The sequence below is a fragment of the Spirillospora sp. NPDC047418 genome (genome assembly GCF_040643275.1).
In the GTDB taxonomy this organism is placed as follows: Bacteria; Actinomycetota; Actinomycetes; order Streptosporangiales; family Streptosporangiaceae; genus Spirillospora.
Map to the genome: position 1 here is coordinate 1 of NZ_JBEYTW010000060.1, position 51,451 is coordinate 51,451.

The 51,451-nt window shown below is 70.9% G+C and carries 56 protein-coding genes and 1 pseudogene; 25 read left to right on the forward strand and 32 right to left on the reverse strand.

The features are described 5' to 3' along the window. Window positions 1-81 precede the first annotated feature (81 nt). The 3 genes and pseudogenes from ABZ806_RS29870 to ABZ806_RS29880 form a co-directional block, all read right to left on the reverse strand. Window positions 82-504 (reverse strand): DUF3466 family protein, encoded by a 423-nt coding sequence (locus tag ABZ806_RS29870; RefSeq protein ID WP_500220805.1) that lies wholly within the window; start codon window positions 502-504, stop codon window positions 82-84. Next, window positions 474-629, reverse strand: a pseudogene (locus ABZ806_RS29875) (hypothetical protein); the annotation flags it as partial. The pseudogene ABZ806_RS29875 and the gene ABZ806_RS29870, both read right to left, overlap by 31 nt. A 134-nt stretch (window positions 630-763) precedes the next feature. Then, entirely contained in the window at window positions 764-1,108 is a 345-nt protein-coding gene (locus ABZ806_RS29880) for a hypothetical protein (RefSeq protein ID WP_500220755.1), read from the reverse strand. 222 nt (window positions 1,109-1,330) lie between these two features. Here ABZ806_RS29880 and ABZ806_RS29885 point away from each other — a divergent pair, with 222 nt between their 5' ends. Then, window positions 1,331-1,741, forward strand: a complete 411-nt coding sequence (locus ABZ806_RS29885; RefSeq protein ID WP_500220756.1) for a RidA family protein — start codon at window positions 1,331-1,333, stop codon at window positions 1,739-1,741. Window positions 1,742-1,871: 130 nt separating this feature from the next. On the opposite strand, the gene ABZ806_RS29890 is transcribed toward ABZ806_RS29885, so the two are convergent. Continuing rightward, window positions 1,872-2,600 carry an SDR family oxidoreductase gene (locus tag ABZ806_RS29890; protein ID WP_500220757.1) on the reverse strand — a complete coding sequence of 243 codons (729 nt, stop codon included), beginning with the start codon at window positions 2,598-2,600 and terminating at the stop codon, window positions 1,872-1,874. Between the two features lie 72 nt (window positions 2,601-2,672). On the opposite strand from ABZ806_RS29890, the gene ABZ806_RS29895 reads away from it, so the two are divergent. Further along, window positions 2,673-3,050 carry a MerR family transcriptional regulator gene (locus tag ABZ806_RS29895; protein ID WP_500220758.1) on the forward strand — a complete coding sequence of 126 codons (378 nt, stop codon included), beginning with the start codon at window positions 2,673-2,675 and terminating at the stop codon, window positions 3,048-3,050. A gap of 436 nt (window positions 3,051-3,486) precedes the next feature. Here the strand turns inward: ABZ806_RS29895 and ABZ806_RS29900 are convergent, their stop codons facing one another. Next, window positions 3,487-4,785, reverse strand: coding sequence for a glycoside hydrolase family 6 protein (locus tag ABZ806_RS29900; protein ID WP_500220759.1), 1,299 nt, complete (start codon window positions 4,783-4,785; stop codon window positions 3,487-3,489). An 810-nt stretch (window positions 4,786-5,595) separates the two neighbouring features. Here ABZ806_RS29900 and ABZ806_RS29905 point away from each other — a divergent pair. Next, window positions 5,596-5,913: a zinc-binding dehydrogenase gene (locus ABZ806_RS29905; protein WP_500220760.1), complete on the forward strand. Its 318-nt coding sequence runs from the start codon at window positions 5,596-5,598 to the stop codon at window positions 5,911-5,913. 2 nt (window positions 5,914-5,915) lie between these two features. Here the strand turns inward: ABZ806_RS29905 and ABZ806_RS29910 are convergent, their stop codons facing one another. The 3 genes from ABZ806_RS29910 to ABZ806_RS29920 all read right to left on the reverse strand — a co-directional run bounded on the left by ABZ806_RS29910 (window position 5,916) and on the right by ABZ806_RS29920 (window position 7,610). Continuing rightward, entirely contained in the window at window positions 5,916-6,527 is a 612-nt protein-coding gene (locus ABZ806_RS29910; RefSeq protein WP_500220761.1) for a DUF1707 SHOCT-like domain-containing protein, read from the reverse strand. 133 nt (window positions 6,528-6,660) lie between these two features. After that, window positions 6,661-6,840 carry a DUF397 domain-containing protein gene (locus ABZ806_RS29915; protein ID WP_500220762.1) on the reverse strand — a complete coding sequence of 60 codons (180 nt, stop codon included), beginning with the start codon at window positions 6,838-6,840 and terminating at the stop codon, window positions 6,661-6,663. Further along, window positions 6,828-7,610 (reverse strand): helix-turn-helix domain-containing protein, encoded by a 783-nt coding sequence (locus tag ABZ806_RS29920; protein WP_500220763.1) that lies wholly within the window; start codon window positions 7,608-7,610, stop codon window positions 6,828-6,830. Before ABZ806_RS29920 ends, ABZ806_RS29915 begins: the two co-directional genes overlap by 13 nt. A gap of 140 nt (window positions 7,611-7,750) precedes the next feature. On the opposite strand from ABZ806_RS29920, the gene ABZ806_RS29925 reads away from it, so the two are divergent. Continuing rightward, window positions 7,751-8,131 carry an ATP-binding protein gene (locus ABZ806_RS29925; protein WP_500220764.1) on the forward strand — a complete coding sequence of 127 codons (381 nt, stop codon included), beginning with the start codon at window positions 7,751-7,753 and terminating at the stop codon, window positions 8,129-8,131. After that, a complete protein-coding gene (locus ABZ806_RS29930; protein ID WP_500220765.1) occupies window positions 8,128-8,328 on the forward strand; it encodes a hypothetical protein in 201 nt (66 codons plus the stop codon). Before ABZ806_RS29925 ends, ABZ806_RS29930 begins: the two co-directional genes overlap by 4 nt. Window positions 8,329-8,444: 116 nt before the next feature. Here the strand turns inward: ABZ806_RS29930 and ABZ806_RS29935 are convergent, their stop codons facing one another. Genes ABZ806_RS29935 through ABZ806_RS29945 form a run of 3 tightly spaced genes read right to left on the reverse strand, consistent with a single transcriptional unit; the run spans window position 8,445 to window position 11,583 of the window. Further along, window positions 8,445-10,205 carry a serine/threonine-protein kinase gene (locus ABZ806_RS29935; RefSeq protein WP_500220766.1) on the reverse strand — a complete coding sequence of 587 codons (1,761 nt, stop codon included), beginning with the start codon at window positions 10,203-10,205 and terminating at the stop codon, window positions 8,445-8,447. Continuing rightward, window positions 10,202-10,993, reverse strand: coding sequence for a hypothetical protein (locus ABZ806_RS29940; protein WP_500220767.1), 792 nt, complete (start codon window positions 10,991-10,993; stop codon window positions 10,202-10,204). Before ABZ806_RS29940 ends, ABZ806_RS29935 begins: the two co-directional genes overlap by 4 nt. Further along, on the reverse strand, window positions 10,987-11,583 hold the full coding sequence (locus tag ABZ806_RS29945) for a hypothetical protein (protein ID WP_500220768.1): 597 nt from the start codon (window positions 11,581-11,583) through the stop codon (window positions 10,987-10,989). Before ABZ806_RS29945 ends, ABZ806_RS29940 begins: the two co-directional genes overlap by 7 nt. A gap of 158 nt (window positions 11,584-11,741) precedes the next feature. Between ABZ806_RS29945 and ABZ806_RS29950 the strand changes: the two genes are divergently transcribed. After that, on the forward strand, window positions 11,742-12,695 hold the full coding sequence (locus ABZ806_RS29950; protein ID WP_500220769.1) for a zinc-binding dehydrogenase: 954 nt from the start codon (window positions 11,742-11,744) through the stop codon (window positions 12,693-12,695). Window positions 12,696-12,740: 45 nt separating this feature from the next. On the opposite strand, the gene ABZ806_RS29955 is transcribed toward ABZ806_RS29950, so the two are convergent. The 3 genes from ABZ806_RS29955 to ABZ806_RS29965 all read right to left on the reverse strand — a co-directional run bounded on the left by ABZ806_RS29955 (window position 12,741) and on the right by ABZ806_RS29965 (window position 15,553). Beyond that, window positions 12,741-13,916, reverse strand: coding sequence for an alpha/beta hydrolase family protein (locus ABZ806_RS29955; RefSeq protein ID WP_500220770.1), 1,176 nt, complete (start codon window positions 13,914-13,916; stop codon window positions 12,741-12,743). Between the two features lie 140 nt (window positions 13,917-14,056). Beyond that, window positions 14,057-14,716, reverse strand: a complete 660-nt coding sequence (locus tag ABZ806_RS29960; RefSeq protein WP_500220771.1) for a hypothetical protein — start codon at window positions 14,714-14,716, stop codon at window positions 14,057-14,059. 42 nt (window positions 14,717-14,758) lie between these two features. Next, on the reverse strand, window positions 14,759-15,553 hold the full coding sequence (locus tag ABZ806_RS29965) for a class I SAM-dependent methyltransferase (RefSeq protein WP_500220772.1): 795 nt from the start codon (window positions 15,551-15,553) through the stop codon (window positions 14,759-14,761). Window positions 15,554-15,611: 58 nt separating this feature from the next. On the opposite strand from ABZ806_RS29965, the gene ABZ806_RS29970 reads away from it, so the two are divergent. Continuing rightward, a complete protein-coding gene (locus ABZ806_RS29970; protein WP_500220773.1) occupies window positions 15,612-15,947 on the forward strand; it encodes a hypothetical protein in 336 nt (111 codons plus the stop codon). A gap of 49 nt (window positions 15,948-15,996) precedes the next feature. Continuing rightward, window positions 15,997-16,869 carry a crotonase/enoyl-CoA hydratase family protein gene (locus ABZ806_RS29975; RefSeq protein WP_500220774.1) on the forward strand — a complete coding sequence of 291 codons (873 nt, stop codon included), beginning with the start codon at window positions 15,997-15,999 and terminating at the stop codon, window positions 16,867-16,869. Window positions 16,870-16,896: 27 nt separating this feature from the next. Here ABZ806_RS29975 and ABZ806_RS29980 read toward each other — a convergent pair whose 3' ends face one another. Continuing rightward, window positions 16,897-17,964, reverse strand: a complete 1,068-nt coding sequence (locus ABZ806_RS29980; RefSeq protein ID WP_500220775.1) for a CU044_5270 family protein — start codon at window positions 17,962-17,964, stop codon at window positions 16,897-16,899. Continuing rightward, window positions 17,961-18,584: an RNA polymerase sigma factor gene (locus ABZ806_RS29985; RefSeq protein ID WP_500220776.1), complete on the reverse strand. Its 624-nt coding sequence runs from the start codon at window positions 18,582-18,584 to the stop codon at window positions 17,961-17,963. The genes ABZ806_RS29980 and ABZ806_RS29985 overlap by 4 nt, the downstream gene beginning before the upstream one ends. 171 nt (window positions 18,585-18,755) lie before the next feature. Between ABZ806_RS29985 and ABZ806_RS29990 the strand changes: the two genes are divergently transcribed. Further along, window positions 18,756-19,754, forward strand: coding sequence for a polysaccharide deacetylase family protein (locus ABZ806_RS29990; protein ID WP_500220777.1), 999 nt, complete (start codon window positions 18,756-18,758; stop codon window positions 19,752-19,754). 15 nt (window positions 19,755-19,769) lie between these two features. Here ABZ806_RS29990 and ABZ806_RS29995 read toward each other — a convergent pair whose 3' ends face one another. After that, window positions 19,770-20,039, reverse strand: a complete 270-nt coding sequence (locus ABZ806_RS29995) for a putative acetyltransferase (RefSeq protein WP_500220778.1) — start codon at window positions 20,037-20,039, stop codon at window positions 19,770-19,772. A 112-nt stretch (window positions 20,040-20,151) separates the two neighbouring features. Between ABZ806_RS29995 and fdxA the strand changes: the two genes are divergently transcribed. The 7 genes from fdxA to ABZ806_RS30030 all read left to right on the forward strand — a co-directional run bounded on the left by fdxA (window position 20,152) and on the right by ABZ806_RS30030 (window position 25,582). Then, the gene (gene fdxA, locus ABZ806_RS30000; RefSeq protein WP_067632891.1) at window positions 20,152-20,478 is read left to right on the forward strand and encodes a ferredoxin; all 327 of its coding nucleotides are present in this window, start codon (window positions 20,152-20,154) and stop codon (window positions 20,476-20,478) included. Between the two features lie 142 nt (window positions 20,479-20,620). Further along, window positions 20,621-21,706, forward strand: coding sequence for a succinyldiaminopimelate transaminase (gene dapC, locus ABZ806_RS30005; protein ID WP_500220779.1), 1,086 nt, complete (start codon window positions 20,621-20,623; stop codon window positions 21,704-21,706). Between the two features lie 243 nt (window positions 21,707-21,949). Next, entirely contained in the window at window positions 21,950-22,510 is a 561-nt protein-coding gene (locus ABZ806_RS30010) for a DUF4178 domain-containing protein (protein ID WP_500220807.1), read from the forward strand. A 1-nt stretch (window position 22,511) separates the two neighbouring features. Continuing rightward, window positions 22,512-23,012: a DUF2617 family protein gene (locus ABZ806_RS30015; protein WP_500220780.1), complete on the forward strand. Its 501-nt coding sequence runs from the start codon at window positions 22,512-22,514 to the stop codon at window positions 23,010-23,012. After that, on the forward strand, window positions 23,009-23,443 hold the full coding sequence (locus tag ABZ806_RS30020; protein ID WP_500220781.1) for a DUF4247 domain-containing protein: 435 nt from the start codon (window positions 23,009-23,011) through the stop codon (window positions 23,441-23,443). Before ABZ806_RS30015 ends, ABZ806_RS30020 begins: the two co-directional genes overlap by 4 nt. 10 nt (window positions 23,444-23,453) lie before the next feature. Continuing rightward, the gene (locus ABZ806_RS30025; RefSeq protein ID WP_500220782.1) at window positions 23,454-23,897 is read left to right on the forward strand and encodes a DUF350 domain-containing protein; all 444 of its coding nucleotides are present in this window, start codon (window positions 23,454-23,456) and stop codon (window positions 23,895-23,897) included. 161 nt (window positions 23,898-24,058) lie between these two features. Further along, the gene (locus tag ABZ806_RS30030; RefSeq protein ID WP_500220808.1) at window positions 24,059-25,582 is read left to right on the forward strand and encodes a polyamine aminopropyltransferase; all 1,524 of its coding nucleotides are present in this window, start codon (window positions 24,059-24,061) and stop codon (window positions 25,580-25,582) included. Window positions 25,583-25,610: 28 nt separating this feature from the next. Here ABZ806_RS30030 and ABZ806_RS30035 read toward each other — a convergent pair whose 3' ends face one another. Further along, the gene (locus ABZ806_RS30035) at window positions 25,611-26,312 is read right to left on the reverse strand and encodes a MerR family transcriptional regulator (protein ID WP_500220783.1); all 702 of its coding nucleotides are present in this window, start codon (window positions 26,310-26,312) and stop codon (window positions 25,611-25,613) included. Window positions 26,313-26,390: 78 nt separating this feature from the next. Between ABZ806_RS30035 and ABZ806_RS30040 the strand changes: the two genes are divergently transcribed. Then, entirely contained in the window at window positions 26,391-27,533 is a 1,143-nt protein-coding gene (locus tag ABZ806_RS30040) for an acyl-CoA dehydrogenase family protein (protein ID WP_500220784.1), read from the forward strand. Window positions 27,534-27,596: 63 nt separating this feature from the next. Here ABZ806_RS30040 and ABZ806_RS30045 read toward each other — a convergent pair whose 3' ends face one another. From ABZ806_RS30045 to ABZ806_RS30055, 3 genes are all read right to left on the reverse strand, one after another. After that, window positions 27,597-29,138 (reverse strand): acetolactate synthase large subunit, encoded by a 1,542-nt coding sequence (locus ABZ806_RS30045; RefSeq protein WP_500220785.1) that lies wholly within the window; start codon window positions 29,136-29,138, stop codon window positions 27,597-27,599. A gap of 15 nt (window positions 29,139-29,153) precedes the next feature. Next, complete coding sequence (locus ABZ806_RS30050; protein WP_500220786.1) at window positions 29,154-30,527, reverse strand: FAD-binding oxidoreductase; 1,374 nt, start codon at window positions 30,525-30,527, stop codon at window positions 29,154-29,156. Window positions 30,528-30,791: 264 nt separating this feature from the next. Continuing rightward, window positions 30,792-32,891, reverse strand: a complete 2,100-nt coding sequence (locus tag ABZ806_RS30055; protein ID WP_500220787.1) for a restriction endonuclease — start codon at window positions 32,889-32,891, stop codon at window positions 30,792-30,794. 211 nt (window positions 32,892-33,102) lie between these two features. Here ABZ806_RS30055 and ABZ806_RS30060 point away from each other — a divergent pair, with 211 nt between their 5' ends. Both ABZ806_RS30060 and ABZ806_RS30065 read left to right on the forward strand, forming a co-directional pair. Further along, on the forward strand, window positions 33,103-33,798 hold the full coding sequence (locus ABZ806_RS30060; protein ID WP_500220788.1) for an ABC transporter ATP-binding protein: 696 nt from the start codon (window positions 33,103-33,105) through the stop codon (window positions 33,796-33,798). After that, on the forward strand, window positions 33,795-36,074 hold the full coding sequence (locus ABZ806_RS30065) for an FtsX-like permease family protein (RefSeq protein ID WP_500220789.1): 2,280 nt from the start codon (window positions 33,795-33,797) through the stop codon (window positions 36,072-36,074). Before ABZ806_RS30060 ends, ABZ806_RS30065 begins: the two co-directional genes overlap by 4 nt. Window positions 36,075-36,078: 4 nt before the next feature. On the opposite strand, the gene ABZ806_RS30070 is transcribed toward ABZ806_RS30065, so the two are convergent. The 5 genes from ABZ806_RS30070 to ABZ806_RS30090 all read right to left on the reverse strand — a co-directional run bounded on the left by ABZ806_RS30070 (window position 36,079) and on the right by ABZ806_RS30090 (window position 39,225). Further along, window positions 36,079-37,224: a sensor histidine kinase gene (locus ABZ806_RS30070; protein ID WP_500220790.1), complete on the reverse strand. Its 1,146-nt coding sequence runs from the start codon at window positions 37,222-37,224 to the stop codon at window positions 36,079-36,081. Beyond that, the gene (locus ABZ806_RS30075) at window positions 37,221-37,883 is read right to left on the reverse strand and encodes a response regulator transcription factor (protein ID WP_500220791.1); all 663 of its coding nucleotides are present in this window, start codon (window positions 37,881-37,883) and stop codon (window positions 37,221-37,223) included. Before ABZ806_RS30075 ends, ABZ806_RS30070 begins: the two co-directional genes overlap by 4 nt. 112 nt (window positions 37,884-37,995) lie before the next feature. Then, window positions 37,996-38,331 carry a dihydrofolate reductase family protein gene (locus ABZ806_RS30080; RefSeq protein WP_500220792.1) on the reverse strand — a complete coding sequence of 112 codons (336 nt, stop codon included), beginning with the start codon at window positions 38,329-38,331 and terminating at the stop codon, window positions 37,996-37,998. A 94-nt stretch (window positions 38,332-38,425) separates the two neighbouring features. Then, complete coding sequence (locus tag ABZ806_RS30085) at window positions 38,426-38,896, reverse strand: SRPBCC domain-containing protein (RefSeq protein WP_500220793.1); 471 nt, start codon at window positions 38,894-38,896, stop codon at window positions 38,426-38,428. Continuing rightward, window positions 38,893-39,225 (reverse strand): ArsR/SmtB family transcription factor, encoded by a 333-nt coding sequence (locus ABZ806_RS30090; RefSeq protein WP_500220794.1) that lies wholly within the window; start codon window positions 39,223-39,225, stop codon window positions 38,893-38,895. Before ABZ806_RS30090 ends, ABZ806_RS30085 begins: the two co-directional genes overlap by 4 nt. 167 nt (window positions 39,226-39,392) lie before the next feature. On the opposite strand from ABZ806_RS30090, the gene ABZ806_RS30095 reads away from it, so the two are divergent. Beyond that, on the forward strand, window positions 39,393-39,617 hold the full coding sequence (locus ABZ806_RS30095) for a hypothetical protein (RefSeq protein ID WP_163056736.1): 225 nt from the start codon (window positions 39,393-39,395) through the stop codon (window positions 39,615-39,617). A gap of 103 nt (window positions 39,618-39,720) precedes the next feature. On the opposite strand, the gene ABZ806_RS30100 is transcribed toward ABZ806_RS30095, so the two are convergent. The 4 genes from ABZ806_RS30100 to ABZ806_RS30115 form a co-directional block, all read right to left on the reverse strand. Then, window positions 39,721-40,059 carry a TraR/DksA family transcriptional regulator gene (locus ABZ806_RS30100; RefSeq protein WP_500220795.1) on the reverse strand — a complete coding sequence of 113 codons (339 nt, stop codon included), beginning with the start codon at window positions 40,057-40,059 and terminating at the stop codon, window positions 39,721-39,723. A gap of 102 nt (window positions 40,060-40,161) precedes the next feature. Beyond that, entirely contained in the window at window positions 40,162-40,956 is a 795-nt protein-coding gene (locus ABZ806_RS30105) for a GON domain-containing protein (protein WP_500220796.1), read from the reverse strand. 264 nt (window positions 40,957-41,220) lie between these two features. Further along, window positions 41,221-41,367 carry a hypothetical protein gene (locus tag ABZ806_RS30110; protein WP_500220797.1) on the reverse strand — a complete coding sequence of 49 codons (147 nt, stop codon included), beginning with the start codon at window positions 41,365-41,367 and terminating at the stop codon, window positions 41,221-41,223. 43 nt (window positions 41,368-41,410) lie between these two features. Further along, on the reverse strand, window positions 41,411-43,189 hold the full coding sequence (locus ABZ806_RS30115; protein WP_500220798.1) for a PLP-dependent aminotransferase family protein: 1,779 nt from the start codon (window positions 43,187-43,189) through the stop codon (window positions 41,411-41,413). A 1,060-nt stretch (window positions 43,190-44,249) separates the two neighbouring features. On the opposite strand from ABZ806_RS30115, the gene ABZ806_RS30120 reads away from it, so the two are divergent. From ABZ806_RS30120 to ABZ806_RS30135, 4 genes are all read left to right on the forward strand, one after another. After that, on the forward strand, window positions 44,250-44,444 hold the full coding sequence (locus ABZ806_RS30120) for a hypothetical protein (protein ID WP_500220799.1): 195 nt from the start codon (window positions 44,250-44,252) through the stop codon (window positions 44,442-44,444). A 63-nt stretch (window positions 44,445-44,507) separates the two neighbouring features. Beyond that, entirely contained in the window at window positions 44,508-45,110 is a 603-nt protein-coding gene (locus ABZ806_RS30125; protein ID WP_500220800.1) for a DUF6879 family protein, read from the forward strand. Continuing rightward, window positions 45,083-45,916, forward strand: a complete 834-nt coding sequence (locus tag ABZ806_RS30130) for a phytanoyl-CoA dioxygenase family protein (RefSeq protein ID WP_500220801.1) — start codon at window positions 45,083-45,085, stop codon at window positions 45,914-45,916. The genes ABZ806_RS30125 and ABZ806_RS30130 overlap by 28 nt, the downstream gene beginning before the upstream one ends. After that, window positions 45,913-46,485: a GNAT family N-acetyltransferase gene (locus ABZ806_RS30135; RefSeq protein ID WP_500220802.1), complete on the forward strand. Its 573-nt coding sequence runs from the start codon at window positions 45,913-45,915 to the stop codon at window positions 46,483-46,485. The genes ABZ806_RS30130 and ABZ806_RS30135 overlap by 4 nt, the downstream gene beginning before the upstream one ends. Here the strand turns inward: ABZ806_RS30135 and ABZ806_RS30140 are convergent. Further along, the gene (locus tag ABZ806_RS30140; protein WP_500220803.1) at window positions 46,388-48,469 is read right to left on the reverse strand and encodes an ATP-binding protein; all 2,082 of its coding nucleotides are present in this window, start codon (window positions 48,467-48,469) and stop codon (window positions 46,388-46,390) included. The genes ABZ806_RS30135 and ABZ806_RS30140 overlap by 98 nt on opposite strands. Before the next feature lie 42 nt (window positions 48,470-48,511). After that, the gene (locus ABZ806_RS30145; RefSeq protein WP_500220804.1) at window positions 48,512-49,429 is read right to left on the reverse strand and encodes an ATP-binding protein; all 918 of its coding nucleotides are present in this window, start codon (window positions 49,427-49,429) and stop codon (window positions 48,512-48,514) included. A 394-nt stretch (window positions 49,430-49,823) separates the two neighbouring features. Here ABZ806_RS30145 and ABZ806_RS30150 point away from each other — a divergent pair, with 394 nt between their 5' ends. Next, window positions 49,824-51,161: an IS1380 family transposase gene (locus ABZ806_RS30150; protein WP_500220809.1), complete on the forward strand. Its 1,338-nt coding sequence runs from the start codon at window positions 49,824-49,826 to the stop codon at window positions 51,159-51,161. Window positions 51,162-51,451: the final 290 nt, after the last annotated feature.

Below are 51,451 nucleotides of genomic sequence, written 5' to 3' on the forward strand. Positions count from 1 at the left end.
TCTTGCGGCCGGGTTGGCGGGTCTGGGTTGGCGGCGCGTCCGGGGAGACGGACGCGCCGCTGGGATCCCGCGCCTACCGGATCAGTTGTCGGGGATGAGCATGAAGGCGCGGGGCGAGGCGGTGCCCACGATGACGCCGTCGTCGTTGATCGCGTTGGCGCTGTACAGGACGGTCCCCTTGGGCAGGTTGGCGGTGACCTTGTTCAGGTCGGTCATCCTGCCGTTCTCCCAGATGAAGGCGCGCCGCCCGGCTCCGCTGGAGGAGTCGGTGTCGGAGATGCCGACGATCTGGCCCTTGTTGTTGACCCCGCCCGCGAAGCTCGCCCGGCCGCCGAGGGTGCCGAGATCGGTGATCTTCCCGTCGGTCCAGCGGACGGCGTGCGTGTATCCGGTGAACTTCTGCGAGTCGCCGACGACCACGCCGTGGTCGTTGACGTCCGTGGCGCCGGTGCGGGCCAGCCGCCGCCCAGGGTGCCGAGGTCCTTGACCGTGCCGTTCTCCCAGATGACGGCGTGCTTGGCCCCGGACTTCGTCACCGCGGTGCCGACGACCTGCCCGTCGTCGTTGATCGCCGCGGCCTCGCTCTCGGTGCCGTAGGAGGCGCCGCCCAGGCCGGGCAGGGTGCGCATGGCGCCGCCGGCGTCCCACACCGCGGCGCGGGACGGCTCCCCGCTACCCCGGAACACCCCGGCCGCACTCTCGGCCTGGTTGATGTCGACGGCGTTGGCAACGGCGGCGCCGCCGTAGGGGGCGCTGAGGTCGACTAGTTCGCCCCGGTACACCACGGCGTGCGGGGGCTGGTTCGAGGCGCCGCTGTGGGCGCTGCCGACGATGCTGCCGGCATCGTTGACGCCCACGCGGTGACCATGGGAAGCCCGCCGATCTCACCGTCCTGCCACACGACGCCGTTGTCGGACGACCCGACCACGATGCGGGCGGCGTTGGCGTCGTTGGCGATGCTGGACGCGTAGCCGGGCTCGGACCCGAGATCGACATAGGTGTAGGTGGTCTGCTGGTCGGCGTGGGCGGGCGCGGCGGCCATGGTCCCGGCCAGTGCGGCCACCATGGCGGCCACGACGGAGCGGCGGGTGAAACGGGAAATGGACATGTCCACGATCATGGTGTCGGCCAAGGCGTTTCGGTCGCCCGAAACCCTTACCGGGGCCTTAGGGGCAGGCTGCCGGGTCATGCGCATGCTGCACCTTGGGCTACGGGTCAGCGACCTGGAGCGCCGAGATCCACCTGGGATGACGGCCGCCGACCTGGCCTGAGCAGTGTGCTCGGGAAAATGCGATGCGCTGCTCACGGCATCTTGGCCAGACTCGCAGCCATGACAGCCGAGATCACCCGCATCAATCCCGAGTCGCTGCACCAGACGCCCGGTTACCACCACATCACCGTCGTGGAGGCCGGGCGGACGGCCTACCTGGCGGGACAGTGCCCCCTCGACCCGGACGGTTCCGTCGTAGGCCCCGGATCCATCGAAGCGCAGGTCGATCAGATCGTCGCGAACGCGCTCGCCGCCCTCGCGGCGGTGAACGCCCGGCCGCAACACGTGGTGCGCTCGGTGATCTACGTGCGGAGCGACGCCCGGGACGACCTGAGCACCGCGTGGAGCCGGCTCACCGCCTCCGCCCTCGGACCAGCGTTCACGTCCGCCAGCACCCTCCTGGGCGTCGCGCAACTCGGCTTCCCAGACCAGCTCGTCGAGGTGGACCTCACCGCCGCCCTGCCCGCCTGACCCCTTTGGGCGTGGTGGCACGGGGTCGAGCAAGCTCCCCGTCAGCCGTATGACGGGAGACCGTCCAGGTCGCCGTCGGGTAGAGGTGCCCCATCGCCCGCGCCCGCAACTGCCGCCGCCGCGAGGCCAGTCAGGCCGCCATCAGCGCCGCCAGGGCGCGGTCCATCGCGGCGTTGAACTCTTCTGGCGTCAGCGGCAGCCGGGACTTGACGTCCCGGCTCCACTGGTCGGCGAGGACCTCGGCGGAGCCCGCCTCGACACCGTCGAGCGCCGCGTCGGCCAGATCCGACGGCGTGATCTTGTCCACGGGCCAGCCCGCGGCCATGTCGGTGTCGGCCAGGCCGAGGTGCACTGCTGTCACGAGCGTGCCCTGCTCGGCGAGTTCCAGGCGGACGCCGTTGGTCATGGCCCAGGCGGCGGCCTTGGTCAGGTGGTAGGCATTGGAGCCCTTGCCCCCGAACCACGACATGGCGGAGAGGACGTTGACGATCGCACCCCCGCCGTTCCCGGCGAGCGCCGGCGCGAACTCGCGGATTATTCCCAGGTGCCCGAACACGTTGGTCTCCAGCTCGTGCCGTACCGCGTCCAGCGAACCGGTCACCAGGTCGGTCCCCGTCTGGATCCCGGCATTGTTGATGAGCAGTGAGACGTCCGGGACGGCCTCGGCGGCGGCCTTCACGGATGCGGGATCGGTGATATCGAGGGGCAGCACCTCGACCCCGGGCAGGTCCACGGTCTCCGGCCGGCGGGCCGTCGCGTAGACCTTGCGGGCGCCCCGTTCGAGCAGGCGCTGGGCGAAGGCGCGGCCCAGGCCGCGGTTGGCTCCGGTGACAAGGGCGACCGAGTTGTTGATGTCCATGCCGGTACACTAAAACCTGACGTTAACGTCAGAGGCAAGTGCCGGCCATCAGGGCCTGGAGGAGGAATCACCATGACCGTCGGGCAGGCCGCGGGCGAGCGGCTGATTCGCATCGGCGAGGTGGCACGGGGTGCCGGTGTCTCAGTACGCGCCGTGCGCTACTACGAGCAGCAGGGGCTGCTCATCGCGGAGCGCAGCCCATCAGGCCAGCGCCTCTACCGGCAGGACGCCATCCCTCGGGTTCGCTTCTTCCAGCAGATGTTCGCCGCCGGTCTGACCAGCCGAAGGATCGCGGAACTCCTTCCGTGCTGGAACTCTGGGCATACCGACGCCGAGCAACGAGCCATGCTGCGGGCCGAGCGCGATCGCATCCAGGCCAAGGTCGACGACCTGCAGGATGCCCTGGACCGCCTCGACGAGGTCATCACGATCACAGACACGCACCCGTAAGCGCGGTCGGTCGGACGTCGCACCAGCGATCTACGGCTGGAGTACTCAGCGCTCCCACCATCCTCGTTCTGCTTTCCGATAGGCGTCACTCGCAACAGCGCCAGTGGCCGATGCAAAGTCCGAATCTTCATGTCGGAACGAGTTTCACAGCGCCATTGTATGCAGAATCGTCCGTATCACGCCCGATTTCCCTGCCGGCCAATGTTGCTGCCGATTCGTCTCAGAACCGCCGAGCCGACGACGAGCCGCCACGGGTCTTTGGTGATCTGGTGGCTTGCTCGGCGGAGACCTTGCCTGACCTGTGCGGACGGAGTGATCGGGCGGTGCAGCCGGGTGGCGGGTGCCCGGCATCCGACGGCGCCGGTGTCCCGGTCTGGTAGACGCTCTACCGGACCGGGGCGCCGGGGCCGTCACACCGTGAGACTTAGTGTGCCGTTCACGGTGAGGTGCAGGTAGGGCTGGGCGATGAGGCCGTACCAGTGGCCGTGAAGCCGACCTGGACGGACGCGCCGGGGGCGAGTACGCCGTTCCACGTCGTGTTGGTGACGGTGGCGGTGGATCCGCTGGTGGTCAGCGTGCCGTTCCAGAGTTGGTTGATCGAAACGCCGCTGGGCAGCGAGAAGGTCAGCTTCCAGCCGTTGATAGCCGAGGTTCCGGCGGTGACGGAGACCTGACCTTGGAAGCCGCCCTCCCAGGAGTTCACCGTCAGGTAGGTCGCCGTACAGGCGTCACCGCCCGGCGGGGGAGTCGGAGTTTGCGAGGGACTGGACGAGGCAGGCGGATCGGGCGCGGTGCTCGCGAGGTCGTAGGCGAGGTCGGGGATGAAGGATCCGGCCGCGTAGGCGCAGCCGTCCGCCTCACCTGGCGGCTTGACCCACAGGTAGCCGTCGATGTTCTGGTCGCCGGTGTTGATAGTCGGGTAGGTGCCGATGCGGTGGTCGGTGTTGTCGTCGCCGCACCAGTCGCCCTGGGCACCGACGGCCCCGCCGTTGCGGCTGGTGTCGATGACCTGGTGTTTGCCGGAAATACCCTGGGACTGCAGGTAAGAGATGATCGACCGGCCGTACGCCGCCTCGTTCGACAACGGCTGGAAGTTCGACACGTTGGTGAAGAAGCCGTCGGCGTACTGGACACCGGCGGCCTTCAGCCGGCCGCCTTGCTCGGTGGCGGAGTTCCAGGCCGAGTGGCCGCCGTCGAGATAGACCTTCACGTTCGGGTCGGCGCCCTTGATCGTCTGTACCGCCTGGGTGAGCGCCTGGTTGCGCGCCGCGAGTTCGGAGCCGTCCAGGCAGGTCTGCAGCGCGAGCGCGTCGGTCTCCAGAATGACGATGACCGCACGGCCGCCCAGACCCTGCGCGAACTTCGTGATCCACTGCTGGTACTGGCCGAGGTCGGGGGCGCCGCCGGCGCTGGCGCCGCCGCAGTCGCGGTTGGTGATTTCGTACACCGAGAGTACGGGAGTCTGGTTCACCGCGCTCGCCGCGTTGACGAACGAGGAGACCTCCGATGTCACGGTGTCCGGCTTGAACACCGACATCCAGCGCGCCTGCGGCTGGCTGGCGATCCTGTCGCGGATGACAGGGGTCCGTGCTTCGTTCGGGTTGGCCGCGACCCATCGGACGACCTGCGAGTCCGGATCGCGGTAGAGCGTGCCGGACAGCGTGCCGGCGATCGCCCGGCCGTCGACGACCAGGCCGGCGGCGGCGAGACAGGCGACGGCGATGGCGGCGATCACCGCTCGCCAGCGGCTGTCACCCCGCGGATGATCGGACATGACCCGTCCTTTCCGTATGAGGCGTCGATGAATGCCAGGGCGGCGCCTCCGACCGATCCTGGGGGCAGCCCGCCATACGCGGTGATGATCCACCGGCCATCTCAATGATCGGCCACTTCTCCTACGCCGGAATGGGCGCTGCGTGGCACTCATCGGCGGCATGCAGGTATGACGCATTCGTGCATGTGACGTGTATACCTGCAAGACGCACGACTGCCCAGAACGATGTGGAAGCGCCATGAAATGTACTGGTGACACGCGTGAAACACATGAAATCCGGCGATGAACGATCCGGTGAACTCACCCTGTCGCTGCCAGCGCCGTCGCAGATCCCTCTCCGCCGGCCTCAGGTACTACATTCGCAGATGGACCGTTGATTGGCGGTACCTTCGCCGGGACGACCGGCGCCGAGATCGTCGCGATCTCCGAGCGCAACGGCGCCTCGGGGATCTGGCTCGCCCTGGAGTCCTGGCATCGGCGCCGCCACCCTCGCTCCGTACGGGGTGGTCGGGATCGGTTATCCCGCCTTGGCCACGGCCGGTGCCGTCACGATGCGGCGCGGGGACTTCCCTAGCACGGGTGACGCGTTGTTGGTCGGCTGGATCGGCAAGGCCGCATTTGCCGTGTACGGTGTCGCGCTGACCATTGCCGCCCGCTCGTACTGGCGACGAAACCGTCCCCCTGGTCTACTGCCCGTTCACACAGAGCGGATCGGTCTAGAGCCCGCCTCCCGTAAAGCTGGGGTGCCTTGATCACCCTGCTGGTTCCGGGGTGACCGAAGGCGACACCGTGCTGGTCTCCGGCGTGACCGGCGGGGTCGGTGCGCTCGCGGTGCAGTTGGCCGTCGCCCGCGGCGCGCGCGTCATCGCCACCGCCTGTCCCGGCGCGGAGGCCGACTTCGTCACCGGCCTGACCGGTGCCGAGGTGCGGGCGGTCGACTACACCGGCGACCTGAAGGGGCAGGTCCGCGCCGTCGCTCCCGAGGGCGTGGACGTGGTGCTGCACTTGGCGGGCGACGGTGCCCGAGTGGGTCGGGCACGCGGATGTCCGCTGCCGAGGTGCCCGGCGGCACTTCGGTGCGCGTCCTAGCCCTATGCCGGGTTGTTCTGCAGCTTGCGCCGTTCCCGGCGGTTGGGGTGGCGGATGACCACTCCTGCCGCGCCGCCGGACCCCGTGAGCCGGATCAGCGGGGTGCCTGGGAGCCGGTCGGAAGTGGTCTTGTCCTTCAGGCCGCCGAGGCCGGGATCCATGCCGGCGGTGTCCGCGGCCCAGCCGTCGGGGATGACGATCGTGACACCCGCCGCCTCCCCGTACGCCTCCACCGCGACCTCGGCGAGACGGCACTCGACCCGGGTGAAGTCGATCTTCACACCCGCCAGACCTCCGTGCGCGATCACCCGCTCGGGAACCTCCCAGCGCCCGGGGCCGCGAGACGCGCCGTGCAGGCCGCCCTTGAGCACCAGCGGCAACCGTTCGACGGGGGCGTCCGGCTTCGGCAAGTCGGCGGTCAGGACGGCCAACTCGGCGTGAGTCTTGGAGTGCAACGCCTGCTCCACGCGCGAATCCAGCTCATCGAGATCGATGCGCCCCTCGGCCGCCGCATCGCGCAACCGCTCCACCACCGCCTCCCGATCGGCATGAGAAGCGCGAAGCTCGCCTGACGAAGCAGGACGCGGAGACGACTCCGGGGGCTGGGCAGTCATGGCCACAAGAATAAGCGGCCAGCGGACGAGACCGCCCAGCTCGAACCGGACGTCACCCCTACCGCCGGGCCGCATCGCCGAGCCACCCGAACGCAGCGGCCCTCCAGCCAGAGCTGCCCGTCCGCGGCCGGGCCTACTGCTGCTTGAGGTCGGTCAGGAGTGCGCGGAATACGGTGGGGCCGAGGAGGATTATGGGTCCGTCCGGGTCTTTGGAGTCCCGCACGCCGACACCCTTGGTCAGGGCAGCCAGTTCGACGCAGGCACCACCGTGGTCGTTGCTTCGCCGGGACTTGCGCCAGGTCAGATCGTCCATCGGTCCATCGCCTTTCGTATGAAGTCGTGGGAGTCGCTGACACTCAATGCGTGCGCCTGCAACTCCGCGAACCCGCCGACGGTGGTCAAGATATCCCTTGGGTCGTCAGTTGTGACTCCTCCGGTGGATGTCTCGAGAGAAGCCAACTCTTCCCCAGTTGCCTGGCTGGCGATGTTGAACGAGCCGGAGACGCCGGGGTAGTACGCGATCGGGGCTATCTGGATGGTGATGTTGTCCCGTTCCGACATCCTCAGCAGATGTTCGCACTGGTCCCGCATCACCTCCGGTCCGCCCACCTCCCGCATGAGCACGCTCTCCTCCATGACCACTATGAGCTTCGGCGGCGACTCGCGGGAGAGTATCTGCTGGCGTCTGAGTCGCCCATCGAGGGTGGCCTCGTTGGGGAGGAGGACGCGGGCGTACTCCGGGGTCTGTAGAAGCCCGGTCACGAATGTTGCCTCGTAGGCGCGTAGGAGTTCGGCCGTGGCTTCGGCCTGGGTGTAGTCGGCGAAGAACTTCGGGTAGTTGGCGGTGCGGAGGTGCTTGGTCCAGGCCGTCGTGAGTTGCTCGCCCGTGCCCAGTGCCTGGTCCAGACGTTGGGCGAAATCCTTGCGGCAGCGCGTGTTGCCGCTCTCGACCTGCGAGATGTACGAGGGCGTGACCGCTACCCGGTTGGCGAGTTCCGTACGGGTGATGTTCGCCTCTTCTCGCAGGTGTCTGACCTCTGCACCGAAAGCCTTGAGGGCGGGGGATGGCTTGCGCTTGGCCATGGCGGGGGGACCTCCAGCAGATCTGAACCGTTTTTAAGTGGTCTTAAGTCCTCGGTGTGCGGTTCGGAGCTTGCATAGTCAGATTACTCCTCGGAGTGGATTCTGTGCGTTGAGTCACGAAACTCGGAGGTGATCGTTTCATGCAGGAGCCCGCGGAGATCGTTGTCCCGGTTCGGGGCGAGTCGATCAAGGTGGCCCGGGACTGGGTCGGGGACGTTCTGGAGAAGTGGGTCCAGGACGCTTACGTGGCGAAGGTCGTGGTGTCGGAACTCGTGACGAACGTCCTGCGGCACACCGGCAGCACCACGGCGAGGGTGCGGCTCGTTCAGGCGGACAAGGGGACGGTCATGGAGGTCTTCGACTCGTCCGACGTCCTGCCGGTCGCCGCCTCGGCGGAACTGCTGAGCGAGGACGGTCGCAGGCTGGCGATGCTGGGTGCGCTCGTCAAGGAGTGGGGTGCCCAGCCGCTCGGAGGTGGCGGCAAGGCGGTGTGGGCGCTCCTGCCCGAGGGGCCCGTGTGAACGAGGCCCAGCTGCTGGCCGATCTGCGTAGACGCTTTCCCGGGTGGGTCGTCTGGATGGACAGCGGTATGTGGCGGGTGGCTGGGCGACGTCTCATCATGGCCTCGTCGCCGGATCTGCTGGCGGCGGCGATGAACGGTGAAACCCAGTTCCCGGACGAACTCACCGCGCGGCGAGTGCGAGTGTGCGCACTGTGACAGCGGCCGGCGACCGTGATCGGCCCGCATCGGCCATGGTGTGGGAGGCGGCCGTATGGCCGCGTTGCGGGGTTCGCCAACGAGCCGCTCGAGACCGGGTTGGTGCCGGACCCGTGTCAGCCGTTCAGTACTTCGATCACCGGCAGCGTTCCGTCGATCCGCGCTCCCGCCGACTCCGGAGGGATCGCCTTGTTATCCCGCAGGGTTCTGGTCACCTTCATCGGTGCATGCGGTGTCACCAGATACTTGCCGGGTGGCAGGAGGTCGTGATCTGGAAGAACGATCCTGGACGTGGTCGTCCAACGGCTTATGTTGGCGCATTCCGCCTGGACGAACGGCTGCTGTTCGCCGACCGTGTCGCTGCGAGCGGGGAGAATGATGGCATCCGTTGTCTTCTGGGGGATGCCGTTCTGCTTGGCCGGTGGGATGCGGTAAAAGGCGATGTAGTCCGAGCTTTGGACATCGAGTTGGTCCTGACCGAGTCCTATCGCCCAGTCGTACCCATGGGTCTTCGGCAGCTTTGGGTCGGGTCCGAAGCATTGACGTTCACCGCTCGGGGTGTAGTAGAGGCCTCCGGGAGTGCGTCCTCGGAACTCCTCGACGAGGCGTACTTCGGTGCCGGTCTTGGCCCTGGCCGGGGTGAGCGAATACTTGAAGTCGATGTACGGGGTCTCGGAGGCGGGCAGGTAGGACTGCCCGAGGAGCACGCCCGGCTTGGTGAAGTACGCGTGGACTCCGGCGTGGCTCGTCCCGCCCACGCTCGGGCCGGGCCAGAGCAGCCATGCCGCGATCACGCCGCCCACGCCGGCGACTACGATTCCGGTGGCGCCCTTCGCCCCGCCGATCTTGCTCAAGAAGCCCTTGGACGCAGAGGCGCCGGTTTTCGCCATGACGTCCACCGAGGTGGCGCTCTGCGCGAGGCCGGTAGAAATGTGGCCGACCGCCATAGATGCCGCGGCGCCCGTTGCGGACGCGCCAGGGGCCAGGAGGGTGCCGCCGAGCATTGCCAGCGGGACGGCCGTCACGACGGTCGCGGCGACCGCGCCGAGTGCGAGGAAACCCCGCCGTTCCCAATCGGGTCCATAAGCCCGTGCAGCGACCGATTCCAACTCGCTGACGAACTCGTACGCGTTCCAGATCCGATCACTTGGTCTTTTCGCCAGACCTCGTCGGACTAGAGGACGCAATGGCTCGGGGACGCTCTCGAACGCTGTGAAGCCTTCGTCATGTGCGGTCTTCAGTTCGGCGAGAGTCGTGCCGCTGAAAGGTTTCTTGCCCGTGATGCATTCGACGAACACGCACGTTGCCGAGTAAAGGTCGGTCGCCGGAGTGGCGGGTTCGCCCGCCCATTGCTCCGGGGACATGTAGGCGGGCGTCCCGGCTTGGCCGCCCTGCCCGGTGAGAACGGCGATGCCGAAGTCGATGAGCTTGCTCTGCCCGTTGTCCTGGACGAGCACATTCCCCGGCTTGTAGTCGCGGTGGACGACCTTTACAGCATGGGCTGCCGCCAAGCCGAGCAGTGAGCCCTTTAGTATCGCTAAAGCGGCCTCGGGGGTCAGCGCCCCTTCATGCTCGTCCAGTACCTTGCGAAGCGCGCGTCCAGGCACCGCCTCCAAGATGATCGCCGCACCCCATGGCGACTCCAGATAGTCGAGTAATCGCGCCACGTGCGGGTTGTTCACCCGCTTGAGCATCTGGGCCTCTGCTCGGAAGACACTTCTCGCGGCCGTGTTGCCGAGAAAATCGGGGGACAGGTATTTGATCGCGACTGGTCCGCCGCCGGACTCGTGCCGGGCGAGTACGACCTCGCCTTGGGCCCCCGTTCCCAACTCCGCGAGCTCGACGAACCCTGGCAGCCGATGTTCGCGGTGTGTCACTGGCCCGTGTTGGTCTGGATCTCGCTGACGACCAGTGGTGTGGGCTCCGAGGAGATGGGGCGTTGCCCCAGATCGTCACCAGGGCCGTCACAGTCATCACCCTCACATGTCCAGCTGACGTTCCAGGTGATGGTCGCGGTGATCAAGTATTTTCCACCCGGCTTCCTGGCGGAGGACTGCTTGTAGGTGTAGTTGCAGGACTTGCCGTCCTTGCTGCCGGCGCTCTTGCAGGTGAACTCGTCTTCGCCCATGTTCCATCTGACTGAAACGGGCTTCGCCGTCGCCTGGACCGTCTGGTCGCCCGCGCTCACCGGCTCCGTTTGCACGACGTCGAAGTTGTCCACCCACAGAGCTGTCCGAACACGCACATATGTCTTCCCGTTCGGTGCGGTGTGCACTACGGGAACGGGGAAGCCCTTGGTGGTGAGGGCCTCGTCGACGAGTTGCAACGTGGTCGGCGGTGCCTGGGCCGGTGGTGCATTACCGCCTGGGCCGTTGACGGCGTCCACCGCCTCGTTGTCGGTCAGCCCCTCTGGGGCGGGTGGCGCGACAGGCCCGGAAACGCCGCCTCCTCCGCCCGTCCCGCCGCCTCCACCCGTGGTGATGGTCTTGCTTGTCTTCGGGTTGCAGTACAGCTTCTTTGAGGCTCCGCAATCATCGGCTAGGGCTGGGACGGCGGCCAGAGCAGGCGCGATGAGAGCCGCAGCGATGACCATGCAGGAGGCCGCACGGCGTCGAGTGGGTGGGTTGGGAGGCATGGTCGGTCCTTCCCTGCCTGCCTTCAGCATGTCTTGTCCTGGGCGGTCGCCGCGGCCTTCCACACGCCGGAGTCGTACTGGAGGGTCGTCCGCTGGAGGCGGGCCACGCCCGGTCCACCATCGAGTCTCTCGCCGGTCTTCGCGGAGTAGCGGTAGGCGGCGAGGGTCCGGATGCAGTCGATGACGTAGACCTTCGTGCTGTCCTTGGAGCGGGCGTAGACGCGAGGGTTGAAGGTGTTCGTGAAGCGCAAGATGACGCCCTTGGCCTTGGTGGCCTGCACGTCGTTGGTGACCTCAGTGAGGAGGGGGTCCATGGCGACGTCGGCCAAACCGGACGGGTCGTTGGCGTCGTAGGCCTTCTTGTAGGCGTCCTGGTAGGCGCGATACCGCTGGAGAACGGTCTTGTAGAGCTCCGCCGTCGGGATGGCAGAGGGGGCGACTGCGGCCGGGGCGGGGGCGGCGGTGGCGGTGTCGAACGAGCCGTTCGGGGCGAACTCCCCGTTCGAGGACGAGCCGGACGAGCCGCAGCCGGCGACCGCGCACACGGCGGCCGCCGTGACGAGCACGGAGGCGGCGCGGGGCGACCCGAGCGTGGAGGTACGTACCAACCGGGCGCGCATCGTCTTCCTTGAGCGGCAGCCGACAACGGGGGCAGAACTCGCGCGAAAGCTTACAGAGCCTCGTGTGGTGAGAAAAGGGATTCGTTGCGAACGAGTTGACCTCGACCTTGCTTGAGGTAGCAGTCTGGGGGAGCTACCGCTGATCGGAGGGGGTTCACATGCGTGCGGTGTGGCTGAAGGAGTTCGGTGGGCCGGAGGTGCTCGTCCCTGGGGAGGCGCCGGATCCGGTGCCTGGTGAGGGCCGGGCGCTCATCGAGGTCGAGTTCGTCAACATCACGTTCGTCGAGACGCAGATGCGGGCGGGGACTGGTCCGGCGCCGGTGAGGCTGGAGCCGCCCGTCATCCCCGGCAACGGGGTCGGCGGCGTGGTGACGGCGGTCGGTGCCGGAGTGGACGAAGAACTCGTCGGACGGCGGGTCGTCAGCAGCACCGGCGGCACGGGCGCCTACGCGGAGAAGGTGGCCGTTGACGCGAAGGGGCTGTTCGACGTCCCGGACGGCCTGGCGCTCGATGACGCGGTCGCGCTGCTCGCCGACGGCAGAACGGCGACGATGATGCTGAGTGCGGCCGACCCGCGTCCGGGGGAGCGGGTGCTGGTGGAGGCGGCGGCCGGCGGGGTCGGGACGCTGCTCGTGCAGTTGGCGAAGGCCCGCGGGACGACGGTCGTCGCGGCGGCCGGGGGCGCGCACAAGACCGAGATGCCGTTGCGCCTCGGCGCGGACGAGGCGGTCGACTACCGCGAGCCTGACTGGGCCGGGAAGGCTGGACGGGTGGACGTCGTCTTCGACGGGGTCGGCGGCGACGTGGCGCGCGAGGCGTTCACCCTGCTCCGGCCCAACGGGCGCATGGTCAGCTTCGGGCTGGCGTCCGGTGAGTGGGCGAGCATCCCGGAGGAGCAGGCGGCCGAACGAGAGGTAACGCTCGTCCGTCCCACGGCCACGCCAGAGCAGCTCCGCGAGTTCACCATCAGCGCGCTCGACGAGGCGGCACAGGGACGGCTCCGGCCCGTCATCGGCCAGCGCTTCCCCCTCGAAGGCGCCGCCGACGCGCACCGGGCCATCGAGTCGCGCTCCACCGTCGGCAAGACGCTGCTGGAGGTCCGCCGCGCCTGACGGTCCGCCGCGCCTGACGGGCCGGCTGCCTGACGGGCCGGCCGCCTAACCGATCCTCTTCAGGAAGGATCCCAGGTTGCGTTCGTAGGCGGACGGGTCGACGTTCCACGATTCGGTGTGGTCGCCCGGTGTGGAGATGTGCGTGACCATGCCGGGCGGGGACGTCCTGGCGAACGTGTAGGCGGGGCCGTTGGCGACGGTGGCGTCGTCGTTCGTCGTGAACATGAGGACGGGCGTGCGCAGCCGGGGCGCGAAACGGCGCTGGTCGTAGTCGGTGAGGTTGATGCCGATGCGCCATTCGAGGACCTGCTTGGCCACGTCCGTCATGAAGCCGGGCAGGTTGCGGGCGTCGCCCTGCTTGTCGAGGGTGGCGCTCCAGTCCAGGACGGGGGAGTCGAGGACGATGCCCCGCACGAACGACGGGTCCTTCCGCAGGGCCGTCATGGCCATCGCGCCGCCCATCGACCATCCGTACAGGACGACACCGGTCGCGCCGTGTGCGCGCGCGTAGCCCATCGCGGAGATGACGTCCTGCCACTCCGTGTCGCCCAGATGGTTCTTCCGGTCGCCGGACGAAGGCGCGCCCACGTCGTTCCGGTAGGCGATGGACAGCATCGGCAGACCCATCTCGTGCACGGGCCGCATGACACGGAACGTCTCCGCCTTGTCCGCGTTCCGTCCGTGGACGGCGATGACCCACGTCCCCTTATAGGACGACCCCGGGATCAGCCACGCAGGCATCGGCCCCACCCGGGACGGATACGTGACGTCCTCGAAGGGCAACTCCAAAGCCGTCCTGGGGTCGCCGTCGTACATCCAGTGGTCGATGGCCGCCGGTGCGCCCTTCCGCAGCGAACCCGAGACGACCGACGTCACCTTCCGCACCACGTGGTCACGGTCGCCGCCGACGACGGGGCCGAGCAGAGCCCGCCCGCCCTTCCAGACCAGCGCCCACGTTCCGGGACGTTCCGTCACCGGCGCGCGGGGGAGCGTGACGGTGCCGTCCGTCGTGTCCACGATGGTCAGCGGGTACTCGGCGGAGTGGTCGACCTCGATCGCGACCCCCGCGAAATACCAGCCGACCCCGCCGACGGCCGCGAACAGCAGCACGGCGAACGCGGCGAACGCCGCCATCAGCGGGCGGGCACGGCGGCGGCGCCGCGCGCGGACCGGCGGCTCGGGCGACGTCGGGGCCGGTGACTCTGGGGCTTCGGTCGACACGACATACGAAGTTAGCTTCTCCCAGGGACCGCGAAAGCCCGGGTCACCCCGCGGTGCGGTTCACCTGCCGGGCAGGTGCCATCGAGGAGGCCCGGGAGATGCTCACCGACGTACAAATCGGGCACTTGACCAGCGCGTGGTCAGGCGCTCCCGATCGCCGCCACCAGCCCGAGCGCCAGCAGCATGTCGAGGTGGACGACCGTCTCCAGCTTCGCGCCCGGCGGAACGTCCGGGTCGGCGGCGAGCCGGTCGAGGACGGCGAGTGCGCCAGGTGCGTCCAGATCGTCGGCCAGGGCCGTCTCCGCCCGGTTCGCGTACTCCCGGCTCATGGGGCGGCCGGGGGACGTCGCCCACTCGGCGACCCTGCCGCGCCACGCGTCCAGCCGCTCTCCCGCGGCCGTCAGCCGCGCGTCCGACAGGTCCACGGGCTCCTGGTACGGGACCTCCAGCATCGCCAGCCGCGCGGTCAGCGCGTCCGGCGGCCTCCCGCCGGTCTCGGCGGGGACGACCAGGCACCGCGCGTCCACGGGCTCACCGGCCGTGATGTAGAGGTCGGCGTCCGCCAGCGGCTCGCCGAGGACCTCGACCGACGCGACGCTGTAGTCCGCGTAGTCGCCGCCCGCGGCGAGCGGAGTGCTCGCCAGCCGGACGTGGCGCCCCGCCCGCTGCGCGACGCGCCGCAGCAGGTCGGCGACCACCAGCGTCCGGTACCCGGGGCCGGGAAGGACCTGGACCCGCAGACCCGGCCCGGCCGGCAAGGGCTCGGCCCGGCCCGCCCGATGGTCGTACAACCGCAGCATGCCTCCACACTAGGCGCCCGGACCGCCGAAGGACCCGGCGGGTCAGAGGGGGCGGTCGGTGGCCAGGGGGCCGAACGGGGTCGGGGCGGCGCCGTCCGAGCGGCGGACGGCGGCGAACCGCAGCCGCACGTAGTCGGCGACCCACCCGGACTCGCGGCGCAGCGCCGGCGCGGCCAGGTCGTTGACCCGGTCGAGCAGCGGGTCGACCAGCTCCGGCGGGACGTCGGCGAGCGCGCGCGCCGCGTAGGCGCGGACCCAGTCGGCGGCGCCGTTCGGGCCCTCGGTCATCCGGGTCGGGCGGTCGGCGTGCTCCAGCAGCCGCAGCGTGAACCCGGCCTCCTCCAGCTTGGTCGCGTACGCGGCCGGGGACGGGAAGTACCAGGGCAGCTCGGGTTCGCCGAGGCCGAACACCCGCCACGCCGTCTGCATCGCGACGATCAGCTCGGCGCAGTTTCCGGCGCCGCCCATCTCGCCGACGAACCGGCCGCCGGGGCGCAGCGCCGCGTGCACCCGCCCGATGACGGCGTCGGGGTCGCGGGTCATCCAGTGCAGGGCCGCGTTGGAGGCGACCGCGTCGAAGGACTCGCCGACCGTGAAGTCGTGGGCGTCGCCGACGATGAAGGACAGCCCCGGGTGCATGGCCGCCGCCTGCGCGACCATGTCGGGGCTGCCGTCGATGCCCAGCACCTCGGCGCCCTGCTCTGCGATCTCCGCGCTGAACATCCCGGTGCCGCACCCGAGGTCGATGACCCGTTCGCCGGGTTGCGGATCGAGCAGGTCGACCAGGGGCGCACCGTGCGCGGAGACGTACCCGAAGGCGGAGTCGTACGTCGTCACGGCCCAATTCACTGTCATAATTTATCGGAGAAAGTCCTGTAGGGAGGCGGTGTTGCGAATGGCGGACGTCACGTCCGAGGTCCGGATCGTCGGCGCCGCGGGGCCCGGCGGCCTGACCCTGCGCACCATCGGGCTGGCCGCGCGCGGCCTCCCCGAGTTGCGCGCCGAGGCCCTGCCGCCCTACCTCGGGGACGGCTGGGCGCGGGTCCTCGGCGCCCTGGCGCGGCGCCTCGCGGCCACCGGCGAGCCCCCCGCCGAGATCGCCCCCGGGATTGAGATCAATTTCACGACGGCGGCGGACGGCGCGCTCGTCCCCGTCCCGCCCCGGGGCCGCGAGCCGGCCGAGTGGCGCCGGGACGTCCTCCTCCGCCTCTTCCCCGAGGCCCTCGTCTGAAGAACCGTTCTAGAATCGGGTTCTGTCCAGCGGGAGAGGGGTTCGCCAGGTGCCGTACAGGGAGATCGAGTACGAGGTTCGCGACGGGATCGCCACCGTCACGCTGAACCGTCCGCAGAAGATGAACGCCTACACGTTCACCATGCGCAACGAGATGCTCGACGTGTTCGACCGGATCGACGCCGACGACGACGTGCGCGCGGTCGTGGTGACCGGCGCGGGCCGCGCGTTCTGCGCGGGCGCCGACCTGAGCGGCGGCGGCGACACCTTCGACAAGGAGAAGTCGAGGGACATGTTCGCCGGGGAGGACGACGTCCTGGAGGACGGCACCCCGCGCGACGGCGGCGGCACGGTCGCGCTGCGCATCGCCCGCTGCCTCAAGCCCGTCATCGGCGCGTTCAACGGCGCCGCGGTCGGCGTCGGCGTCACCATGACCCTCCCGATGGACGTCCGGCTCGCCAGCGACACGGCCAAGTTCGGGTTCGTGTTCGCGCGGCGCGGCATCGTCACCGAGGCCGCGTCCAGCTGGTTCCTGCCGCGCCTCGTCGGCATCGCGCAGGCGATGGAGTGGGCCGCGACCGGCCGCGTGTTCGACGCGCGGGAGGCCCTCGCCGGGCGCCTCGTCTCCCGCGTCTACGCGCCGGACGAGCTGCTCCCCGCCGCCTACGCCCTCGCCCGCGAGATCGCCGACAACACCTCGGCCGTCTCGGTCGCCGCGATCCGGCGGCTGATGTGGTCGGGCCTGTCCGCACCGTCGCCGTGGGACGCGCACGCCGCCGACTCCCGACTCATGGCCTCCCTCGGCGGCGCCGCCGACGCGATCGAGGGCGTGTCGTCCTTCCTGGAGAAGCGCGACGCGTCCTTCCCGATGCGCGTCAGCAAGGACCTCCCGCCCGAGGTCCCCGACTGGCCCGTCCGCTGACGCCCGCCGGCCCGGCCGGCGGCCCGCTCAGGGCCGCTGCCCGGGCCGGCCGACGACGCCCGTCGCCTCCAGCGCCGTGTCGATGAGCACCTCCCCGGCGGGGACGAGCCTGGGCTCCAGGCGCGGCTTCGGCTTCGACCTCGCCACTTCCGGCGAGTACGGGATGTACTGCTTCGTCGTGGTCACGTCACGCCTGCCCAGATACGTGTAGGACCCGGACGCGATCACGACCTCCGTGCGGATCCCGTCCTCGCCGGTGCGGACGAGGGCCACTCCGGGACGTCCCAGCGCGTCCCTGGCGTCCTCCCGTACCGCGACGCCGGGGATCTGCCCGATGCCGCGGAAGATGGAGGCACGCGCCGGCTCAGGCATCGGCACCTCGTGCGCCAGGAAGCCCGCGAGCCGCCTGAACACCCACTGGTCCCGCCCTTCGGGGAACCCGCGCTCGCCCGCGCCCGTCTCGGCAGCGTACTTGTGGGCCTGCGCCCGCATTGTGGCCAGCAGCTGCTCCGGGATCTTCGGCAGGGTGGGGAGGTAGACGTTCCACTGCAGCGGGGTCCGCTCCTCGCTATCCCCACCGGTATTAACGTAGCCCTCGTCCTCGATCTTTAGCTTTGGGGCGCCCTCCGGCCCGGTGTAGTAGGCGCTCTCCAGCCCGTCGAAACGTGTCCAGGTCTCCTGATGCACCTCGTATTCGGGCGCACGCCGGCCGGCCTGCCCATGGAAGACCTTCCGGTAGACCCACTGGTGGTTCCCGGGACGGTAGTCGGACCGCCGCTCGATGATCTGGGCGGCGCGCTCCGTGAACGCGGTGGCGCCCAGAGGTTGCGCGGCGGTCGGCGGACGCCCGCCGTCCCCCGGCGGCCCGTCGCCCACGACGGCGATCACGCCCGGCACACCGAGTGCGGCGACCGCGGTGCCGGCCGCGGCGAGCCGCCACGCCGGGACACGCCACGCCGGGACGCGCAGGGCCCGCCGCCGCTTGGACGCCTCCCGCAGCAGCCGCGCGCGGCCCGGCGCGAGACGGGCGCGGTCGGCGGCCGGGACCTCGCCGCGGAAAGCGCGAAGCTCACGAAGCTCATCAAGGTCGTTCATTCCGTCTCCTCCTGGACGATGCCGGTCGGGTCGGATCCGCCCAGCGCCTCCCGCACCTTGCGCCGGGCCCGGTTCAGCCGGGACCGCACCGTCCCCAGCGGGATGGACAGCGCCTCGGCGACCTGCTGGTAGGACAGGTCGGCCCACGCCACGAGCAGCAGTACGTCCCGGTCCCCGGCCGGCAGTTTCGCCAGGGCGCCCGCGAGTTCCCGCGAGCAGGCCGCTGCGCTGACCCGTGCGTCCGCTCCCTCGATGGAGTCGGTGACCGGGTCGGTGCCCGTCCGGGCCAGCGCCCGCAGCATCCGCGACTCTGATCTGCGGTGCTTGCCGACCAGGTTGGCGGCGATCCCGTACAGCCATGGGAGGGCGTCCGGCCGTGCCGGGTCGTAGCGCTCCCTCCGGCGGAAGGCCGCGAGGAACGTCTCGGCCACCACGTCGTCGGCCGCCTCGTCGCCGAGGCGCCGCCGCACGTAGCGGTGGATGGACGGCGCATGGCGGTCGTACAGCTCGGCGAACGCCTCGGGCTCGCCCCGGGACCGCTCGATCAGCGCCGCGTCGTCCTCCGTTCGCGCAGCGTCCTCGGCGTCCTCCGCCGGCGCCTCCCGTGGGCTCGCGGTCATGCGGCTCCGTCCTGTGCGGTTCCCGTCCGGTCGCCGTGCGGACATCGCACGGTCACCCGTCTTCACCCGCATCTCCGTACAGAGTTCACGCTTCGGGAATGTCAGCGCGGTGTGTCTTCAGCGTGACGGAGGGTATTAGCCGCGCGAAAGCGACACGTTCGGGGGTGCGTGGTGCGGATCAGGAAATTCGCCATTATCGGCGGCGCCGGCCTCCTGCTCATCGCGGGATGCAGCCACGGCGACAAGCGGCAGGCGCGGACGGCCGGGGAACACGCCGCGCTGGGCCACAAGGCGCAGGCGAGCCGGTCGCCGACGCCGCCGCCGCCAAGGAAGATCGATTGCGACCGGGTGAAGTGCGTGGCGCTCACCTTCGACGACGGCCCCGGCCCCTACACGGCGGGCCTGCTCGACACGCTGAAGAAGGACGGCGTGCGCGCCACGTTCTTCATGCTGGGCCAGAACGTCGGCAGCCATCGCGCCGTGGTGCGCCGGATGGCGCTGGAAGGCCACGAGCTGGCCGACCACAGCTGGTCCCATCCGCAGCTCACCGCACTGTCGCCGGCGGAGGTGCGGTCGCAGATCGAGCGGACGCAGAAGGTCATCAAGGAGGCGTCCGGCGGGGTGGAGCCGACGCTGATGCGCCCGCCGTACGGGGCGACGAACAAGCACGTCGGGCGCATCATCGGGATGCCGCTGATCCTGTGGAGCGTCGACACGCTCGACTGGCGCTACCACGACGTCGCCCGCGACGTCAGGGTCGGGACCAAGGAGCCGAAGAGCGGCGGCATCATCCTGTTCCACGACATCCACAAGACGAGCGTCGAGGCGATCCCGCAGGTGGTGGACGGCCTGAAGAAGCGCGGGTTCACGTTCGTCACGGTGTCGGAGCTGTTCCAGGGCCGCGACCTCAAACCCGGCGAGACCTACAGCGAGCGGACCACCGAGGTGACGGCGGAACCGCCGCCCTACGGCTCGCCCGCCGGCCCGGGAGCCGGCACTCCGGGTGCGGGCAGCCCGGGTGCGGGCAGCCCGGCGCCCGCGGACTCGGGATCGGGATCGGGATCGGGCGGCGCGCCGTCCGGCGGCTCCGCGTCCGGCGGCCCGGTGCCCGGCAGCCCGGCTCCGTCGAGCCCCGCTCCGTCCAGCCCGGTTCCGGCGCGCACCGGCTGAACGGGACCGGCCGCGTCAGCCGTCCCCCGGCTCCTCTCGGCGGGGGCGGCGGCGCGGCGGCGGCTGCGGCGGGACGACCTTCGCCGCGACCATGATCCCCTCGGGGACCTCGACCAGCTCGCCGGTGCGGCGGCGCACTACAAGGGTCTGATCGGACCACGATTCGAGTACGCCGACGACGTCGCTGTACTCTCCCGTAGGCAGCCGGCGGCGCAGCGAGATCCGCTGGCCCACATCCGCGGCACTGATGGACACCACCAGCCGCGCGGCGAAGCGGGCGGACATGTGAGGACCCCCATGTCGAATCGACTGACCCGTGGCGGCCATACTATTCACAGCGAGCTTGCGGCGACCCGTGACGTGCGGCGGGGCCGGATATCCGAGAGGAGTCACTGACGTGACCTACGTCATTGCGCAGCCCTGCGTGGACCTGCTCGACAAGGCATGCATCGAGGAGTGCCCGGTCGACTGCATCTACGAAGGGAAGCGTCAGCTCTACATCCACCCGGACGAGTGCGTCGACTGCGGTGCGTGCGAGCCGGTCTGCCCGGTTGAGGCCATCTACTACGAGGACGACGTCCCCGACCAGTGGAAGGACTTCTACAAGGTGAACGTCGAGTTCTTCGACGACCTCGGCTCGCCGGGCGGTGCGTCCAAGGTCGGCAAGATCGACAAGGACCACCCGATCGTCGCCGCGCTGCCTCCGCAGAGCCACGACGACTGAGCAACGACGAACCGGGCCGGGGGACCGGACGGCGCGCCCGCGGGCGCGTCCCGAGGGTCTCCCGCGCCGATTCTCCGGGCCGCGGCCTTCCCGTTCCGGGAGGGCCGCGGCCCGCCGGGTCCGCTGAGGAGGAGCAAGGCCAGTGTTCACGCTGCCGGACTTTCCGTGGGATCGGCTCGCCCCCTACAAGGAGCGGGCGCTCGCGCACGCGGACGGCATCGTCGACCTGTCCGTCGGGACGCCCGTCGACCCGACGCCCGCGCCGATCCGGGAGGCCCTCGCCGGGGCCGCCGACGCGCCCGGCTACCCGCAGACGTACGGGACGCCGCGGTTGCGCGAGTCGGTCGCGGGCTGGCTGCGCCGCCGCGCGGGGGTGTCCGGCGCCGACCCGGACGCGGTGCTCCCCGTCATCGGCACCAAAGAACTCGTCGCCTGGCTGCCGACGCTGCTCGGCGCCGGCCCCGGCGACAAGGTCGTCTTCCCCGAGCTGGCCTACCCGACCTACGACGTCGGCACGCGGCTGGCCGGGGCCACGCCCGTCTGCACGGACGGGCTGCTCGCGCTCGGCCCGGTGAACCCGAAGATCGTGTGGGTGAACTCGCCGTCCAACCCGACCGGCAAGGTGCTGCCCGCCGAGCACCTGCGCAAGGTCGTGGCGTGGGCGCGCGGGCGGGGCGCGGTCGTCGTCAGCGACGAGTGCTACCTGGAGTTCGGCTGGGACGAGGAGAAGCCGCCGATCTCGATCCTGCACCCGGACGTGTGCGACGGCTCCCACGAGGGCCTGCTCGCGGTCAACTCACTCTCCAAGCGCTCCAACATGGCGGGCTACCGCGCCGGGTTCGTCACCGGCGACCTCGCGATCGTGCGGCGGCTGCTGGAGGTCCGCAAGCACGCCGGCATGATCGTCCCGGCGCCGGTGCAGGCCGCGATGGCGGTCGCGTTCGCCGACGACGCGCACGTGGACGAGCAGCGCGCCCGCTACGCGCGCCGCCGCGCCGTCCTGCGCGGGGCGTTCGAGCGGCACGGCTTCCGCATCGACCACTCCGAGGCGTCGCTGTACCTGTGGGCCACGCGGGACGAGCCGTGCTGGGACACCGTCGCCCACCTGGCCTCCCTCGGCATCCTCGTCGGCCCCGGCGAGTTCTACGGCCCGGCCGGCGCCCGCCACATCAGGATCGCCTTCACCGCGACCGACGACCGCGTGGCCGCCGCCGCCACCCGCCTCTGACCCGGACGGACCCCTCCCGGCGGGCCCCTCCGTACGGCTCCGGTCCCGTCCTCGCATCGGATCACGCGTTCTCACATGAAACCCGTGGATCATTTGATACGTCTCATCGCGGTATGGGCTTGAGACGCCACAGTCGGTAGGATCCCGCTGGTCTGTGCCCTTGCTGTCGACGAAACGATGGAGGTGTCCGTGGGCGGAACAACGATTGTCATCCTTCTCGCACTGATTCTTGTCGCATTGATCGTGCTCATTTTTGTCCTGCTGCGACGTCGTTCGAACGCCCCCGCCCCCGCCGCCCCGGCGGCACCGCACGACCCGTTCGCCCCGGAGGACTCGGTGGCGGGCGACCCGCGCACCCTCAAGGCCGGCGACATGGTCGAGTACCTCGGCACCCGCTACTTCGTGCGCGGCTCGCTGCGGCTGAAGGAGGGCGGCTTCACCTGGAGCGAGCACCTCCTCGACGCCGACACCATCGAGGGCCAGAAGGTGTGGATCTCCGTCGAGGAGGATCCCGACCTCGAAGTCGTCTGGTGGACCGAGCACGACGCCGGCGACCTCACCCCCGGCGAGAAGACCGTCGTCGTGGACGGCGTCGAGTACCGCCGCGACGAGCACGGGACCGCCGACTACACCAGCGAGGGCACGACCGGTGTCGGCGTCCAGGGCCGGGTCGAGTACGTCGACTACGAGGGCCCGCGCGGGAAGTACCTGTCGTTCGAGCAGTACGGCGGCGGCCAGTGGGAGGCGGGCCTCGGCGAGCGCGTCCCCACCGGCTCGATGACGATCTACCCCGGCGGTAGCTGAGTTGCGCGCCACCCTCGACACCCCCTACGCGGACGCGCGCGCCGACGGGCTCTCCTTCGCGCTCGGCCTGCCGCCGCTGGCGGCCCTCGCCGTCCTGCCGGTGGAGCGGGCGGGCCTGACCGTGCAGATGCGCCTGCTCGGCGCGTCCCACCAGGTCATCGCCGGTCCGCTGAGCGAGACGGTGGCGTGCCTGGCCGACCGGGCCGAGCCGCTGCCGGGACGCGCCGCCGTGAACGTGCCCGGCTGGGCCTACGACTTCGCCGCGACGACCGCCGCGCACAGCGACGGGACGGCGTTCGCCCGCGCCGTCGAGGCCGTGTGCGCGCGGCTCGCCGACCGCGGTGACGCGCTGACCGGGGCGTTCCCCGGCTCCCCGCACGCCGTCACCGCACTGGCCCTGGAAGAGACGCAAGAACCCGGGTTCGGCTGGCGGACCTGGCACGCCTACCCCCAGACCCGGGAGATCGTGATGACGCGGAGCCGGTTGGTGAGACCCTCATGAGCAGCAGGAGACGGACGGTGGGGGCGGTCGCCGCCGCCGCGCTGACCACGATGGCCCTCGGCGCCTGCGGGCAGTCGCAGTCGTCGTGGATCGGCGACAAGTACACCCGGATGGGGTCGGACACCTACCGGTCCTCCAAGGCCCCCGGGACGGTCGCCTCGGAGATCAGCCGCAAGTTCAAGCCGATCGACCGGGTGAACGACATGGCGACCAAGGGAGCGGCGGGCGGCATCTTCCTGCGCTACCCGAAACTCGTCGTCGGCGTCCTGCCGAACGGCGCCGGAAGCCGGATCACCGTCGACAGGCCCCGCAGCGGCTACAACCGCTACTACTCCCACATCGGCGGGCACTGGGCGAGTCCCGGCAGCAACGGATGGAACAGCAGAGGCGCCGCGTCGTTCCGGGGCGGCGGCCCGGGGTCGGGCAAATGAGGAGCGACACATGAACGACATCCTGAACGAGGTCGGTGCGACGTTCGCCTACGGGGCGGTCGGCATCGCGCTGATGGCGCTCGGCTACCTGGTGGTGGAGGTGACGACGCCCGGCCGGCTCGGCAAGCAGATCTGGACCGAGGGCAACCGCGGCGCCGCGCTGCTGCTCGCGGTCAAGCTGTTCGGCATCGGCGGCATCGTCTTCACGGCGATCATCACCAGTGACAGCGACCTCGGCGACGGGCTGATCGACACCGCCGTGTTCGGCGCGTGCGGCATCGTGCTCATGGTGATCGCGTTCCTGCTGCTGGACGTGATCACGCCGGGCAAGCTCGGCGCGACGCTCGTCGGCACGGACGGCACCGGCATCGGCACCGGCATCCACCCGGCCGGGTGGGTCGTCGCCGCGGCCGACCTCGGCGTCGCCGCGATCGTGGCCGGGGCGGTCTCCTGACGTCCCGCGAAGCAGACCGGCCCGGCGGCCGAGCCGTGGACGAGGCCGTCGACGGGGCTGCTGACGGGGCAGCGGGCGGGGCCGTCGACCAGGCGGTGCGGCCGTCCTCCCCGGAACCGTTCCAGGCGGACGGTCCGGGGAGGCTGCGCGTCCCCGCCCGGCTGGCCCGCACGCTGGTCCTCGCGGCCGTGTTCACCTGCGCGGCGTGCGGGCTGGTGTACGAGCTGGCGCTGGTCGCGCTCGGCAGCTACCTCGTCGGGAACTCGGTCACGCAGGCGTCGATCGTCCTGTCGGTGATGGTGTTCGCGATGGGCGTCGGGTCGCTCGCCGCGAAGCCGCTGCAGAGCCGCGCGGTCGTGGCGTTCGCGGTCGTCGAGGGCGCGCTCGCGCTGATCGGCGGCGTGTCGGTCCTCGCGCTGTACGCGGCGTTCGCGTGGCTCGACCTGTACGTCCCCGGGCTGGTCGCGGTGGCGTTCGCGGTCGGCGCGCTGATCGGCGCGGAGATCCCGCTGCTGATGACGCTGCTGCAGCGGATCAGGAGGCAGGACGCGGGGTCGGCGGTCGCCGACCTGTTCGCCGCCGACTACGTGGGCGCGCTGGTCGGCGGGCTCGCCTTCCCGTTCCTGCTGCTGCCGGCGTTCGGGCACATCAAGGGCGCGCTGCTGGTCGGCGCCGTGAACGCGGTCGCCGGGATGGCGGTCGTGCTGTGGCTGTTCCGCCGCGAGGTCGGACGCGTCGCGCGGGCGGCGCTGGCGCTCGGCATGGTCGCGGTCCTCGGCGTCCTCGGCGGGACGTACGCGCTGGCCGACCGGTTCGAGGTGTCGGCGCGGCAGGCGCTCTACAGCGACCCGATCGCGGTCTCCCAGCGGACGAAGTACCAGGAGATCGTCATCACGCGGCAGGCCGGGCTCGGGCCGTCCGACCTGCGGCTGTTCCTCAACGGCGACCTGCAGTTCTCGTCGGTGGACGAGTACCGGTACCACGAGTCGCTCGTGCACCCGCTGATGTCGGGCCCGCACGGCCGGGTGCTGATCCTCGGCGGCGGGGACGGGCTGGCGCTGCGCGAGGTGCTGCGCTACAAGGACGTCCGGAGCGCGACGCTGGTCGAGCTCGACCCGGAGATGCTGCACCTGGCCCGCACCTACGAGCCCATCGTGTCGCTGAACCACCGCTCGTTCGAGGACCCGCGCGTGACGACGGTGGCCGCCGACGCGTTCTCGTGGCTGCGCGGCCTGCGCGAGCAGTTCGACGCGGTCATCGTGGACATGCCCGACCCGGACGACGTGTCCACCGCCAAGCTGTACTCGGTCGAGTTCTACGGGATGGTGAAGCGGATCCTCGCGCCGGGCGGGCGGATGGTCGTCCAGTCGGGGTCGCCGTACTTCGCGCCCAAGTCGTTCTGGAGCATCGAGAAGTCGATCGCGGCGGCCGGTTTCGCGGTGTCGCCGTACCACGTGGACGTGCCGAGCTTCGGCGACTGGGGGTTCGTCCTGGCGTCCCCCGGCAAGCAGGCGCCGGCGCTCAGGCTCGCGCCCGACGTCCCCGACCTCCGCTTTCTCGACAGTGCCGTTCTGCAGGCGTCGACGGTGTTCCCCAAGGACCGCCGGCACCGGGACGTCGAGGTCAACACGCTCGTCCACCCGCGCCTCGTCGAGTACGAGGGCGAGGAGTGGAAGAACTCCTGACCGGCTGACCGGCTGACCCACCGGCCCGTCAGTCCGGCACGGAGCGGCGGATGGCCTTGTCGACGGCCCGCTGGAACGACGTGACCAGCGACTGGATCATCAGCGGCTTCAGCTTCCCCGCCATCTCCATGAGCTGCTCGCGCTCCTGCGGCGCCCGCCCGCCCTCCCGGTAGGGGCGGACGACGGTGTCCTGGAAGACCTGCTGGAGTTCGGCGGCCAGCGCGGTCGTGTGCCGGTCGACGGCCTCATGGGACGCGATCAGGGTGGCCAGCGGCATCGGCAGCTCGGCCAGTTCGGCGCTGATGCCGAGCAGCGCCGGGCTGATGACCCGGATGACGTCGTCCGACGTCCGCTCGATGACGCCGAGGGCCGCCAGCCGGTCGATGGTCTCGTCGTCGAGGCGCCGGCCGGCCCGCCGGTCGAGTTCACGCCGGTCGAGGTCCTCGGGCTGCTCGGGCGCCCACGGCGACAGCAGCGCCCGCTGGAGCGCGAGGTCTTCGGCGGGGGCGTCCAGGGGAATCTTCTGGAGGTGCTTCTCGATGGAGGCGAGGGTGAGGCCGAGCGACTGGAGTTCCCGGACGAGTTCGAGCCGCGCGAGGTGGTCGGGGCCGTAGAGCCCGGTGCGCCCGCGCAGCCGCGGCGGGGGGAGCAGGCCGCGCCCGGCGTAGAACCGCACGGTCCGGACGGTGACCCCGGCGCGCGAGGCCAGCTCGTCCACGGTGAGCTCCATCCCGCCTCCCTCTATGTGACAGCGCCAGTGTTACATTAACCCTGTATCAGCACGCACTTACTAGAGGGAGACCGCCGGATGGGACGGGACATCTACACGGGCGAGCACGACGCCTTCCGCGACATGGTGCGCTCCTTCATCGCGAAGGAGGCCGCCCCGCACCACGAGCAGTGGGAGAGGGACGGCATCGTCTCCCGCGAGGTGTGGCTGGCGGCCGGCCGCGCGGGCCTGCTCGGCATCGACATGCCGGAGGAGCACGGGGGCGGCGGCAACGACGACTACCGCTACTACGTGATCTTCAACGAGGAGCTGGCGAAGGCCGGCATCCACGGCCCCGGCTTCGCCGTCCACAACGACATCAACGGCGGCTACCTGCGCCAGCTGTGCACGGACGAGCAGAAGGCCCGCTGGTTCCCCGGCTACTGCTCCGGTGAGATCATCACGGCGATCGCGATGACCGAGCCCGCCGCCGGGTCCGACCTGCAGGGCATCAAGACCACCGCGGTCAAGGACAGCGACGACTACGTCCTGAACGGGTCGAAGACGTTCATCTCCAACGGCATCCTCGCCGACCTCGTCATCGTCGTCGCGAAGACCGACCCGTCCGCCGGGGCGAAGGGCGTCAGCCTCCTCGCCGTCGAGCGCGGCATGGCGGGCTTCGAGCGCGGCCGCAACCTCGACAAGGTCGGCATGCACGCGCAGGACACCGCCGAGCTGTTCTTCGACAACGTCCGCGTCCCGAAGGCGAACCTCCTCGGCGAGGAGGGCATGGGCTTCATCTACCTGATGACGAACCTGGCCCGCGAGCGGCTGTCCATCGGCGCGACCGCGATGGCCGCCGCCGAGGACGCGTTCGAGCAGACCCTGGAGTACTGCAAGACGCGCGAGGCGTTCGGCCGCCCGATCGGCAAGTTCCAGCACAACCGCTTCACGCTCGCCGAGATGAAGACGGAGCTGACCATCGCCCGCTCCTTCACCGACGAGTGCATCCTCAAGGAGAGCGAGGGCAAGCTCACCGCCGACGAGGCCGCGATGCTCAAGTGGTGGAACACCGAGCTGCTCAAGCGGGTCGTCGACCGCTGCGTCCAGCTCCACGGCGGCTACGGCTACATGACCGAGTACCCGATCGCGAAGGCCTACCAGGACGTCCGCATCCAGACGATCTTCGGCGGCACCACCGAGATCATGAAGGAGATCATCGGCCGCGGCCTCGGTGTCTGACCCGCCCGTCCTCCCGCCCGTCCTCCCGGCCGGACGAGACCCCGGCCGGGAGGACGGACCGGATCAGCCGAGCGGCGGGACGACCGCCTCGATGAGGTGCGGGCCCGGTTCGGCAAGCGCCTTGCCGAACTGGTCGGCGAGTTCCTCGGCGGTGTGCGCGCGGGACGCCGGGACGCCCATCCCGGACGCCATCGCGACGAAGTCGAGCGCCGGGCGCGACAGGTCGACCATGTCGCGGGTGATGGTCCCCGCCTCGGGCGGTGCCGGGACGGCGCCGACCCGCGTCGTCTCCATCGACAGGATCGCGTAGGAGCCGTTGTTGAACACGACGGTCGTGACGTCGAGCCCCTCGCGGGCCTGCGTCCACAGCGCGGACAGCGTGTACATGGCGCTGCCGTCGGCCTCCAGGCAGACGACGGGGCGGTCCGGGCAGGCGACCGCGGCGCCGGTCGCGACGGGCAGGCCCTGGCCGATCGCGCCGCCGGTCAGCGACAGCCAGTCGTGCGGCGGCGCGCCCGCGGTGGCGCCCGGAAGCCACAGCCCGGACGTGTTCGCCTCGTCGGAGACGATCGCGCCCTCGGGCAGCAGCGCGCCGATGACGGCGGCGGCGGTCTCCCCGGTGAGCGCCCCGGTCGGGACGTCCGGCCGGGACGCGACCTGCAGCGCCGGGGTCGCGTCCTGCGCGACCGCGTCGGCGAGTTCGGCGAGCGCGCCGGCGCCGAGGTCGTGCACCTGGCAGCCGTCGGGCACCAGGTCGCCCGGCTTGCCGGGATAGGCGAAGAACGTCACCGGACGCCGCGCGCCCGCCAGGATGATGTGCCGGGCACCGTCGAGCTGCGCCGCCGCCATCTCGCCCAGGTAGGCGAGCCGCTCCACCGCCGGGAGGCCGGCGCCGCGCTCCAGCCGCGCCGGGAACGTCTCGCACAGCACCCGCGCCCCGGTCGCCGCCGCGATGCGCCCGGCGGCCTCCAGCCCGTCACGCCGGGTCGCGTCCCCGCCGATCAGCACGATGCAGGGTTCGCCGCTGTGCAGCGCGGCGGCGGCCGGATCGAGCGCGCCCTCCGCGACCGGGTCGCGGGGGAGACCGGGCGGTTCCGGTGCCACGTCGCCGCCGTCCGACCAGGCGACGTCGGCGGGCACGATCAGCGTGGCGACGCCCGCGGCCCGCGCCGCCGCGACGGCCTCGGCCGCCGCCTTGCCCGCCTCCGCCACGTCCACCGGTCGCCGCAGCCAGGCCGACACCGACCCGGCCACCGCCGCGATGTCCGACTGGAGCGGCGCGTCGAACCGCTCATGGCTCGTCGCGTGGTCGCCGATGATGTTGACGACCGGCGTGCCGGCCCGCCGCGCGTTGTGCAGGTTAGCGAGCCCGTTCCCGAGCCCGGGACCGAGGTGCAGCAGGACGGCGGCCGGGTCCGGCGCCATCCGCCCGTACCCGTCGGCCGCGCCCGTCGCGACGCCCTCGAACAGGCACAGCACGCCCCGCGTGCGCGGCTCGCCGTCCAGCGCCGCCACCAGGTGCAGCTCGGACGTGCCCGGATTGGCGAACCACACGCCGACGCCGGCGTCCGCCAGCGTGCGCACCATCGCCTGCGCGCCGTTCATGAGCATCTCTCCATCTCAGCCGAATAGAACGCCCGGATTGAGTATTCCGTCCGGGTCGAAGGATGTCTTGATCCGCCGCATCAGCGCCACCTTCGCCGGGTCCTCCAGGGCGAGGAAGTGGCGGATCTTCTCCCGTCCGATGCCGTGCTCCCCGCTGATCGTCCCACCCAGCTCGGCCGCCGCGGCGAGGAGTTCGTCCATGACCTTCGCCAGGGCGTCCTCGTCGGGCTGGAACACCGACAGATGCACGTTGCCGTCGCCGGCGTGGCCGCACCCGCCGACCAGCGCGCCGTGCCGCCCGGCGATCTCCGGGACGGCGGCGAAGAACCGGGCCAGCGCGGCGCGCGGGACGACGGCGTCCACGATCGCGTTCGCCCCGGCGTTCCGCGCCGCCCAGAACGCCCCCTCCCGCGCGGTGACCAGCTTGCGCAGCGGTTCGCCGGTGAGGACGTAGACGTCGGCGGCGCCCAGCTCCGCCAACTGCTCGCCGAGCGTCTGGACGTCCTCGTCCAGCCGGTCCGCCGAACGGTTCTCCAGCATGACCAGCAGGTAGGCGCCGGCGGCGTCCTGGATCTCCTGCGGCACCCCGAGGTCCAGCCCGGCGTTCTGCGTGATCGCCGCCATGGCGAGGAGGTCGACGTACTCCAGCACGAGCGGGTCGAGCCCGCCGCCCGTCAGCCGGGGCACGGCCGCCGTGACCGCCTCCGTGCCGGGGAACGGCGCCAGCACCCCGGCCCTGTGCGGCAGCCGGGGCCGCAGCCGCAGCGTCACCTCGGTCACCAGGGCGAGCGTGCCCTCCGACCCCACGATGAGCTGCGTCAGGTCGTATCCGGTGGACGTCTTCACATACCGCCCGCCCGTCCGGATCACCTCTCCGCTCGCGAGCACCGCCTCCAGCCCGAGGACGTGGTGCCGCGTCACCCCCTCCTTCACCGCGTGCATGCCGCCGGCGTTGGTCGCGACCGTCCCGCCGATGCTGGCGCTCCCCTCGCCCGGGAAGATCGGGTACACGAGCCCGTGCGCGGCCGTCGCCTCGTCCAGTTCCGCGAGCGTGACGCCGGGCTGCACGACCGCGACCTGCCCGTCCGTGTCGATCTCCAGGATCCGGTTCATCCGCTCGAACGACACCACGAGCCCGCCGGGGCGCGGCACGGCCGCACCGGACAGCCCCGTCCCCGACCCGCGCGCCGTCACCGGCAGCCCGTGCTCACCGGCCACTCCCAGCACGGCCGCGACCTGCCCGGCGTCCGCCGGCCGCACCACCAGGCCGGGCCGCACGCCCGCGACGCCGAGCGACTCGTCCCGCCCGTACTCCGGCGGCACCGCGTCGCCCGACAGCACCTGCTCCTCGCCGACGACCTCCGCCAGCGCCGTCCGGACATCCGCCATGGCTTCCCTCCAGCTGCCCCGCCCGGCCAAGTCTGACCCCGCCGCCCACCGGCGGCCGGGTGACCTCCGACCCCGATCCGCGGGCCGAAGGTCCCGGCGCTCACCGCGCGGAAACCTCGCGGGTGCCAGGTTGGCGGCGTGAACGCATCTGAGGACAAGGTCGTACGGCTCGCCTCCGTACGCAAGACCATGGGTGCACCGCTGCCTGAGAAAGATCGCACCGCGCGCACGGACGCATGACGGGAGACAGGCGTGCCGGCGGGGCTATTCGACGATGACGCCGTGGTCCCGGGCCAGACCGGCCAGGCCGTCCGCGTAGCCCTGGCCCACGGCGCGCAGCCGCCAGCCACCTTGCCGGCGGTAGATCTCGGCGCAGATCAATACGGTCTCGGTCGTGGCATCCGATGTCAGCGAATGGGCTGTGCCGTTCTGCTCCGTCACCGTGAGCCTCACGGAGCCGGGCTGCCCGCTCGTCACCAGCAGGACGGTCGACACATCGGTGGCCAGACCGGCCAGGTCCACCTGCACCTGGTGGGTCGCGGTGTCCAGGTTGATCGCGCCGTCCGCCGAAACCGGTTGGTTGTAGAAGACGAAGTCGGCGTCCGACCGGACTTTGCGGTCGGTTCCCAGAAGCAGGACGCACGGATCGTGGTCGGTCGAGGGCAGCGTGAAGGCACAGGTGAGCGTCGGGGAAGAGAGCTTGACGTTCTCACCGGCGCGGAGCGGGCTCGCGGGGGCGGCGGAGTCCGCCCTGTCGAGGGCGGGGTCGCGCCAGCCGTCCGGCGCCTCGATACGGGCGTCCACCCCCGCGTGCTCTTTGAGGAGGTAGAGCAGGTTCGCCCCGTCCAGCAGTTCGATTGGCTTGTTCTTCGCAAAGTCGAAGGACGCCTGTCCGTAGCCGCTGGTCGTGACGAGGATGCCCTTGGACGCGCCCTCGTTCTGCAGCGTCCCGTAGAGGTCGCGGACCGCCGAGACCCCGACGGTGTTCCGGTAGCGCTTCGCCTGGATCACGACCTTGCCGCCCATGATCGGCCGTGGGTCGTAGGCGACGCAGTCGACACCGCCGTCCCGGGACGGTCTGGTCTGCCGTGACTCCAGTCCCATCCGGGTGAACAGGTTCTGGATCAGCCCCTCGAACTCGGTCGGGCTCATGTCGAGCAGGTTCGGCCGATCGTCCAGGTCGCCGAGGACGTCGCTCTCCTCGACGAACCGCGGGTCGACCATGCTGAACTCCAGCACCGGGCGCACGGGCGCGAGTTCGGCGGTGTTCCGGGAGACCCCCGCGCCGAGGTGTTTCAGGCACGCGGCCGGGTCGACCCGGGCGAGGTCGAGTTCGGCGAATGTCTCCTTGGTCGTCCGCAGCGTCAGCAGGCACGGACGGACGGGCCGTCCCGTCGCCGCGTCAACGGTGCTGACCATGCCATTGAAGACGATGGTCGATACGTGACCGGGGGCGTCGCCCTTGAAGAGGTCCCGGACCACGCGCAAGGCCACCTGGCTGACGACGGATGTGTACTGGGCCTTGACCTGCGTGGCGGGTCGATTGGTCTCGGTGACGGAGTCGGAGGTCTTGACGTATCTGTGGGCCTTGACCTTCGGGACAACGTCGATGGTCGGCAGTTCGTACTCCACTACGAGTTGTGCGGACTCGGGAACGTACGCCATCTGCCACTGTGCTGGGAAGCCGTCCGGGTAGGAGACGGTGTTCAAGACCAGGCCGAAGTAGGCGACGACCGTGTCGGGCCGTCCATCGGCGAGTTCCTGTTTGAACGCCTCGACCTCAGCGTGCTGGCGTCGAGCCCGTTCCCTCGCCTCACTCACCCGCTGCGCGTGCTCGTGCTGTAGGCGGCCCAGCGCTGCCTGCCGGGCCTGCTCCCGCTGAGCGTGTTCGGCACAGGCCCGCTGGTAGTTCATCTGCCCCTGGCGGACCTGCTCCTCATGCCGTGCTCCGTTGACAAGCCTCGACAGGCCAGTCGGCGGGGGCGGCAGGAATGCCTCGGGGCGTGGCGCCGGTTCCGGGATGCCCGCCGGGCCGGGATCGAACGGCACGATGTCCGCCTTCTCCTTGAGCCGGTCGAGCTTGAACCGGGTGTCGGTGTGAAGCCCCGAGACCAGGATGGAGTCCAGGTCCTCCAGCCGCAGTGCGAGGCTTTCGTTCATCGCCGCCACCTCGGCCGATCGGGACTCGGCGTAGAGGCGTTTCCGCTCCTTCTCGTCGGCGGCGCGCGCACGTTCGTAGGCTGCCTGGGCCCGTGCCGCCTCCCGTTGGGCGGCCGCGTCCGCCCGTCGCCGTGCGGCAGCCGCACGCTCGGCCTCGCGCTGCATCTGCGCGACCGCGGCCATGAAGCCCTGACGCCTCGCCATTTCCCCCACCCGTCGACGACCCGCTCTTGCCGTCCACATTAGGCACGCCGTCGGACGGTGGAGAGAAACTCTTACCTGATCAGGGTTGTCAGGCCGATACCGGTCACACGGGGGAACCGCGCAGGGAAATGCTGCGCCCTCACGAGTTCATATGAATGCCGTCCACAGAATGCTCACCGCGCGGAAACCTCGCGGGTGCCAGGTTGGCGGCGTGAACGCATCTGAGGACAAGGTCGTACGGCTCAGCGCCGTGCGCAAGGTGTTCGGCGATGTCGCCGCGCTGGACGGGGTGAGCCTGGAGATCCGCGCGGGGGAGGCCGTCGCGGTGATGGGGCCGTCCGGCAGCGGGAAGTCGACGCTGCTCAACATGGTCGCGGGCCTGGACCGGCCCGCGTCCGGGACGGTGGAGGTGGACGGCACGGACGTCACCCGGATGGGCGAGGCGGCGCTGGCCCGGTTCCGGCGCCGCCGGATCGGGATGGTCTTCCAGTTCTTCAACCTCCTCGACGACCTGCCCGCGCTGGAGAACGTGGCGCTCGCCGGCCGGCTCGCCGGCGTCCCGGCGCGCACGGCGCGGGCGCTGGAGCTGCTGGACGAGCTCGGCGTCGCCGGCCGCCGGGGCGCCTACCCGGCGGTGCTGAGCGGTGGGGAGCGGCAGCGGGTCGGGGTGGCGCGGGCGCTGATGAACCGGCCGGCGCTGCTGCTCGCGGACGAGCCGACCGGCGCCCTCGACAGCGCGACCGGCGACCAGGTCGTCGACCTGCTGCTCGACCTCAACCGGAAGGGGCAGACGCTGCTGCTGGTCACCCACGACGAGCGGCTCGCGGCCCGGTGCGCGACGCGGCTGGTCGAGTTCCGCGACGGCGGGATCGTCCGGGAGGCCGAGCCGCAGAGGGGCGCGCGGTGAGCGCGGTCTGGGCGGCGTCGCGGGCCGGGGTGCGGCGGCGCCGGGTGCAGGCGGTCAGCATCGCCGTCGTCGTCGCGCTGTCCACGGCGACGCTCGTGTTCGGGCTGGGGCTGCTCGCCGCCTCGACGTCGCTGTTCGACGACGCGTTCGCGCAGGCGCGCGGCGCGCACGCGGCGGCCTCGTTCGACGCCGGGACGGTGAGCGCCGGGCAGGTCGCCGCGACCGCGCACGCGTCCGGTGTCACTGCCGCCGCGGGGCCCTTCCGGACGGCGGTGCTGCCGATGTCCCCGGGCATGCACGGCGGAGACGGCGGCCTCCTCGTCGCCGGACGCGCCGATCCCGGCGGCCCCGTCGACCGGTTGACGGTCACGTCGGGGCGATGGGTCCGTGCGGCCGGTGAGATCGTGCTGCGGGGACGGCCGGCCGGTCCGATGCGGATCGGCGCCACCGTGGCACCGCCAGGGCTTCCGGTGCTCACCGTCGTCGGGTTCGCCGCCTCGGCGACGGACGGGCCCGGCGGCTGGGTGGCGCCCGCCCAGATCGGCGCGCTCCACCCGGAAGGGCTGCGGATGCTGTACCGGTTCGACCGGTCGGGCGACGCGGCGGAGGTCAGGCGGAGCCTGACCGCGGCGACCGCCGGGGTGCCGATGCGGGGCTACGACTCCTACGTGACCGCGAAGCGGGCCTTCGAGGAGAAGTTCGACGAGCTGATCCCGTTCATCACGGTCTTCGGGGCGCTCGCCATGGCGGTGTCGGTGTTCATCATCGCGAACGTCGTCAGCGGCGCGGTCGTCTCCGGGTTCCGGAACATCGGCGTCATGAAGGCGCTCGGCTTCACCCCGGCGCAGGTGACCGGCGTCTACGTCGTGATGGTCACGGTGCCGGCGCTGCTCGGGTGCGCGGCGGGCCTGCTCGGCGGCCATCTGCTCGCGGCCCGGGTCGCGGCGAACCTGGCGGAGGGCTTCCAACTGCCGTCCGCCGGGGGAGTCGGCCCCCTGGTGGACGTGGCCGCGTGCGGCGGCGTCCTGGCCATGGTGGTGCTGGCCGCCGTCCTACCGGCGCTGCGGGCCGGACGGCTCCCGGCGGTGCAGGCGATCAGCGCCGGGACGGTGTCGCGCGGCGGCCGGGGCCGGGGCGTGCAGAAGTGGCTGGCCCGCACCCGGCTGCCCGTCCCGGTCGGGCTCGGCCTGGGCCTGCCCGTCGCCCGTCCCGGCAGGACGGCGCTCACGCTCGCGGGCCTCTGCCTGGGCGTGACCGCGGTGACCATGGGGTTGGGGCTCCAGCAGACGGTCACGAAGATCCTCACGGCGGACACCGAGGGGCACACGTCCGTCCAGGTGGGCGTCGATCCGCGCGCCGGCGGCGGCATGAGCGAGCGGCAGGTGGCGGCGCTGGTGCGGGCGCAACCAGGGACCGCCCATGTGATGTCGTCCGGTGCCGTGGCCGTGCGGGTCCCCGGGCTTCCCTCGGGCCTGACGGCCGAGACCTACAGCGGCGACTACCGGGCCTTCCTCGGCGACAACCTCGTCCGGGGACGCTGGTTCACGGGAGCGGGCGAGGTGGTGCCGACTGAGGCGTTCATGCGGCTCCACGACCTGGACGTCGGCGACACGCTCACCCTTCGGGCGGAGAACACGCAGGCCACGGCGCGGATCGTGGGCGCGTTCGCGCACTCCGACACCGACCGCCTCATGCTCGACGCCGCGACCCTGCCGGGCGCCGGAGACGCGACCCGGCTTCCGTCCTTCGCGGTGATCGTGAAACCGGGCACGGATCCGGCCGCCTACGCCGCCCGGATCAACGAGGCGGGGACGGGTGTGTTCGCCGAGGTCAGCGAGTCCGACATGGGCAACGGCGCCGTCTTCGGCGGCCTGTTCGCCCTGTTCTCGCTGATCATCTGCACGGCGGCGGGGCTCGGCGTGCTGAACAGCGTGCTGCTGAACGCCCGGGAGCGCAGCCGGGACCTCGGCGTCCTCAAGGCCATCGGGACGACGCCGCGGCAGGTCGTCCTGTTGATGGTGACGTCGATGGCCGCCCTCGGGGTCGCCGGCGGCGTGCTCGGCGCACTGCTCGGGGTGCCCGCCCACCACGGCGTCGTGGTGCTCACCGGCAACATGATCGGCAGCGGGATGGCCAGGTCGTGGATCCACGTCTACACCTGGACGCTGCTGCTTCCGCCCGCCTGCGCCGGGCTGCTGGTCGCCGTCCTCGGCGCGTGGGCCCCCGCCGTCCGGGCCGCCGCCGTCCGCACCGCCGCCGTGCTCCGCAGCGAGTGACCGTTCACGGGAGGGCCACGGCCACGGACAGTCCGCCGTCCGCGTTGGCCGTGGCCCTCACCGTGCCGTCATGGGCATGGACGATCGCGGCGACGATCGACAGGCCGAGGCCCGCGCCGCCGTCCGACCCGGTCCGGTCGCCGGCCAGCCTCCGGAACGGCTCGAACAGCTCGTCCACCCGCTCGGGCGGCACGACGGGCCCGGTGTTGCGGACGACCAGCGCCTCCTGCGACAGCTCGATCACGACGCCCCCGCCGGGACGGTTGTGCCGGATCGCGTTCTGCACCAGGTTCGCGACCATCCGGGTCAGCAGCACCTCGTCGCCCGCGACCGTGACGGGCCGCGTGCCGGCGCTGACGGTGACCTCCGCGCGCTCGGCGAGCGCCAGGTTGTCCGCGACGACCTGCCCGACGACGGTTCCGAGATCGACCGGGGTGCGGCGGTCGAGCCCCCGCTCGCCCTGGGCGAGGACGAGCAGCCCCTCGATCAGCCGCTCGGACCGCCGGGTGTTCCGCAGCATCTCGTCCCGGACCTCCGCGAGCCGCTCCGGCGACGGGTCGGCCAGGCCCACCTCGATGGCGGTGCGCTGGACGGCGAGCGGGGTGCGCAGCTCGTGCGAGGCGTTGGCGACGAACCGCCGCTGGCTGTCGACCGCCCGTTCCAGCCGGTCGAGCATGGCGTCGAAGGTGTCGGCGAGCTGCTTCAGCTCGTCCGGCCGGCCGTCCAGCGCGATGCGCTCGTGCAGCGTGGACAGCGACAGCCGGCGCGCGGTGCCGGTGATCCGATGCAGCGGCCGCAGCAGCCGCCCGGTCAGCCACCACGACACCGCGAACGCCAGCACGACGATCACCACGAGGGCGACCAGGATGACGAGCCGCTGCGACCCGACCAGGCTCTCCTGGAACTGCTCCGGCCCGACGGGCCGCTTGGTGCCCTCGACCGGGCGGGGCGGCTGCGGATCGAACGGCGCCGCCGGGCACGGCGGGCCCCCGGGACGCCGCTCGCACGCGACCGCGACGTTGAACGGGGCGTCCTGCACCTGCCGGCTGACGATCTCCTTCTGGATCCACAGCACCGCGCCGAGCACCCCGAGGGTGATCACGGTGAAGAGGCCGCCGTAGAGCAGCGTCATCCGCGCCCGGACCGTCATCGGCCGCACAGCCGGTACCCGCTTCCCGGCACGGTGACGATGACGGCCGGCTCGCCGAGCTTCGCCCGCAGCTTGCTCATCGTCACCTTGACCACCGTCGTGAACGGGTCGGTGTTCTCGTCCCACGCCCGCTCCAGCAGCGCCTCGGTGCTGACGAGCGTGCCGCGCGCCTGCATCAGCACCTCCAGCACCGCGTACTCCTTGCGGGACAACGGCACGGGACGTCCGTCCCGGAACGCCTCCCGCCGCGCCGTGTCGAGGGTGATCCCGCCGTGCTCCAGCACCGGCGGCAGCGGCGGGACGTTCCGCCGGGCCAGCGCGGTCACCCGCGCCACCAGCTCGTCGAACGCGAACGGCTTGGCGAGGTAGTCGTCCGCGCCCAGGTTCAGCCCGTCGACCCGCTCGTGCACCGCGCCCGACGCGGTCAGCATCAGGATGCGGACCGCCGCGCCCCGCTGCGCCAGCTCCCGGCAGATGGCGTCGCCGTGCACGCCCGGCAGGTCGCGGTCCAGGACGAGGACGTCGTAGTCGTTGACCGCGAGCCGCTCCAGCGCCCCGTCCCCGTCGTAGGCGACGTCCACGGCCATCGCCCGCTTCCGCAGCCCTTCCGCGACCAGATCGGCGAGGAACCGCTCGTCCTCGGCCACGAGTATCCGCATCCTCCCATTCCCGCAGAAGGGCGATAAGGCCGCGGTTAACGGCCCTCCGCGAGGCGGACGAGGAGGGCCGTCGAGGCGGGCGACCAACACGCCGGTGGCGCGTGCCGGCATGTCAGACGAATGCGGCGACGCCCTCGTACTCGGCCTGCGGCGCGAGCCCGGCGGTCTCGTATTCGAGCAGCAGCAGCCCCTTCGCCGTCGCCTCATGGCGGACGAGTCGCAGACCGGACGCGGCCCCCGAGCCGTCGAGCAGGCGCCGGCCGGTCCGGAGCACGGTGGGCGCGATGACAAGGCGGAGCGCGTCGACCAGGCCCGCCGCCAGCAGTGCGTCGGCCAGTCGCGCGCGAAGGCCTCGTAGGTGCGCCGTCCGAGGAGCAGCCCGTCGGCGAGGCCGAGCCAGTCGGAGGTGCGCTGGACGAACGTCCCGTCGATGTGCGGGACGAGCCACCCACCGCGGGTGAAGCCGCCGCTGGTGTCCTCGTCCGGCGACCCGGGCCCCTGGCCGACCCCGTCGAGCGTGACGAAGTGGCTCACGGTGACCTTCACGATGCCGCCCCCTCCGTGAGCGCGGCGAGTTGCGCGGCGACCGTGCCCCACCCGTCGGCGAAGCCGAGCTTGTCGTGCCGTGCCCGGGCTTCCGGGTCCCCGTGCCGGACCAGCATCCGGTACGCCGTCCCCTCCGGATGGTCGTCCAGCGTGACCGTCGCCGTCATCGCGACCGGTGCGGGCCGCGCGGGCCGCCACGTGCTGTCGATCGCATTGGTGAACACGATCCGCCGCCGCTCCTCGACGTCGAGGAAGCAGGCATCAAGGTGCGGCCCGAAGGCGCCCCCGTCGCTCAACCGGGTGACGAACGCCCCGCCGGCCCGCAGCTCGAGCCGTTCCACCCGGCACCGGCTGGGAGCTGGCACCCACCACCGCTCCAGTTGCGCCGGGTCGGTCCAGGCGCTCCACACGGTCGCGCGCGGCGCGCGGATGACCCGCTCCAGCGCAAGATCAAGGTCAGGGTTCATCGGTCCTCCACGTCGGTGACGAACTGTTCGAGGCGGTCGGTGCGCTCCTCCCAGATCCGCCGCTGCTCCGCGAGCCAGTCGTCCAGGAGCAGGAGCCTTTCCCGGTTGAGCGTGCATGTGCGCACCCGCCCCGCTTTGGCCGTCTGGACGAGCCCGGTGGATTCGAGCGTCCGCACGTGCTTCATGAACGACGGCAGCGTCATCGGGAACTCGCGCGCGAGATCTCCGACGCTCACGGGTCCGCTCCCGAGCCGCCGCACCACGGCCCGCCGGGTCGGATCGGCGAGCGCCAAGAACACCCCGTCCAACTCCGCCGAATACTGTGCCATGCGGCTAAGTATTGCCGCTCAACGACAGTTAGTGCAAGGGCTAAGTATCGGAGAGGGGGTGCGAGTTGTCTCGCATTCCCGCGGGCGGTCCATCAGCCCGCGGTTGGCCGTGTGGCTTCGGACATAGGGGGTACGCGGCGGAGAACAAGCACAATCGGGGAGGAAACATGCCTGTCCAGGAGACCGGTCACGTCACAGGTACCAAGGACAAGGACTACAACATCACTTGGTTCGTCGAGCAGTGCCTGAGCAACGCTCTCCGGCTCGACACCTACATCGAGGACGCCCAGCGTGACGGGGACGTCGAACTCGCCGACTTCTTCCGCCGCGCGCAGGGGGAGAGCCGCAAGGGCGCCGAACAGGGCAAGGAACTCCTCAAGCAGCGCCTCTGACACGGCACTTCGTCCCGCCCGGGGGACGTCGGCCCGGGCGGGGCGCCACCGGCACCACGTCCGCACTCACCGTCCGGCCGCCGCATCGCGCACCGCGACCGGGTCAGCGGGCGGCGCAGGTGATGCAGGTGCGGGCGGCGGGCCGGGCGGCCAGCCGTTCCGTCGCGATCGGGCCGCCGCAGTGTTCGCAGGCGCCGTAGGTGCCGTCGCGGAGCCGGCGCAGCGCGTCGTCGATGTCGGCCAGCTGCGCGCGGGCCCGCTGCAAGGACGCGTCGATCCGGGCGCGCTCGAAGGCGATGGTGGCGCCTTCCGGGTCGTGCTCGTCGTCCACGCCGGTCTGGCTCGACGCCTCGACGACGCCGTCCCAGTCGCCGTTCAGCGATGCGATGAGGTCCAGCGTGCCGGTACGAGCCGTGATCAGGCGTTCCTCTGCCGTGGTCATCTGGAGTTCAACGCCCGTCAAGCCGGGCCGAATTCCGTGGCGGTCGGGCGGCGACCGCCCTGCGCATGGTGTGTGCAAGGCGGCCGCCGGGTTGTGCGCAGTTCAGTTCGCGGACCTGATCCGTCCGTAGGCGTCCAGCACCGCGATCGGGCGGGCGCCGGGGCGCAGGCGTACCGCGCGCCGGCCGCCCTGCTTTTCGACCAGCGGCGTGCTTCTGGCCGTGGTGCCGAGGTCGACGCAGACGCTGGTGCCCACGATGCTCGGCTTCGTGCAGGCCAGTTTGAGGTTGGGCATGCCCGGCGACGGGTTGTACGGGTTGTACCGCACCGGGGTCGGCATGTTCCAGCCGCAGAAGCCGCCGCCGGTGAGGTCGGCGACCTGGCCGTCCGGGCTCACGGTCGCCGTCCCGGTGGGACCGGCGCCGCCCAGGGCGAAGGGGTTGTCCACGCGGAGCGCCGTCCCCTGCAGGTCGATGTTGGCCAGGCTGTCCGGGGTACCTGTGCACGACATGGCGACGGCGTAGGGCATGCTCGCCACGGTGTCCGATCCGGCGTGGCTCAGGGAACCGGTGGACGAGGCGTAGGTCAGGTCGCCGATGTCCACGGTGAACGCGGCGGGGTCGACGCGCAGCCGGGTGAACGCGGTCCGGACGTTCGTGCCGGGGGAGGCGCCGCCCGCGGTGTACTGCGAGAAGTTCGCGGACTGGCCGGTCTTCGCGAGGGTGATGTACTCGCTGGGCGCGCTCTTCATCCCGGCGCAGTACACCGTGAAGAGCCGGCCGCCGTTGACCAGCAGGTAGGTGCCGTTCGGCGCGATCGGGATCCGCTCGTGCACCTCCTGGCAGGTGGCGGGCAGGAGGCCCGGCTGCTGGGCATGGGCGGGAACCGCCGCTGCCATCGGCACCGCGGCGCACACGGCCGCGATTACGGCAGACGTCCGGACCGGCAATTTCGCCATGAATTCCCCCGTGGGTAGGGATGGAGAACGGGCATCCGCAAGCCAACAGCCATCCGAATGTTCCGGGCAATATCGCGGAACGATAACCGAACTGATCGGTGAGAAAGTTCCGCCGACAAATATGGATAATCTCCGTTAAAGCCGTATCCTGCCGGTGAATCGGCGGCCGCGATGCCGCCCCGGAACCCGCCGGAACCCGCTGCTCTAGACGGCGCCGCGGACGCCGTCCAGGATCCCGTCGGGCAGCCACGCGTGCGGGAGCCGGGCGCCGGGGCGGCGTTCGGGCTCGTAGCTGTCCAGCAGGCCGGTGCCGCCCCGACCAGGAGACGGGCAGCGCCGCCCGAGTTCCACCGCCGCCGTCAGCCCCGCCGGCCCGCCGATCCGGCGGGCGGCGTCAGGCGAAGCCGCGGTCGGCGTAGGGGGACTCGCCGGTCAGCACCCCGCCGTCGAACGTCTGCGTGGGCATGGCCAGTTCCATCGGGACGGCCGCGTTCAGGTCGAAGGCGTCGGCCGCGTGCAGGTCGGCGATGAAGGCGTCGATCTTCTCCTCGGTCACCGACGGCATCAGGAAGATATGGGCGAGGTAGCGCGGCTCGTGGTCGTCCGGCCGCATCTTCATGGTGACCGTGGACAGCGACCACTTCGCCACGATGGCCGGGTTCGGGCGGCGGAACCGGACGGTGATCGCCAGCGGGGTGCGGTCGATCCAGAGGCCGCCGGGGCCGAAGTCGAGGCGCTGCTCCAGCCGGGTCAGCTTCTCGACCAGGTAGGCGGCCATGCGCTGGGAGTGGGTGCTGAGCGCGATCTGCCGGTCGTCGGGGTGCTGGGCGATGTGGTCCCACAGGACGATCGGCGACAGGCCGTTGCGGGAGCCGGCGAACGTGGTGTCCAGCGATCCGATGTACTCGGGGTTGTCCGGCGGCTGCATCTGGTACTTGATCTTGGTCATGAACGCGCCGCACGGCCACGGGGTGCCCATCCACTTGTGGCCGCTGAACACGATGGACGACACCATGTCCACCGGGTCCTTGCCGGGCACCGAGGACGTCAGCGCGAAGTCGAACTCGGGGACGGGCACGTCCGGCTCGTACTCGTAGCGCGGATCGTGCGCGGCCTTGGCCAGGAACGGGACGTACGCGGCGCCGAGGGCCCCGTCCACATGGATCCAGAACCCGCGCCGGACGTCGTGGTCGCCCTCGCCGTAGGGCACCCGGCGCTCCAGCAGCCCGTGCTCGGCGAAGATCGGCAGCAGCCGGTCGCTGACGGCCCGCACGTCGTCGTAGGCGCCCTTGTACGTGCTGCCGAAGTTCAGGCTGACGATGCACGGGTGGCCCTTGGCGGCGAAGAACTCGACCAGTGCCGCCAGCTTGTCGACGTCGATGCAGCCGGGCCCGAACGATGGGTACCGCTCGTCGGGGTTCGCCCCGGACGGCAGGGCGGACGGCACCTCGTCCGGCCAGGGGCCGCCGAGCGGGCAGTCGTCGGGGTACGCGGCGCGTCCCAGCTCGCTGAACGTCGGCAGGTCCAGGACCCGGACCGCCTTGGCGAACGAGTAGTGGGTGTCCTCCGAGTAGAAGATCACCGGCGAGTACGCGTTCGGGTTCGCGGGCGCCTCCGAGGGAGCCGCGTAGCGCATCGAGTGCTTGCCGGCGCCCTCGGCCTCACCGAGCAGCCGCTTGCCGGAAAGGTAGTCGCGGGCGTTCCACAGCGCGTACATGTTGCCCTCGGTGGAGCCCATGCTCAGCACGTATCCCCAGCACGACTCCTTGTTCGCCGGGTCGTAGGGGGCGCCGTGCCAGAGCCGCGCGAGGTAGGACAGCACGGCCTGCTCGACGACCTTGGAGTTGACCTTGTAGCCGCCGTCCTGGAACGGGTCGCCGATGTTGTTGATGTGGCTGGTGAGGAACTGCCCGATGTCCCGCTGATAGGCGTCCATGTCCTCGGTGACCTGGTAGCCGATCATCCGGTCGCGGCGGTCCGCCAGGTAGGCGGCCAGGCGGCGCAGCACCGTGTCGCGCCGGTCCGGCGGCACCCCGTGGCCGTCCAGGACGAAGTCGTGCGGGTCCGGGGCGAACGGCGGCGGCTCGCCCCACACCTGCTGGCCGGGCCTGGCGCCGTCCTGCCAGGAGCGTTCGGTGTACTCGACGGCCTGCCTGCCGACGGTCTGCGTCATCGCGGGTCCCCTCCTCGGGCGTTCGTACCGGTCTTCTTCAGCAGCAGCGCCTCCGCCGTCGTCATCGACCGGAGCTCGGCGAAGCCGACGCTCTCGTTGGGCGCGTGAATGGCGCACGTGGGCTCTTCGCACCCCCACAGCAGGATGTCCGCCTTCGGATTGGCGACCCAGAACGCGCTGGCCAGCGGTATCGCACCGCCCCGCCCCGCGTGCGCGAGACGAGGGCCATGAACGCGTCCGGCGCCGGCCCGCGCCGGACGTTCCCGGTGTCGGCCACCACGATCAGATCGGCGGTGAAGCGGTGGTCGGCCTTGCCCGCCGCGGAGGCCCCGAACAACCGCAGCATGGCCAGGTGCATGCACACCCCGGATCTGTCGTCGGCGGCGCCGCGGCCGTACATCCGGCGGTCGCCGCCGACCTTTTTCTCCGTTGGCATGAATGCGGGCGGCGTGAAGACCGGCCGGATTCCCGGCGTGGCTCGGTATTTTCACGAGACCCGCCAGGTTCCGCCACAGCCGTTCCATGAACTCGGCCTGCGGACGCACATCGACGTGCGTCCGCGCCGATACCTCGGTCTTCATGGCTTCCCTCATCCGTGCAGGCAGGAGAGTCGCGTGGTCGCGTTCCCGCCCATCAGGCTTCCCCGCCGCCGCGTCCCCCCGCCAGCCCCGGACGACCGTCATTGGCGGCGGCGAATCGCAGAATCTCCGGTACGTTGACCCTAGTCAGAGCGGATTTACCCGCAGATGTGCGCAAGCTGATGCCAACCCTGCACACCCGGACACACCCACCGACCGCCCGACCCCTCGCCGACCACGGCTCGGCACCCAAGATGGGGAGGACGCGTCCGTATCCGGTCAGAGTTGCCCAGTGATCATCAGATGAGTGCTTGAATTCCACCCGTGTGCCGTATGAGCTGCGATTAGACTAGTTATGGACCGATAAAATCCGTCATGCGGTCCTTGCGGCAAATACTTTCCATGAGAAGCCGCTTGACGCTCCTATTCGGCCGATATATATAGACCGTACAGATACATATCGGCAAGGCGAGGTCCGCGTCATGACACTCAGGCTGATCGGCGGTTCGGGCTGCGGCAACGGTCCGTGTCCCGCGGTGTACGAGACGGAGAACAAGACGATCGTGGTGCAGGGGTTCGTCGTCGACCCGGAGCGGGCGGAGATTTCACTGCCGCCCGGTGAGGCCGCCGTGGAGATCCCGCGCTACATCCTGGAGCGGGCGCTCGCCGCCGAATGACCGCGAGGCCGGCACCGCGTGGCGCGCCGGCCTGAAATCGGGAGAATTCTCATTATTCTCAATATGGACCAGTTCGGTCGGCTCTTCACGGAGTTCAGATCGTCGGCGACCCGTATCGAAACGCTCGCCGTCTACACTGTGCCGGACGAGCTCGAGAACTTCGAGCTCTACCTGTCGGGGGCACCGCTCCCACCTGACCGGAATGAGGAATGGGCGCGGAACATCCGCGAGTCCGTCGCCGCCGGCAAGTACATGGGGCGCGTGCACATCATCGACCGCACGCTCACGCCGTACCTCCAGTTCGAGATCGACTGGTACTACGCGATCAACGGCGCGGCCGGTGAGGACATCCGGTTCATCTTCCGCGAGGACGTCCCGGACCTCGTCTACACCGACACGTGGATCTTCGACGACGAGACCGTCGTCGACCTGAGCTACGACGACGAGGGCCGGCTGCTGTACGTCAACCAGAACGAGGACCCGGCGCGCTTGGAGGAGGCCAGGACCGCCTGGCGGGAGTTCCACGACCGTTCGTTTCCGCTCGCCGACCTCCTGGCCATGATCCGCGGCAACGACCTCGCGGTGCCGGCGCGGCGCTCACCGACGGTCATCGACACCTCACGTGCGGAGGCGGAGGCATGCGCGCCGGGGGCCGGACCCAGCTGAGCACCGAGTTCGTCATCAGCGACCAGGCGGCGGGCTATCCCCGCCGCACGGTCACCACCACGGCGACGCCCGAGGACCTCGATGCGCTCGTCCGGTCCGGATACCTCGTGCGCAGGGGCCTGCTGGACGAGGCGGCGGCGGGGGTCCTCGCGGCCGCCGTGCTGCGGCTGGCCGAGGCCGAGGAGGGCCGTCCCGAGGCCGAGGACCTCCCCGGCGAGAGTGTCTACCTCCGGTCGCTGCTCGACAAGGACCCGGTGTTCCACCCGCTCCTGCGCCTGGAGCCGGCACTGTCGGTCGCGCGGACGCTGCTCGGCCCGCAGGTGTGGATCGACCTCGAGGCCCGGCTGAACCACGCGGGCCGCGCCGGTGTCGCGGTGCCCTGGCACGCCCACCTGCCGGTCATCCCCGACCCCCTGCCCGCCCTCTTCAGCTATCCGCACCAGATCCACTGCCTGATCTACCTCGACTCGATCACCGAGCGGGAGGGCGCCCTGTGCCTGCTGCCCGGATCGCATCGGGGCGGCGCGGTGCGCATCCCGCTCGGTAATCAGAGCGACCGCGCCGGGCAGGTCGAGCTCTTCTTCGAGCCGGGCGACGCGGTCTTCATCCACGCGGGCCTGTGGCACCGGACCGTCCCGTCCGACGCGGCCGCCGGATATCGCCGGCTGCTGCTGCTCGGCTTCGTCCCGTCCTGGCAGCGGGCCGACACCGGACGCGGTGTACGCGCCGAACACGCGCTCACCGAGGAACTGGCCCGCAACGGGGATGCCGAGACCCGCGAGCTGCTCGGCGAGTTCCAGTGGTGATCGTCCGGCTCCGCCCGCTCGATGAGGCCGACCTCGCGGTCTTCGAACGCGCCTACGCCACCCGGGACGGCTCCGGAGAGCACCAGTGGTTCGGGTTCGGCCCGCCCGGCCGGGGGCTCGCCGAGATGGGGGCGCTCGGCCCGGACGGCGGCCGGCTGACCGTGACCGCCGACGACCGGGTCGCCGGAAGCGCCTTCTGGTTCCGCCGCACCTGGGGGCCGGTCGAAACGTCCTGGTGCTGGGAGGTCGCCCTGCATGTTCTCGCGGAGCAGCGGCGGCATGGTCTCGGCCCGCAGGCGCTGAACCAGCTCACCGGGTACCTGTTCGACCACACGCTGGCCTGGCGCGTCCAGGCCATCGCCGACGCCGGCAACACGGCCTCGCAGCGGATGCTCGCGCGGTGCGGTTTCACCAGGGGGGCCTGCTGCGCGCCGCGCAGTGGCGGGAGGGGCGCCGGCACGACCAGGTGCTCTACTCGCTGCTGCGCGACGACCCGCTGCCTCCGTCCGGCTCGCCGGCAGCGGCCTCCGCGCGCAGCGCCACCGATCTTGCGTCGTCGTAGTCGGTGAAGATCGCCTGCGCCTCGCGCAGGTACGGCGCGCTCTCGTCGCGCTCCCCGGCCGCCGCCAGCGCATCGGCGAGCCGGACGAGGCTCTTCGCGCGCTTCCACCGGTCACCGACCTGGCCGTGCACCGCGGCGGCGCGGCGGTGGAAGTCCACGGCCTCCGGGAGCCGGCCGAGCTCCCGGTACGCGCGGCCCGTGCCGTCCAGCGCCATCGCTTCACGGCTCGGGTCGCCCTCGCGGCGGAACATCACGGCGGCGCGCTGGGTGGAGACGAGTGCGTCGTCGGGCCGTCCGTCCGCCAGCTGGGCCTTCCCCAGGTACAGCAGCGCCGTGCCCTCCCACAGCGGGTTGTCCATGTCCCGGGCGATCGCCACCCCGTCCTCCGCCATGGCGAGGGCCTGCGTGCTCAGCCCGCGCCTGCGCGCCAGCAGGCTGAACGCGGTGAGCACCATCGACTCGTAGAGGCGGTGGTCGCCCATGGCCCGGTACGCCTCCAGCGACCTGACGAGGACGGACTCCGCCTCGTCGAGCAGCTCCAGCTGGATCAGGGCGTAGCCGAGGCTGTAGCGGACGGTCGCCGTCCAGTAGGGGTCGTCGAGGTCGCGGACGATCGACAGCGCCTCCTCCAGGCCCGCGCGCGCTCGCGCCGGCCGGTGCGCGAACAGTTCGACCCAGCCGAGCCCGTTCAGTGCCTTGACCACGCTGAGATCGTCGCCCAGCTCCCGGTGGATCTCCATCGCCGCCCGGTGGTAGCGGGCGGCCTCGTCCAGCTGCAGCGTCATCCGGCAGAGCCGGCCGATGCTCTCGCAGAGCACGGCCTCGCCCTCCCGATCACCGAGCGCCCGTGCGGCCTCCAGTCCCAGTTCGGACGTGGTCCGCCAGTCCTGGAAATGGTTGTAGGTCGCGTAGATCCGCTCCAAAACGACGGCCAGTCTGTAGGCGAGTTCCCGCCGGTCGGTCTCGGCCGCGGCGCGCACCGCGCCCAGGAGGTTCATCTTCTCCTCGGCGTACCACTGGGCGGCCTGCTCTCGGTCCCGGAAGGCGGGTACGGGGACGTTCGGAGGCGGCTCGAGCTCGAACAGCAGCGTCGTGTCATGAGCGAGGGAGAGCGCGCACTGGTACGCGCCGTGCAGGTACCAGGAGCACATCCGCTCCACCGCGGCCATCTGGTCCTGCTGCGAGATCTCGTACCTGGCCCTTGCCACCGCGTAGGCGCGCAGTAACTCGTGGAACTGGTAGCGCCCCGGTGCCCTCTGCTCCAGCAGGTAGGCACCGGCGAGGACGTCCAGGCAGGCGCGCACTCGTTCCTCTCCGGGATCGGCGAGGACGGCCGCGGCCGCCTCGCTGAAGTCGCCGCCGGGATGGAGCCCGAGCAGGCAGAACAGCCGGGCGGCGTCCTCGGGCAGCGCCCGGTAGGACCAGGCGAAGACCGTCCGGACCGCCTCGGCCTCGTCGTCGTCGCCGGTGGACAGCGCCTCCCACAGGGACGACTCGTCCCGCAGGTCGGCGATGAGGTCGCAGAGGGGCATCCCGGGACGTCCCGCGGCGCGCTCGGCGGCGATGCGCAGCGCCAGTGGGAGGTGGGCGCACAGCCTGGCCAGCTCGGCGATGTCCGCCGGATCGTCTCCCGGCCGGTAGGCCGCCATCGTCTCGGTCAGCAGCGCGACCGACTCCGCTTCGGACAGGGTCCTGAGGATCGTGCGCTGCGCGCCGTCGCGGATGAGCAGGCCCGAAAGCCGGCTGCGGCTCGTCACGATGGCCAGGCTGCGGCCCGCCCCCGGAATGAGCGGCCGGACCTGCCCAGTTGTTCCGGCGTTATCGAGAATGACCAGCATCCGGCGATCGGCGAGAATTGACCGATATAGGGCGGACTTATCGTCCACCTGGGGCGGAATGGCGGAGGCGGGGACGCCGAGCGCGATCAGGAACCGCTCCAGCGCCTGCCCCGGCGTCACCGGCGGCCCCGGATCGTAGCCGCGTAGATCCACGTAGAGCTGCCCGTCCGGGAACGCGTCCCGGACCCGGTGCGCCTAGTGCAGCACCAGCGAGGTCTTGCCCACCCCGGCCGTTCCGGCGATCACGTACGCGACGAGGCCGTCGGCCGCGTCGGCCTGCGGCCCGGTGACAAGGGCGTCCAGGCGCCGAAGATCGGCTCGCCGGTTGACGAAGACCCGGACGCCCCTGGGCAGCTGCCACGGCGCGGAATGCGGCGTCCCGCGACCGTAATGGAAATGCACACCGCCCTCGATATCGCGTGCCTGCACGACATCTCCGGCGCTGCCCGACATGGTCGAACGGGTGTTGGGGGGCGGTGGGATCGTGCTGATTTTCCGGCATTGACCACCTGCCCTTTCCGGCTTTCCCCAGCCTACGGCCCACATGCCGCCAGGGAAATGCGTTCCCCCTGACCACCCCCGGCCGAAGCCCAGGCCGTGTGCCCCCGCCGTGCGCGATGCGGCGCTCCAGCCGCGGAAACGCGGCGACGGCCTTCCCCAGATGCAACTTCGACGGGACGTGTTCGGGCCGGGCCGCTCAGGCGGGCATTTCCCCCAGACGGTTTTTCCCTCGCCGGTGGCGGAGGGGCGGGTGCCGGTCTCCTTCACGTAGGCGTGGATGATCGCGAGGCCGCGCCCGTTCTCGGCCATGAGGGACGGCGTTCGCTGGGCCGGGAGTCCGGGGGACGGGTCCCAGCACTCCAGGAGCGGCGTCCCTCCGCACAGGGCGCGGCGCAGGCGGAGCCGCCGACCGCGCGCGGCCGTGACGGCGTTGGTGACCATCTCGCTCATGACGAGGGTCGAGTCGTTGATCACGTCGCGGTCGAAGCCCCAGTTCGTCAGTGCGTAGCGGACGAGCTCACGGGCCAGTACGACGGTCGACGGCGCGGCGAGCAGGGTCAGACGTACCTCGGGCATGCCGGGGGGCGGGGTGACGAGGTCAAGATCGTTCATTGAAGGCCATCCTCAGTTTGCGGATTCCGCCTTCACTGTGTGTTTTTGCGCTCTAACTTAAAGTGATTTTAAGGTGGCGCGATACACCTCTGGAGGAGCGATGAGTGTTCGAGAGTCGATCGACCCGACGTCCTCGCTGTGGGCCTGGCTAGCCTTTGACCTGTGGTTTTACCGCACGCAGCGAGGTCTCTCGCTTGCTCAGGCCGGAATGATCGTCCACGTGACGCGGGCGACCGTATCTAACCTCGGGCTTTCACCGGGCGGCGGTTCGAGCGTGACCGTTTAGACAAGAAAAGTGCCCCGAGCTGGGAGGATAGGGCTTGTCGAAGGTCCTGTCCGCGCCAGTTCAGAAGGCACTTTTCACGTGAAGACTACAGGTCGCCGTGCCAAGCTCATGGTCTCTTCGGACGGGGCGGGGATCGTTGGTCAGGCCGGTGGGGTGCTGCTGACCGAGGCACTCCGGGCGACCGGGCTCGACCAGGCGCTTTCCGCTGGGTTGGAGCGGTGGCGCAAGCCGCGGGCGACCCACGATCCGGGCAAGGTCGTCGCGGACCTGGCGGTGATGCTGGCGCTGGGCGGAGACTGCCTGTCCGACATCGCGGTCCTGCGCGCCGAGCCGGAGCTGTTCGGGCCGGTTGCCTCCGACCCGACGGTGTCCCGGCTGGTCACCCTCCTTGCCGACGCGGGCCCGCAGGCGTTGCGGGCGATCCGCAAGGCCCGGGCGGCGGCGCGGGCGCGGGCCTGGGAACTGGCCGGCGAGCACGCCCCCGGGACGGGCGGGGGCCTGATTCCGGTGGACCTGGACGCCACGATCGTGCTCGCGCACTCGGAGAAGGAACACGCAGCCCCGACGTGGAAGCGCACGTTCGGGTTTCATCCGATGACCGCGTTCATCGACCACGGCCCGGGCGGGACCGGTGAGGCGGCCGCGCTGGTGCTGCGGCCGGGCAACGCCGGGTCCAACACCGCCGCCGACCACATCACCGCGGGCCGCCTGGCCCTCAACCAGATCCCGTCCCGCCTGCACAAACAGGTCGTCATCCGGACCGATTCAGGTGGCGGCACCCACGAGTTCCTGGACTGGGTCACCGCTCGCCGCGTCAAGTACTCGATCGGTTTCAACCTCACCGACGACATCTGCGCCGCCATCCTCGCCCTGCCCGAGCACGTGTGGCAGTGCGCCTACGACGCCGACCGCCGGCCCCGCCCCGGGGCGTGGGTGGCCGAGCTGACCGGCATGCTGGACCTGACCGGCTGGCCCAAGGGGATGCGGGTCATCGTCCGCCGTGAACGCCCCCACCCCGGCGCGCAGCTGCGGTTCACCGACATCAACGGGCACCGCTTCACCTGCTTCGTCACCGCAACCCGGCACGGGCAGCTCGCCGACCTGGAACTGCGCCACCGCCGCCGCGCCCGCTGCGAGGACCGCATCCGCTGCGCCAAGGACACCGGCCTGCGCAACCTGCCCCTGCACGACGCCGCCGCCAACCAGATCTGGCTCGAACTCGTCGCGCTGGCCACCGACCTGACCGCCTGGACTCAGATGCTCGCCTTCGCCGATCATCCGGTCCGCCGCTGGGAACCCAAACGCCTGCGCCTGCGCGTCTTCTCGACCGCCGCACGCCTGGCCCGCGGCGGCCGACGACTCCGGCTCCGCCTGGCCCGCCACTGGCCCTGGAGCGGCCCGATCGCCTCGGCGATCACCCGGCTGCAGATGCTCCCGGCGCCCTGACCAGCCCAAGCCATCCCATCAATACCGGGAAGGAGAACCTCCGGGCCCGTGGAACCCCGCCCACCCGACGCGACAGTCGGGCTCGAGAGATGACCCGTCACCGAAAACGAAGCGTCGGTTGGGTCGCTCCGCGACCCAACCGACCTCACGAAAAATCGAGGCTAACACCTCGCTGGCTTACAAGAGACATAGCGCTGAGGTTCCCCCCGTAGCACGGACAGCTGGGGTGAGATGGGTCAGGTGGTCGTGATCGAGGCTCGGTGCCGTTCCTCGTAGTCCACCGGGCTCAG

Excerpts from the sequence above, each read along its gene's own strand:
- ABZ806_RS29880 (WP_500220755.1), bottom strand. The coding sequence starts at position 1,108 with ATGTCCATTTCCCGTTTCACCCGCCGCTCCGTCGTGGCCGCCATGGTG.
- ABZ806_RS29885 (WP_500220756.1), top strand. The coding sequence starts at position 1,331 with ATGACAGCCGAGATCACCCGCATCAATCCCGAGTCGCTGCACCAGACG.
- ABZ806_RS29890 (WP_500220757.1), bottom strand. The coding sequence starts at position 2,600 with ATGGACATCAACAACTCGGTCGCCCTTGTCACCGGAGCCAACCGCGGC.
- ABZ806_RS29895 (WP_500220758.1), top strand. The coding sequence starts at position 2,673 with ATGACCGTCGGGCAGGCCGCGGGCGAGCGGCTGATTCGCATCGGCGAG.
- ABZ806_RS29910 (WP_500220761.1), bottom strand. The coding sequence starts at position 6,527 with ATGACTGCCCAGCCCCCGGAGTCGTCTCCGCGTCCTGCTTCGTCAGGC.
- ABZ806_RS29915 (WP_500220762.1), bottom strand. The coding sequence starts at position 6,840 with ATGGACGATCTGACCTGGCGCAAGTCCCGGCGAAGCAACGACCACGGT.
- ABZ806_RS29920 (WP_500220763.1), bottom strand. The coding sequence starts at position 7,610 with ATGGCCAAGCGCAAGCCATCCCCCGCCCTCAAGGCTTTCGGTGCAGAG.
- ABZ806_RS29925 (WP_500220764.1), top strand. The coding sequence starts at position 7,751 with ATGCAGGAGCCCGCGGAGATCGTTGTCCCGGTTCGGGGCGAGTCGATC.
- ABZ806_RS29940 (WP_500220767.1), bottom strand. The coding sequence starts at position 10,993 with ATGCTGAAGGCAGGCAGGGAAGGACCGACCATGCCTCCCAACCCACCC.
- ABZ806_RS29945 (WP_500220768.1), bottom strand. The coding sequence starts at position 11,583 with ATGCGCGCCCGGTTGGTACGTACCTCCACGCTCGGGTCGCCCCGCGCC.
- ABZ806_RS29950 (WP_500220769.1), top strand. The coding sequence starts at position 11,742 with ATGCGTGCGGTGTGGCTGAAGGAGTTCGGTGGGCCGGAGGTGCTCGTC.
- ABZ806_RS29960 (WP_500220771.1), bottom strand. The coding sequence starts at position 14,716 with ATGCTGCGGTTGTACGACCATCGGGCGGGCCGGGCCGAGCCCTTGCCG.
- ABZ806_RS29970 (WP_500220773.1), top strand. The coding sequence starts at position 15,612 with ATGGCGGACGTCACGTCCGAGGTCCGGATCGTCGGCGCCGCGGGGCCC.
- ABZ806_RS29980 (WP_500220775.1), bottom strand. The coding sequence starts at position 17,964 with ATGAACGACCTTGATGAGCTTCGTGAGCTTCGCGCTTTCCGCGGCGAG.
- ABZ806_RS29985 (WP_500220776.1), bottom strand. The coding sequence starts at position 18,584 with ATGACCGCGAGCCCACGGGAGGCGCCGGCGGAGGACGCCGAGGACGCT.
- ABZ806_RS29995 (WP_500220778.1), bottom strand. The coding sequence starts at position 20,039 with ATGTCCGCCCGCTTCGCCGCGCGGCTGGTGGTGTCCATCAGTGCCGCG.
- ABZ806_RS30020 (WP_500220781.1), top strand. The coding sequence starts at position 23,009 with ATGAGCAGCAGGAGACGGACGGTGGGGGCGGTCGCCGCCGCCGCGCTG.
- ABZ806_RS30025 (WP_500220782.1), top strand. The coding sequence starts at position 23,454 with ATGAACGACATCCTGAACGAGGTCGGTGCGACGTTCGCCTACGGGGCG.
- ABZ806_RS30035 (WP_500220783.1), bottom strand. The coding sequence starts at position 26,312 with ATGGAGCTCACCGTGGACGAGCTGGCCTCGCGCGCCGGGGTCACCGTC.
- ABZ806_RS30040 (WP_500220784.1), top strand. The coding sequence starts at position 26,391 with ATGGGACGGGACATCTACACGGGCGAGCACGACGCCTTCCGCGACATG.
- ABZ806_RS30045 (WP_500220785.1), bottom strand. The coding sequence starts at position 29,138 with ATGAACGGCGCGCAGGCGATGGTGCGCACGCTGGCGGACGCCGGCGTC.
- ABZ806_RS30050 (WP_500220786.1), bottom strand. The coding sequence starts at position 30,527 with ATGGCGGATGTCCGGACGGCGCTGGCGGAGGTCGTCGGCGAGGAGCAG.
- ABZ806_RS30055 (WP_500220787.1), bottom strand. The coding sequence starts at position 32,891 with ATGGCGAGGCGTCAGGGCTTCATGGCCGCGGTCGCGCAGATGCAGCGC.
- ABZ806_RS30070 (WP_500220790.1), bottom strand. The coding sequence starts at position 37,224 with ATGACGGTCCGGGCGCGGATGACGCTGCTCTACGGCGGCCTCTTCACC.
- ABZ806_RS30075 (WP_500220791.1), bottom strand. The coding sequence starts at position 37,883 with ATGCGGATACTCGTGGCCGAGGACGAGCGGTTCCTCGCCGATCTGGTC.
- ABZ806_RS30085 (WP_500220793.1), bottom strand. The coding sequence starts at position 38,896 with ATGAACCCTGACCTTGATCTTGCGCTGGAGCGGGTCATCCGCGCGCCG.
- ABZ806_RS30090 (WP_500220794.1), bottom strand. The coding sequence starts at position 39,225 with ATGGCACAGTATTCGGCGGAGTTGGACGGGGTGTTCTTGGCGCTCGCC.
- ABZ806_RS30095 (WP_163056736.1), top strand. The coding sequence starts at position 39,393 with ATGCCTGTCCAGGAGACCGGTCACGTCACAGGTACCAAGGACAAGGAC.
- ABZ806_RS30100 (WP_500220795.1), bottom strand. The coding sequence starts at position 40,059 with ATGACCACGGCAGAGGAACGCCTGATCACGGCTCGTACCGGCACGCTG.
- ABZ806_RS30105 (WP_500220796.1), bottom strand. The coding sequence starts at position 40,956 with ATGGCAGCGGCGGTTCCCGCCCATGCCCAGCAGCCGGGCCTCCTGCCC.
- ABZ806_RS30115 (WP_500220798.1), bottom strand. The coding sequence starts at position 43,189 with ATGACGCAGACCGTCGGCAGGCAGGCCGTCGAGTACACCGAACGCTCC.
- ABZ806_RS30120 (WP_500220799.1), top strand. The coding sequence starts at position 44,250 with ATGACACTCAGGCTGATCGGCGGTTCGGGCTGCGGCAACGGTCCGTGT.
- ABZ806_RS30125 (WP_500220800.1), top strand. The coding sequence starts at position 44,508 with ATGGACCAGTTCGGTCGGCTCTTCACGGAGTTCAGATCGTCGGCGACC.
- ABZ806_RS30130 (WP_500220801.1), top strand. The coding sequence starts at position 45,083 with ATGCGCGCCGGGGGCCGGACCCAGCTGAGCACCGAGTTCGTCATCAGC.
- ABZ806_RS30145 (WP_500220804.1), bottom strand. The coding sequence starts at position 49,429 with ATGAACGATCTTGACCTCGTCACCCCGCCCCCCGGCATGCCCGAGGTA.
- ABZ806_RS30150 (WP_500220809.1), top strand. The coding sequence starts at position 49,824 with ATGGTCTCTTCGGACGGGGCGGGGATCGTTGGTCAGGCCGGTGGGGTG.